Raw genomic sequence first — 57671 nt, 5'->3', positions numbered from 1 at the left:
AGCATAGATGGAATCCTGGCCTTGATAAGAGACAATCTCAATACCTATAGGTGCCCAGTGTTCATTACCATACGTTTCCTGAGTCGTGCCCTGCAGAACACCCACGCGCTTACCTTTCAGGGTCGCAACATCAGGGGTTATCGGTGAACCTTTTGCCACCACCAGACGAGAATCAGCAGCGTATAATTTGTCGGTAAAATCTATTTCTTTCTTACGTCTTTCAGTGATAGAGAGTGATGACATAATGGCATCGATTTTTTTCGCTTTTAGCGAAGGGATCAAACCATCTAATGGGCCTTCAACAAAAACACATTGCGTATTCATGCGGTTGCAAAGTTCTTTTGCCAAATCAATATCAAAACCGACTAATTCCCCTTTGGCATTTTTTTCTTCAAAAGGCGCATAAGTCGGATCTGTACCAATGCGTAAATTTTTAGGTATCGCAGCAAATGAAGAACTGGCGGCAAATAATGCAACTAACAGAGATAGTGATAAAACGCGCTTTTTCATAATTATCCTCAAATAAAAAACTGTCTTTATTTAACGTCGGTTACAGGCCCCCTGACGGCGACATAGCCTACACCAGCAAAGAAAGCCCGTCAGCTATCATCAAATCCAGTGACGGGTTTGCCCCATAACGATGCATATTTATATTGTCAGATTAAAAACCTATTCAATACTCATCTACAGACTAAGGATAAAATTAATTACCGTAAACATTAAAATTGAAGTACTTACTCGCTAACTTGTCATAAGTTCCGTCTGCACGCATTTCTGCCAGCGCTTTATCCATGGACGCTTTTAATTCGGTATCATTTTTACGCAACCCAACGCCGGTACCCTCTCCGAAATACTGTTTGTCTTTCACTGATGGGCCAGCAAAAGCAAAATCTTTGCCCGCGGGTTGTTTTAAGAACCCTTCGCTGGCAGCCACTTCATCCTGCAGCGCAGCATCCAGCCGGCCAGCGGCTAAATCAGCGTAAATCAGATCCTGGTTAGCATAGGGGATCACATCAATACCATTAGGCCGCCATTCAGCATTGGCATAAGCTTCCTGGGTTGAGCCTTGCAGTACCCCAATATGCTTGCCTTTCAGTGACGCCAGGGTGGGTTGCAAGGTGGAGTCTTTTGCCGCAATCAGGCGAGAGTCCGCGGCGTAAAGTTTGTCTGAGAATAGGATCTCTTTCTGACGTTTATCAGTAATAGAAAGGGAAGAAATGATAGCGTCGATTTTTTTGGCTTTAAGGGAAGGGATAAGCGCATCAAAATCACTCGAAACCCAGGTACATTTGGCCTGAATACGCTGGCATAATTCATTGCCAAGGTCGATATCAAAACCAATGATCTCCCCTTTTACATCTTTAGATGAAAAAGGGGCATAGGTCGTATCAGTACCAATACGCAGCGCCTGCCCGCTTTGGGCAAAAGCACTGAATGAACCTGAAAGGCCAAGCAGCAACGACAGAGCAATAACTGATTTCTTCATACAATACCTCAGGTTTGGCTTCTTATTGTGGTGTGTTGTTGTGTAGTTGTGTTTAACAGATAAATTGCAGGTTTCATGCCACTTTTCATAACGTGACATTATGGTGAGTTTTTTGTTATTAAATAGTTTCAATTTTGCTGTCAAAAATAAAGATAACAGCTTTTACTGGCGAGGAAAAAGAACATCCGGGTAAATGGAGGGTTAATTTTTTTAACATAACGACAGGCGCACAATTTCCTGTGGGGCAGTTGCCCTGATAAGGTGCACCAAATCAGGGCGGGCGAATTACACCCCATTCCAGCGGGCAAACAAATCGCAAGGGAGTTCGAGATCGAACTGATCAAGAATGCGGTTGACCGTTTGATCAATAATCTCGTTAATAGACTGGGGACGATGATAAAACGCTGGCACGGGGGGCATAATAATAGCCCCAAGTTCTGCCGCCTGCGTCATCAAACGCAAGTGTCCCAAATGGAGAGGTGTTTCACGCACGGCAAGCACTAAAGGACGCCGCTCTTTTAGCACGACATCCGCCGCCCGGGTTAACAAGTCATCGGTATAGCTGTTCACAATGCCCGATAAGGTTTTAATCGAGCAAGGCAGGACTGCCATCCCTGAGGTTTTAAACGAGCCAGAGGAGATACTGGCGGCAATATTACGGGAATCATGTACCACATCCGCTAAAGCCTGAACCTCACGCAGTGAATAGTCCGTCTCAAGGGCAAGGGTCTGACGTGCTGCCTGACTAATAATCAAATGGCTCTCGACCTCAGGCAGTTGCCGCAACACCTCAAGTAAACGAACACCATAAATAGCACCACTGGCACCGGACATACCAACAATCAATCGTTTCATCTATTACCTTTTATCAGCCAGCCCTTCAGGGGGATGCCTGGACTCGCTTCATATATTAATCTGGTTGTGAACCTGCCTGATGGCCTGTCAGAGGCATTCATTGCCCTTACTGGCCCTGCTTATCGCCATTCCCTGATACAGCATATCAAAAGGCCTCCCACCTTAGCAGATATGCGACGCTGCTGCCCCTGTGACAGGGGCAAATTAACTCACCACAATAAGTACAAAATAAGAGTAATATCATTCAGGCTAGCTTTTTAAGCTGATACTGTCATTGCCCAAAGGTGAAAGATCCCAAATGCGTCACCTGTGGGGTATTGTAGCCCTGTTGATATATCCATCAAAGGAAGAGTAAACATGAGCAAAGCTAAAGCTATCGTTTTCGGCATGATGATGTCTGCGGTTATGTCAGCCAATGCCGCCACAGAAACAACAACGATAACCGGCGATGTGGGAAAAGAGATCACGTTAACATTAGAATCCAATCCAACGACCGGCTATGGCTGGATGATTAAAACGCTTCCTGATGATCTGATTTTCGTCTCTGCCGGGTATCAACAATCAAAAGAGTGCCCCACCGGAGCCACGGGATGTGGTGGTGATGAAGTATTCTACTTTATCGGAGAGAAGAAAGGAGAAAGCACTCTGAAACTTATTTATGGTCAGTCATTTAACAAATCCAGCTGGCAGGAAAAAGAGATCAAGGTCGTGATTAAGTAGGCCCTCCTCCCCTGTCTGTTTGCTGTATCTACCGATTCTTTCCCCTATCTGACAGGGGTTATATTCATCGGTAAGGGAGACATCTGTATTGCCACCTGAACCTTATTTGCCAGGTGCACATGGGGTTCAGGTGAAGATATTGCGCGGGTCTGTTTTGCTCGTCTGTCCAGCAAGAACCAGAAATGGATGTTGTCAGTTTCGAGAGGCTTCAGCAGGCAGAATATATAGCTCAGAAATAGTATAAACTTCAGCCAGGCTGTAGTTATTCTCAAGTTCTATATCGTTAAAATCGATTTTCCCCGCCATGCGATAGCTGTCAGAAAATACTGTCACCACGAGGGCTGATTGACTCTTTTTAAGTAAGTCCATAAAGATCAATAAAATGACAGAATTACTGTTTTTTCATTTCACCATGATCACTTCATGATGCAGAAACTATGTTTGTCGATCATCACGAGCCATCCGATATTCCCTTTCATGAATCAGTCTAATAAACCCTAGCTAATTTCCCTGCCTAATCAGATAAATCATTCTGCGTTATGCTTTTCAGACACAACAACGGGAGACTGACGTGATGCAAACAGTAACACTGAACAGCGGTATTGAAATGCCCCTGCAGGGATTTGGCGTGTTTCAAATGACGAATGAGGATGACTGTGAAAAAGCAGTTATTGATGCCATTAATACAGGCTATCGCCTGATTGACACTGCAGCGTCTTACCAGAATGAGACCCAAGTTGGGAACGCACTGAAGCACAGTGGTCTCCCGCGTGGTGAACTCTTTGTAACAACAAAGCTTTGGCTCCAGGATACCCATTACGAGGGGGCTAAAGCGCAGTTTGAGCGTTCACTGAACCGCCTGCAGCTGGACTATATTGATCTGTATCTGATTCACCAGCCCTACGGTGATGTTCATGGCGCCTGGCGCGCCATGGAAGAACTGCAACAAGCAGGAAAAATTCGCGCCATCGGCGTGAGTAACTTCCATCCTGACAGGCTTGCTGATCTTATCGCTTTCAACAAAGTGACTCCGGCGGTGAACCAGATCGAGGTTAACCCTTTCAACCAACAGCTGCATGCCGTTCCCTGGATGAAAAGTCGAGGTATTCAGCCTGAAGCCTGGGCACCTTTTGCTGAAGGAAAGCAGGGCCTGTTTCAGCATCCACTCCTGACGGCAATTGGCCATCAATACGGCAAAAGTGTGGGTCAGGTTATCCTGAGGTGGCTATTCCAGAACAATATTGTTTCGCTGGCAAAAACCGTGCGAAAAGAACGTATGCAAGAGAATATCAACATTCTGGATTTTGAACTCAGCGCTGAAGATATGCTGCAAATTACAGCACTTGATACCGCGACCAGCGCATTCTTTTCCCACCGTGATCCCGCGATGGTGGAATGGCTAACCGCCCGTAAACTTGATGTTTAAACGGCAATAAGAAGGTATTTATTATATGCAAAAACGCTATCTAGGCCAGTCCGGACTCGACGTATCCGCCATCGGATTGGGTTGCATGGGACTCAGCCACGGCTACGGCCCTGCGACAGATACTCAACACGCTATTGCGCTTATTCGTGCCGCCGTAGAACGTGGTGTCACGTTCTTCGACACCGCCGAGGTGTATGGCCCATTCCTCAATGAGGAGGTTGTCGGTGAGGCCTTAAAACCTTTTCGCGAGCGTGTTGTTATCGCCACCAAATTTGGTTTCACCTTTGGGGACGATAACAAACAACAGATCCTCAACAGCCGCCCGGAGCATATCCGTAAAGCCGTTGAGGGGTCACTGCGCCGCCTGAAAACAGATGTCATTGATCTGTTATATCAGCACCGTGTCGATCCGGACGTTCCTATTGAAGATGTTGCAGGAACGGTGAAAGACCTTATTTCTGAAGGAAAGGTTAAACATTTCGGCCTGTCCGAAGCCGGGGCCCAAACTATTCGCCGCGCCCATGCGGTACAACCCGTCACCGCGCTGCAAAGCGAGTACTCCCTGTGGTGGCGCGAGCCTGAACAGGAGATCCTGCCATTGCTGGAGGAGTTGGGTATTGGTTTCGTGCCATTCAGCCCACTAGGCAAAGGCTTTCTGACCGGTACGATTACGGCAGGCACAACTTTTGGCAAAGATGATTACCGCAGTCAGGTGCCACGTTTCGCTGCACAGGCGATTGAGGCAAATGAAAAGCTGGTTTCGCTGTTAGGCCACCTGGCTGGCGAGAAAGGTGTCACAATAGCGCAAATTGCGCTGGCATGGCTGCTGGCACAGAAACCCTGGATTGTTCCTATCCCTGGTACAACCAAGCTGCCCCGCCTGGAAGAAAATTTGGGTGCTGCGGATGTCACGCTTTCAAAAGAGGATTTGCTTAAGATAGACCAGGTACTTGAAACAATAGAAATAGTCGGTGCACGATATTCCCCTGAACATCAGGCCCGTGTAGGGCGTTAAGCCGCACCGTCAAAATGGACAGATACCGTTCACCACCCAATAAAAAACTGCACCTTAATCCGTTGGATATCCAACGTATTGGGTGCAGTTCAGTGACACTCAGACAGAATTAACAACCTGTCATACTGAGGTTAGCCCTCGTTGTGCATTTCCAGATTTTCTACTTCATTTTGTCGGGCTATCGCCTGGGAGTCGTCATTGCGCAATGACTCCAGATAGTCCAGATATTTTTGGTCCACATCTTTAGTGACATAGATACCATTAAACACTGAACACTCAAATTCAGTAATATCGGGATTCTCCACGCGCACAGCATCAATAAGATCATCCAGATCCTGGAACAGGAGCCCATCGGCACCGATGATTTGACAAATTTCATCAACTTCACGCCCGTGGGCGATCAGCTCATGGGCGCTGGGCATGTCAATACCGTAGACATTAGGAAAACGGACTTCCGGTGCGGCAGAGACCAGGTATACTTTTTTAGCACCCGCTTCACGTGCCATCTCAATAATTTGTTCGGAAGTGGTGCCACGAACAATAGAATCATCCACCAGCAGTACGTTTTTATCCCGAAACTCGGCCCGGTTAGCATTAAGCTTACGGCGCACCGATTTACGGCGTAATTGCTGGCCTGGCATAATGAAGGTTCGCCCAACATAGCGGTTTTTTACAAACCCCTGGCGATAAGGCTTACCCAGAATATGCGCTATTTCTAATGCGATATCACATGATGTTTCAGGGATAGGGATCACCACATCGATATCCAGGTCTTCCCATTCACGGGCAATTTTTTCCCCGAGTTTTTTACCCATTTCAACACGTGCGCTATAGACAGAAATTTTGTCAATAAATGAATCCGGGCGAGCAAAATAAACATACTCAAACAGGCAGGGGTTGCTCACTGGGTTATCAGCACACAAACGCGTGAACAGCTCGCCCTTTTCAGTGATGTACACCGCTTCACCTGGAGCGATATCACGCAGGAAGTCGAACCCCAGGGTATTTAACGCCACACTTTCAGAGGCCACCATATACTCAGTACGGCCATCATCCAGGTCTCGCTTACCGATAACCAGCGGGCGGATCCCATGAGGATCACGGAAGGCCACCATACCATGGCCGATAATCATCGCCACACAGGCATAAGCCCCACGGATCTGCCGATTCGTGCCGGCTATCGCTGCAAAAATATTGTCCACTTCCAGTGGATAGTGGCGATAATTATCCAGCTCGCTGGCAAAAACATTGAGCAGAATTTCAGAATCAGAGGTCGTATTAATATGACGACGCTTCTCTTCAAATAGCTTCTTACGTAACTCATGGGCATTGGTTAAATTACCATTGTGCGCCAGTGTAATACCGTAAGGGGAGTTGACATAAAACGGCTGGGCCTCTGAAGCACTGGAGCTACCGGCGGTAGGATAGCGGACATGGCCTATTCCCATGTTCCCTTGCAGACGCTGCATGTGACGGGCTTCAAATACATCACTCACCAGCCCATTGGCTTTACGGAGTCGGAAGCAATTCAAGGAATCAATAGTGACGATGCCGGCGGCATCCTGACCTCGGTGCTGAAGCACTGTCAAGGCGTCATAAATAGACTGGTTGACCGGTGTGAAACCGGCGATACCAACAATACCGCACATGTTGTCTTTTCCTCATTAAGCCACAACCCTCGCTACAATTAGCGGGGCAAGAAACTTGACGAGCTTTGCAGGTAATCAAAAAACCACCTGATGATGACACTGAACTGTGGGATAAGCTGCGACTGCTGCCACTCTTCGCTTTTCGAAAAGCCGGTAAATGAGTCAAGAAAGAACAGAATGGCGGAGACGATTAACACTCCACGTAACGCACCAAAACAGATCCCCAACACCCTGTCTGTACCCGACAGGCCGGTTTTTTCTACCAGTGCACTAATGACATAATTCACTATGGCACCAACGATAAGGGTTGCAATAAACAGTAACGCGATGGCTATTCCATTTCGTACCAGTTCATCTTCAAAGCCAGTAAACCAGACTGACAGATAAGGATAATAGTGACTGGCGACGAAGAAAGCACATCCCCAAGTCACAAGCGATAACGCTTCCCTGACAAAACCACGAACAACACTTACCAGGCACGAAAAGCCGATAACTGCAATAATGGCGTAATCAATCCAGACCATGAAATACTCTCGCGATAAATCGCCCTGACATCCGGTTCGGGCGCATTCTAACAGAAAAAGAAAACGTTTGCGTAGGGATTTCCTTCGCAGACATAAATAAATAATGGCGCTGAAAAATGCATCAACGCCATCCGAAAAACACCTGCAAACAGTACCTGTTTAAGGCGTATACTTCATCACATAAGCCCCTGGTAAACCAGAAACAGACTTGATTTCATTAAGTGAAGCATTGAGCTTCTCTTTCGAGGCATCAGGCCCCACCATAATGCGTGTGACCGAATTGGCCACCGGAGTGGACGGCTGTGTATAAGCTTTAAAACCTGCCAGACGCAGTTTGGCAACGATCTCATTAACCTTATCGGCATTCCTGAGCGCCCCAATCTGTACCACAAATGCCTGACCTGTTGGTGCTTTTTCCGCTACTGGCTCAGATTTTGTCACCGGTTCTGCGGCGGCTACCCGTGTCTCCGTTTTGTTATCAACGGGCTTGGGCTGCGGTTTTTCAACCGGTTTTGGCCGTTCACGGGGGGGAGGAATGTCTTCACTGGCAATGGTACGCTCAGGCTGCATAGCAACCTCACTTAAGCCGGAAGGTGTTGCCCTGCCTGCCTGTACTTCTTCCGCAGCCCCTTCAGGAGGTTGCGCGGGCAGAGCCTGGTTAGTTTGCGGCAGCATGTCAGGTTCATCATTGTCACCGGGTTTTGGTACCAAAGGAATGGCGGCAAATTCATCCTGATAATACTTTTTTTGGCCGTCAAGTAACCCGGGTAACACGATGACACCCAAAGCAACCAGAATAATGGTGCCAACTAATCGATTCTGAAACTTACTTGCCACCCGTTATCCTCTTGTCCAGTTCTTCCATTACATGGGCTACGGTGTGAAATGAACCACAGACCAGGATGGTATCTTCCGCCGTAGCTTCAGCCTGGGCCGCATGCCAGGCATGTACCACATGGTCAAATTGCTGCCCTTCCCCCAGGTGCTGCATGAGCTGTTCAGCACTGGCACCACGTGGCCCTTCCAAAGGAGCACAATACCAGCTATCCACGACCGGTGCTAAACAGTCTAGCGTGCCAGGAATATCTTTATCATGCAGCATACCGATAACCGCTAACACGCGCCCTTGTTTTGGCAACTGGCCAAGCCGTTGAGCCAGGTAACTCGCCGCATGGGGGTTATGAGCCACATCGAGGATAACACGAGGTGACTCAGAAACTACCTGAAAACGACCGGGTAATGTCGCCCGTTCAATCCCAAGGCGCAGAACATCTTCATTCACCTTAAGCCCACTGGATCGCAAAGCGGCAACGGCGGTGGCTGCATTTGGCTGTGGGATTAGCGGCAGTGGAAGCCCGGACAGCTCCCCCTGAGCATCGCGGAAAGTCCAGTCAGTTTCTGAAACTTGGTAATCCCAGTCGATACCCCGGCGCAATAAACAGGCCCCTTTCTCTGCAGCCACATGGGCTATCGACGCGGGCATATCCGGTTCGCCAACGATTGCCGGCTTATCTTTTCGGAATATTCCGGCTTTCTCACGACCAATACTTTCCCGGTCAGGTCCCAGCCAGTCAGTGTGGTCGAGGGCAATGCTGGTAATAATGGCAACATCTGCATCCACAATGTTAGTGGCATCCAGTCGCCCGCCCAGCCCGACTTCGAGGATAACCACATCAACGGCTTGTTGCTTAAAAAGCAGTAAAGCCGACAGTGTTCCAAACTCAAAGTACGTTAATGACGTCTCACCACGGGCGGCATCTATTGTGGCAAACGAGGCGGTATGCAGTGACTCAGGTAGCTCGTCTCCCTGGATCCGTACGCGCTCGGTATAACGCACCAGATGAGGGGAACTGTAGACACCAACCCGGTATCCCGCAGCTATCAGTACATTTTCAAGTAACCGGCAGGTGGTACCTTTGCCGTTAGTACCCGCCACGGTAAATACCATGGGTGCAGGTTTTAAGATATCCAGCGTTGCCGCAACTTTCTGTACACGAGCCAGACCCAGCTCAATAGTGGTAGCGTGGAGATTCTCAAGGTAATGAAGCCAGGTCGCCAAAGGCGATGTCCCTTGAGGAGCAGGATTTTTTTCCATGATGAGCGCTTTAGTTCGGTTCCCTGAAAAGATTCAGTTGCTGTTCGGTAACCTGTCTCAGGCTGTCTTCTGATGGCCTGTTTATCCAACGTTCTATGCCTTCATGCTTGCGTTATCATAAGGACAGAGAAGAAGTACCGTGACGATATTAATTCACTGAATATCACCAGGAAAAGTTCAAGAAAAAAGCAGGCTGTCAGGCCTGCCCTTGTGATACATCAGACCTCAGAACTCTGTTCCGGTGCCGGCGGAACCACGATAGGTTCACGAGGCGCATCAGGGTCCGGAGTGGGTAGCCCCATAAACTTCGCCAGAAGGCTGGCAAGTTTATGACGCATTTCAGGGCGACGGACTATCATGTCAATGGCCCCTTTTTCAATCAGGAACTCACTACGCTGGAAGCCCGGCGGCAGTTTTTCTCTGACGGTTTGTTCAATAACACGGGGGCCTGCAAAGCCGATCAGCGCTTTCGGTTCAGCGATATTTAAATCACCCAGCATAGCAAAACTGGCTGAAACGCCCCCCATTGTAGGGTCAGTGAGCACTGAAATATAAGGCAAACCGAGCTCCTGCATTTTAGCCAGGGCAGCACTGGTTTTTGCCATCTGCATAAGTGACATCAGCGCTTCCTGCATACGTGCACCACCTGATGCAGAGAAGCAGATAAGCGGGCATTTATCTTCCATGGCCTGTTCAGCTGCACGAACAAAACGTGCGCCCACCACGGACCCCATAGACCCACCCATAAAGGCAAACTCAAAGGCGACAGCAACGACAGGCATACCATACAACGTGCCTTTCATGGCAACCAGCGCGTCTTTTTCACCCGTCTCTTTTTGAGCCGAGAGCAGTCTGTCTTTGTATTTCTTAGAATCTCTGAACTTCAGCACATCTTTTGGCTCAAGCTCGCTACCCAGCTCAACCATTGAATCCTGATCAAGCAGGCTATTCAGACGAGCACGTGCCGCCATACGCATATGGTGGTCGCACTTCGGGCAGACACCAAGATTACGCTCAAGCTCGGCACGGTATAATACCTGCCCACAGCTGTCGCACTTGGTCCACACCCCTTCAGGGATGTTCGCTCTACGGGTTGGAGTAATATTACTTTTATTAAGAATTCGTTCAATCCAGCTCATTGATGACCTTCTGCTCGAACCTGGTCGATGCCAGTTTTTCCAGGGCAGTATTCTGCCTCGGACCATAAATGGGAGTCATTAAAACACAACGGCACGCGACTTTGGATAAAAAAGTGCGCGAACCGCTGCCATGTATTATTTTGATTGTCGTGATGCAGCTCGTTTATGGCGAATAACTTCAATCACGCCAGGCAGAATTGACAGCACAATAATTCCGACAATCAATAGCTTGAGGTTTTCCTGGATCACAGGCAAGTTACCAAACAGGTATCCAGCATAGGTAAACAGTAAAACCCATAACAATGCGCCCGTCACATTATAAAGCGCAAAACGGCGATAGCACATATGCCCCATACCGGCGACAAAAGGTGCAAATGTTCGCACAATAGGAACGAAACGCGCGAGGATAATCGTTTTTCCTCCATGACGCTCGTAAAATGCGTGGGTTTTATCGAGATAACTACGACGGAATATTTTTGAGTTCGGATTGCTGAATAGTTTCTCACCAAACAGCCGCCCAATGGTGTAGTTGACCGCATCCCCTATAATGGCAGCTATTATCATGAGCACAACCATCAAGTGTACATTTAAATCATTTGTTGGCAATGAAGCAATAGCCCCTGCAACAAACAGCAATGAATCCCCGGGAAGAAAAGGGGTCACTACCAACCCTGTTTCACAGAACAAAATCAAGAACAGTATGGCGTAAACCCAAATACCGTACTCTGCAACAAGCTCTGCTAAATGTGCATCGATATGTAAAATGAAATCAATAACAAGGTGAATAAAGTCCATCATTGGGTCAGTTCCTGGCTATATTTAGTCAGTTAAAAAAAGAGGACCAGCCGGTGGCTGGGGTAAAGCAAAGCGCTCTGGGTAGTCAACAGAGACCAAATAGAGCCCTTCTGCTTTTGCCGTCGCGGCGGCTTTGGTACGGTCCTTTACCGACAGCAGGTGTGCCATCCAGGTTTCATCCTGATGCCCACACCCAACCTCCATCAAGCTACCAACAATATTGCGCACCATATGGTGTACAAAAGCATTGGCTTTAATCTCCACCACTACATAAGCACCAAAGCGCGTGACAGTAATGTGTAACACATTACGCCAGGGGGTTCGGGACTGACACTGTACTGCGCGGAATGATGTAAAATCATTTTCCCCGATCAGGCTTTGTGCTGCCCGCTGCATTCTATCTGCATCCAGCGGTAAATGATAATGGGTTACCCCCTGCTGTAGAACAGCAGGACGTAAACGGTGGTTATAAATAACATAGCGATAACGGCGGGCAGTCGCACTAAAACGGGCATGAAAATCATCCGCCACAGGCTTTACCCAACGCACGGCAATATCGCCGGGTAAATTTGCGTTAACCCCCAGAGTCCAGGCCGCATCTTTGCGAACAGCCCGGGTTTCAAAATGCACCACTTGCCCTGTCGCATGAACCCCCGCGTCGGTACGACCAGCGCAGTGCACGTTAATGGGTTCATTCGCCACCTGCGAAAGTGCTTTTTCTAGTTTTTCCTGCACACTGCGTACTTCGTTTTGTCGCTGCCAGCCATAATACTTACTGCCGTCATACTCAATACCCAGAGCAATTCTGTACAGCGGGCTGTCCTTTAGCACCTCGGACATTAGTACATATACTCCTGAATAAGTTTTTCAGCAGTTTTTATCGCCATTAACGCTCCACCGAAACGCACATTATCAGCCACTGACCAGAACTGGATCTGTGACGGTATGCCATAGTCATTTTGTACACAGCCAACGGATAAGTGAACCTGACCAGAGGCATCAGCTACCTGCGTCGGGAACTGGCCCGCCTCGGAGAGTTCAACGTCTTCCGCTTGTGTAAATGCGTCCCGGGCTTCTTCTTCGGCTAAAGGGCGCAGGGCTTCAAAGCTAACCATTTGCGCATGACCGTAGAATACGGGCGATCGAACCATACTGGCTGAAACGGGTAGCCCGTCATCTTGTAATACTTTGCGTATTTCGTTAACCAGACGACGCTCTTCACGCACACTGCCTTCAGCATCAGGAACCATTGGCAGAAGATTGAACGCCAGCTGGCAACCAAAATAGTCTTCGTCATCCACTGGGATACCATTAAGGAGACGGGCACTCTGCCCTGCCAGCGCATCAACGGCCACTTTGCCCTCAGCAGAGACGGAAAGCAGGTTGGTCACCTGAATACGGGAAAGCCCCCCCTGCTCAATCAACGGTTTCAAGGCACATAGGAGCTGGCTGGTAAGGCTACTGGCCACAGCAACCAAAGAACGATTGCGATACTCACTCAGCACAAAGGGGTTAACATCGGGTACTACGAGGGGGACGTCAGGCTCCATCGCAAACAAGCCGCTGGAATCAATCACCAGGCAACCTGCATTGGTCGCCTCTTCAACATAATCAGCAGAAGCCTGTGCACCCGCAACAAAAAAGGCCAGTTGCACCTGAGTCCAGTCAAATTCTGCCGCATCCTGAACTTGAATCGTCCTGCCCTCATAGCGCAGGTTTTCCCCGACACTTTCATTACGTGCCAGAGCATAAAGCTCACCAACCGGGAACTGACGTTCAGCAAGCAGTTCAAACAACGCGGAACCTACCGCTCCGGTGGCACCTAAAACGGCAATATTCCAGCCTTCAGACATGTTGAATCACTCCAGAAAATAAAACGAGCACCCCGAAGTCATCACTTCGGGGGTAATAAGATAGCGCTTAATTCGGTGCCTGGTAAGCGACGCTAAACCCCAATGCTTTTAATAAATCGGCGGTGTTAGCCTCATCGCACTGTACGCACAGTGATGACCACTCCCGCCGCTCAGCATAGTGTTTTCTGAGCTTATCAAATTCACCGGTCGTTCCGGCCACACTACGCAGCAAAGCGTCATCTCGCCGGACATCATACACCAGATGAACCAGTCTTTTGAGTCTGGCCTGATTCAAAGAGCCGTATAACGTCACGGCGGCAATATCAGCCCCCGGCAAAAGAGCCCCCAGGGAAACAGACTGGGGCTGACCAATAAAATCACTAAAGGCTTCAAAAACCTGGGTAGTTCCCCGGGCTTTGCCTTCCAGTGTATAACCTGCAATGTGTGCTGTACCGATATCAACCTGGCTGAGTAATTCTACGCTGAGATCCGGTTCTGGCTCCCACACATCTAACACCGTGCTCAGTGCCTGCCCCTGACTCAGGCAGTGAAGCAGGGCATCATTGTCAACGACCTCGCCACGGCAGGCATTAATCAAAATGGTCCCGGGCTTTAAACGCTGAAGTAACTGCTGGTCTGCCAGGTGGAATGTCTGGTAAGGGCCATCGAGATACAAAGGCGTATGGAACGTGAGAATATCCGCTTCCTCTACCAAAGTGTCCAGGGCGTGAAAATCTCCCGTATCCCCCCGATCAGCACGGGGAGGATCGCACAGTAGCGTCCTGACACCCCAGGCATTCAACCGCGCCTGTAATCGAGACCCTACATTACCGACCCCAACAATACCCACTGTCCGATCAGTCAGGGTGAAGCCATCACGCTCCGCTAGTGCCAGCAGGGCAGAAAAAACATATTCAACAACCGCAATGGCGTTACAGCCTGGAGCCGCAGAGAATGTGATACCTGCCTGCTGTAAGTAGGGCTCATCAATATGGTCAGTACCCGCGGTAGCCGTACCAACAAACTTAACGGGTTTATTCTCTAATAAATCCCGATTCACTTTCGTAACAGAGCGTACCATTAATGCATCTGCATCATTGAGCTCTGCAAGGGGAATGGGACGTCCGGGAACTCGGATCACCTCCCCTAAGCGACTGAATAGGTCATGAGCGTAGGGCATATTTTCATCAACGAGAATTTTCACGTAATTACCTGTCTGTAAATCGTCGAGATAAGACCGAATAGTGTGCCATAATCCTGCATTCGGACAATGGTCTAGTACGTAATGTTTTGTCGTTTTGTCAGTGAGTAAGGATTAATTTATCAATGCAACCCATCCAGAGTGGGACACCGCGCCCTACCGGGGAGCCACCTCCCGTTGCAAATACATCAGGAACGCTTCCCCTGTCCTCAGTGCAACGCACCGTCCTGGAAAGCTTAATCAATCGTGTGGTTGCCCTGAACCAGCAACAACCCGCAGAGCTTTGGGCTGGGCTCAAACATGATTTGAAATTAAACAGTGATATGCCATTGTTAGCGAAGCACTTTCCGGCTGCTGAACACAATCTTAATCAGCGCCTGGCCCAGGCACAGACCACCGTGTCAAACCGACAGGTTATTTCTCAATTGACGGAATTATTGCCGCACGGGAATAATCGCCAGACGGTGAGTGATTTTATTCGTCAGCAATTTGGGCAGACGGCCCTGAGCCAGTTAACCCCCACGCAACTTAAAACCGTACTGACGCTATTGCAGAATAATCAACTGGCTCACACGATCCAGTCGCAGAGGTCTTTACTGGCGAATAACCCGTTACTGTCGGATGCGGCCCAGCAACCCCCGCTGACTAATCCCGCGGGAAACAGCGCTCTGCCTGATCGCCCAATCATGCCAGCAGAGCAAAATATTTTGAATCAGTTAGTCAGCAAACTGGCCGCCGTCACAGGGGACTCAGGCAAACAGATTTGGACAACCCTGCTGGAAAGCGTCAATGTCAGGCCCGGCGATCCGATCCCTGCCCGGCTTTTTGCGCCATTAACTAACTGGTTACAGGCGCATCAAACCCTAAGCCAGCATCCGGCACCAACATTACACACCCTTCAGGCTGCCCAGAAGCAACCACTAAACGAGCCAGAGCGAGAGTGGCTGATGGATTACAGCCAGCAGCGTTTACAGATCTCACCACAAACTGTGCTCAGTCCGTTCCAGATACAGGATATCCTGACTCAAATCTTGCTTATGCGCACAGAGCGTCAGCCTGCTGGTGTAATTGAAGTCAGGGATATTAAACCGATTACCGGCCCACTGTTTGCCAGTACCATGGATGCGATTAAACAGGTCAGCACACGCCACTCAGTGGCGATAATTGCATTCCTGATAGCCATTCTGGTATTGCTAATCGTGCTGTGAATGCGTCCCCCGCTTAACGGCGGGGGAAAGTTCTATTTTCTGAAAGCCAGTATCGTAACCAGCACACCGACTATTGCGGCAATGGCTGCGGCAAGGAAGACAGAGGAGTAACCAAAGGCCGTCGCAAGAATACCGGTTAACGGGCCACTGATACCCAATGAAATATCCTGAAATGCCGCATATCCCCCAAGGGCCGTGCCTCTGACCTGTGATGGCACACGTTTTACCACTTCCACACCCAATGCAGGGAAAATCAGCGAGCAGCCACACCCGGTGAGTGCGGCGCCCAGTAATGCAACTCCCACACCAGGAGCCAGCCATAACAGAGCAAGACCAACCGCTTCAACCACCAATGACGCAATAGCAACACGGACTCCCCCGTAGCTGTCAGGCATCCAGCCGAAAAATATACGAACCAGAACAAAAGCACCGCCAAAAGCCGTTAACGTTAGCCCAGCGTAAGGCCAGTTATTCGCCGCAAAGTAGAGGGAAACAAAGGTGCCAATCACTGCAAACCCAACCCCTTGCAGGGCTAGTCCCACACCGGGTTGCCAAATAAGTCCAATCACTTTAAACAGGGACGGCCGCGTGCCCTTATGGGCAGGAACGGATTTGACAGTGGCATTAAACAGTAAAGCGAACACGGGCAACAACAGCGTGGTCACACCCAGTGCCTCAAAGCCCCAATGATTATTGAGCATCAGTCCTAAAGGGGCCCCGACAGCAAGGGCACCAAAAATAGCCATGCCATTCCAGGACATCACCTTACCTGAAAGCTCAGGCCCCACCAGACCAAGTCCCCACGTCAAGTTCCCGGTCAGTAACTGGCTCTCACCAAACCCGAGGATAAGACGCCCCACCACCAGGAGGGCAAATTTTGCCTCGACACTGACGGGTAATAACGCCGCCAGCAAATAGGCAACCCCAGCCAGGCTACAGGCAAACATGCCTTGCATCACAGAACGTTTAGCACCGAACTGATCGGCAAGACGCCCGGCATAACCACGGGTTAATACGGTGGCTAAAAACTGAATGCCTACGGCAATACCTACCATGGTATTCCCATAACCAAGCTGGTGATGGACAAATAAGGGGATAACCGGCAGGGGAAGCCCTACGGCCATAAAAGTAATAAAGACACTTGATGTGGTACGAAAAAGCAGAAAACTGGAACGAGATCCTACAGGCATATAACCTACTCCATTGAAGTAGAGTCAGGCGGGAAAGCACCCACATCACTCTCTCTGAAGATTCAGATAAGGTGCGTTGGTTAACGTTAAACGCTTACGCACTACCAGAAGGTAATGAGGGAACCGAGATAGTGCACGGGTACGGGGGGAGTGTCAATAGATTGTAAACAGAGAACAGGGTGATAACATCGGGCAAAAAAATAGGGCACCGTCTGGTGCCCTGTCATATTTTTCGCTTGCCAGTAATTATGCGTCCAGTTTGCGCATCACCAGTGTGGCATTGGTACCACCGAAGCCAAAGCTATTGGACATCACGGTTTTCAGCGGGGCATCCGTCGCTTCAGTGACGATATTCAGGCCGACAGCTTGTTCATCCAGCGTTTCGATGTTGATGCTCGGGGCAATAAAGCCATGTTCCAGCATCAGTAAGCTATAAATGGCTTCCTGAACACCAGCGGCTCCCAGGGAGTGGCCAGTCATTGCTTTGGTCGCGGACATAGCCGGTGAAGAATCACCGAAGACTTCACGAATCGCGCCCAGCTCTTTAACGTCACCAACTGGAGTGGAAGTACCGTGGGTATTGAGGTAGTCAATCGGGGTGTCCACACCATGCATTGCCATTTTCATGCAACGCACAGCACCTTCACCGGACGGTGCAACCATATCTGCACCGTCAGAGGTCGCGCCATAACCTACGATTTCTGCGTAGATATGCGCGCCACGTGCCAGAGCATGCTCAAGTTCTTCAACCACGACCATACCACCACCGCCAGCGATAACGAAACCATCACGGTTAGCGTCATAAGTGCGGGAGGCCTTTTCCGGCGATTCATTGAACTTGGTAGACAGTGCACCCATCGCATCAAACTCACAAGCCATTTCCCAGCATAGCTCTTCACCACCACCGGCAAACACGATGTCTTGTTTACCCAGCTGGATTTGCTCTACTGCACTACCAATACAATGTGATGACGTCGCACAGGCAGAGCTGATGGAGTAGTTCACACCGTGGATTTTAAACGGGGTGGCCAGACATGCAGAAACACCAGACCCCATCGCTTTGGTGACCACATAAGGACCAACCGCTTTCAATCCACGTGGGCTGCGCATGGCATCGGCACCAAAGACTTGAAAACGCGGGGAACCGCCACCAGAACCGGCTATCAGACCCACTCGTGGGTTATTCTGATAAGCTTCAGTACTTAAGCCGGCATCCTGAATCGCCTGCTCCATTGACAAGTAAGCATAGATAGAAGCATCACTCATGAAACGCACAACTTTGCGATCGATGAGACCGGTGGTATCCAGTTTAACATTCCCCCATACATGGCTACGCATGCCCGAGTCTTTTAACTCTTGAGAGAAGGTGATCCCTGAGCGTCCTTCACGCAGAGATGCCAGGACTTCCTGCTGGTTATTACCGATGCTGGATACGATGCCCAGGCCAGTAATCACTGCACGTTTCATTCAAATACCTCTTTCACTGCTTAATATGTAGGATTTCGTCGAGCACAATAGCGTACAGTTGTACGCCGAACAAGTCCGATCAGCCAAATTATTCAGAAATTTGCACCGTTTTACTTGCCTCGCTATTATCCATATTCCGCCGTCAGACGAGTAACTTACGTGAAAAACAGTCCGATACGACCCGCTAGCCTGGGTTTTAATGAAGAAGGTACACCTGTATCTCGAGATTTTGATGATGTCTATTTCTCTAACGATAATGGACTGGAAGAGACGCGTTATGTCTTTCTCGGCGGAAATAAGTTGCCTGATCGCTTTAATACTCACCCAGGAACGGTGTTTATTGCGGCAGAAAGTGGCTTCGGTACCGGACTTAACTTCCTGACTTTATGGCAAGCATTTGAAGAATTCTACCAAAAACAGCCAGAAGCGACGCTTCAGCGCCTCCATTTTGTCAGTTTTGAAAAGTTTCCCCTCAGGGCTTCTGACTTAGCCCTTGCCCATCAGCACTGGCCAACCCTTGCCGCCTATGCCACACAGCTGCAACAGCAGTGGCCAGATGCCATAGCGGGCTGCCACCGACTGTCATTTGCCCACGGACGTGTCACACTGGATTTGTGGTTAGGGGATATCAATGAATTTGGGCCACAGCTGGATGACACCTTTAATCAGCAAGTGGATGCCTGGTTTCTTGATGGTTTCGCCCCGGCCAAAAATCCGGATATGTGGACGGATGCACTCTTTCAGGTCATGGCTCGTACAGCGCGTCCTGGGGGCACGCTTGCTACCTTCACTGCGGCAGGCTTCGTTCGCCGCGGTCTTCAGGATGCCGGCTTTACCATGACTAAAAAGAAAGGTTTCGGCCGAAAACGTTCGATGCTCACTGGGGTGATGGAACAAACCACCGCACCAGGGTTACGTACTCCTTGGTACGCACGTACAGGCACCCGACAACGTGAAGTAGCCATCGTGGGGGGCGGTATTGCCAGTGCCCTGCTGGCCGTTTCCCTGTTACGCCGGGGTTGGCAAGTCACATTATATTGTGCTGACGAGGCGCCCGCAGAAGGCGCATCAGGAAATCGTCAGGGGGCACTGTACCCACTTTTAAGCCCACACGATGTGGCCCTGACACGCTTTTTCCCGATGGCGTTTACCTTTGCTCGTCGTGTCTATGACGCCCTGCCCATCGCCTTCGACCATGACTGGTGCGGTGTTACTCAACTGGCATGGGATGAAAAGAGTGCCAGAAAGATAGCCCAAATGCTTCAGCTCACGTTGCCCGAGTCTATCGCCCACGCGGTGGATGCCAGGACGATTGCCCGACACTGTGGGGTTGAAACCCACTGTAATGGTATTACCTACCCTCAGGGAGGCTGGCTTTACCCGGCCCAGCTTACCAGCGGTGTACTGGCCTGGGCTCAACAGCAGGGACTCAACGTTTTCTACGGTGATGAAGTGAAAGAGCTACAGCAACAGGATTCTGGCTGGCAGCTAACTTTTGAACGTCATCCCCCACAGCAGCATCAAGCGGTGGTACTCGCCAATGGGCATAAAATCAGCCAGTTTTCTCAGACGAGTAACCTTCCGGTTTACGCCGTAGCGGGGCAAGTCAGCCATATCCCCACTAACAACACCCTGGGACAACTTCGCCAGGTCCTGTGTTATGACGGCTATTTGACCCCTGTGAACCCGGAGAACCAACACCACTGTATTGGTGCCAGCTACCATCGGGGTCAGGAGATTAGTGTGTTCAGCCAAGAGGACCAGCAACACAATCGCCAGCGATTGATAGACTGCCTGCCTGATGCTGACTGGCCAGAAAGCGTGAATGTCTCTGATAATCAGGCTCGCTGTGGCGTGCGTTGCGCTACGCGTGATCATTTGCCCATGGTGGGCAATGTCCCGGACTATACCGCGATCCTGACGCAATATGCTGACCTGGTAAATGCCCCCGATAACGCCGCCCCTGCGCCCGTCTATCCGAATCTGTTCATGCTCGCGGCGCTCGGTTCACGTGGGTTGTGTAGCGCCCCACTCTGCGCAGAAATACTGGCATCTCAAATGAGTGAAGAACCGATTCCGATGGATACAGAGACGCTGGCAGCACTCAATCCGAATCGCTTGTGGGTGAGAAAATTACTGAAAGGAAAAGCGGTTATTTAGCCTCCGCCACCCGTTCCCATATTCATGGATGAGAACGGGTACAAACTTGCCGGTTATGCGGCTTTGGCTTGTGAGTAGAGCTTCTCCCACATGGCCAGCACCAGGGCCTGATCTCGGGGCGAAAGCTCCCCTGCGGCGATAGCTTTTTCCAGGCTTTCACTGACCTGACGATGGAGCGCTTCCGGAGAGTGATCCTCACCTGACTCCAGGATAGATATTGACAAGGTCAGATGACCACGCAGATAACCACCAGCAAATAGCTCATCGTCACTGCCGTGTTCAACCATACCGTCAATAGACGCCAGAATGTGTGTTTCAAATTCCGCAAGCATGATACTTCCTCTTTACAAATAGGGGTAATATACCCTTTCTCATTTTCTTTTCAGGTAATGGGGATGATATTAACTACAGATCTTCAGGCCAGGGAAATCGCTCCGCGGTCAAGGGCGGCGTATGGTAAAACGCCCTCAGTCCATTAATCAGTCGTGCCGGGCGGGCTGGTATCCCCTGCTCAAGATAGTGCATCACTTGCCCATGCACCCGTCGCTGAAAAGCAATACGATCGGGTTCTGCATCACCACTTAAATTGTCGCAGCTCACATTGAAAGGAAATCCTGCCGCCACACAGAGCAACCACTCCAGGGCCTGGGGCTTCACTTCCATATCTTCAAACTGACGTTGGGTCTGGGCATCACGACCATCCGGGCAGTACCAGTAACCAAAATCGACCTGTTTGCGCCGTGCTTCCCCTGCTATGCACCAGTGGGAAATTTCATGAAGGGCACTGGCATAATATCCATGGGCAAACAGGATACGGTTTACAGGGTGTTCATCATCTGCTGGCAGATAGATGGGTTCATCATCACCTTTAATTAAGCGAGTATTAAACTCAGCGAGGAAACAGTGATCAAAAATGTCAATCAGCTGTTGATAATGATGTGTCTCATGCATATTTTTATTATCCATTTAAGCAATGCCCAACCAATTCAAAATATCAGGTCCATGACTGTCATACAGTAGTTTCATACTCATCACGGCGGAAACCACCACAATCATGGGCCGGATCAACTGCTGCCCTTTACTCAGCACCAGGCGGGAGCCCATTCGGGCACCAAGCACTTGCCCCACCAGCATGACTAAACCAATCCCCCACACCACTTTACCGCCAATGATGAACAACAACAGTCCCCCCAAATTGGAAGTGGCATTGAGCACTTTGGCATGTGCTGTCGACTTGGCGAGGTTAAAACCACACAATGTGACAAAGGCCAGGGTGTAGAAAGAGCCAGCCCCGGGTCCGAAGAATCCATCATAGAAACCGACACAGCCCCCAGCGACAACAGCAAACGGGAAACCATGCAGACGACGGTGTCTGTCTTCCTCCCCCAGTTTCGGCATCAGTAAGAAATAGAGACCAATGCCGATTACCAGTAATGGCAAAATCTGGCGCAGAACATCGGCCTTAATATATTGCACCAATAGCGCGCCACTGACCGCCCCAATAAAGGTCAACAGAATATTGAGTTTTTGATCCGCCAGGCTGACCGCTTTACGACGAAGAAAATAGAGTGAGGAGGAAAATGATCCCCCACAAGCCTGAAGTTTGTTGGTGGCAAGTGCCTGAGCGGGAGACATTCCCGCCGCCAGCAATACCGGTACTGTTAACAATCCCCCTCCGCCAGCCAGAGCATCAATAAATCCAGCCAGCATGGCTACCGCAAACAACACGCCCAGCATGGTGGGGGAAACAATAAACCATTCCATTAACTTATCCGTTATAAAACGTGTTCATCCAGTAGTGCCTGGCAGGAAGCAGGTAAAGGGGGCGGCGTGGTAGGTTTCGCCACTGAACTCCCGGGCTTCGGCGGGGCAAACCAGCTCTTCAGTTCAGCACCGCAGCCATCGCCAGCTGGCGGTTCAGCCTGTTCTTCACACTCAAGGCTATTGGCCGGGCAGCGTAAACGAACATGCATATGCGCACGATGGGCAAACCATGGGCGCACTTTATGCAACCAGTCCCTGTCAGTGCCGGCATCCAGACAAAGTTGCTGCTTAATCGCCGGATTGACAAAGATACGTGTGACATCAGGATCCTGAGCCGCCAGTTTAATCAATGTGCCGATCTCTGGCTTCCACTGCGACGGCACGACACCTTTGCCATTAGCCGCGACGAGATCGATAGCCTGGGGACGCAGTAACTGTGCACTGGTCCAGCGTTTTTTGGGCAATTGTAAAAAAATGTCCACATCCAGCCCGGTCTGATGGCTCGCATGGCCGGAGCTGAAGCGTCCCCCCGCAGGCATGCCCATATCACCAATCAGTAACGTGCCACCCGTTTGCTGATGCGCCTGCTGGCTGAGTCGCTGGATGAAAGCCACTAAATCCGGATGACCAAAATAACGACGCTGGTCAGTACGCATAACTTGATAGTGGGCATCCGACAGTGGCAGTCCATGAGCACCAATGATACAGCCATTGGAAAAGCCACCCACTGACTGGGCGCTGCCGCTAATAGGGTGTTCAATTTTTTGCCATGGCGTTGCCGCCATGACCTGGACACTGGCCGTCAAAGCCAGCAATCCAGCCAGGATTTTATTCATCCTGTCTCCAGCGTGGGATTGTACAGTGAACATCTGCATTTTGCGCGCGCTGGCGCAGTAAATGATCCATTAAAACAATCGCTAACATGGCTTCCGCAATCGGAACGGCCCGAATCCCCACACAAGGGTCATGACGACCGCGGGTAATCATTTCTGTCTCTTCACCCTGACGGTTAATGGTTTTACCTGGTACAGTAATGCTGGACGTTGGCTTCAGGGCCATATGGGCAACAATTTGCTGACCACTGCTGATACCACCAAGAATGCCCCCTGCATGATTACTCAGGAAGCCTTGCTGGGTAATCTCATCCCGGTTTTCACTCCCGCGTAACGCCACAGCAGCAAACCCCTCACCAATCTCAACACCTTTCACCGCATTAATACTCATCAGGGCATGGGCGATGTCCGCATCAAGACGGTCAAAGACAGGTTCTCCTAACCCTGGTGGAACGTTGTCAGCCACCACGGTGATTTTGGCACCAACAGAATCGCCTTCTTTTTTCAGTTCACGGATAAGCTCGTCAAGCGCTTCAATTTTGTCCGGATCAGGACAAAAGAAAGGGTTATTTTCAACCTCATCCCAGGATTTAATTTCCAGAGGAATATCGCCCATTTGGGTCATACAGCCCCGGATAGCAACGCCGAAGTGTTGCTGGAGATACTTTTTCGCAATCGCCCCAGCCGCAACACGCATCGCGGTTTCCCGGGCAGAAGAACGCCCACCACCACGGTAGTCACGCACACCATATTTTTGCTCATAGGTATAATCCGCATGACCCGGGCGGAACACGTCTTTAATGGCGCCGTAATCCTGAGAACGTTGATCGGTATTCTCGATAAGCAGACCGATACTGGTACCTGTCGTGACGCCCTCAAAAACGCCGGAGAGGATTTTCACCTGATCCGGCTCCCGACGCTGTGTGGTATAGCGAGAGGTTCCCGGACGACGGCGATCCAAGTCGTGCTGAAGGTCGGCCTCAGTCAGACGAATACCAGGCGGCACACCATCAACAATACAGCCCAAAGCAATACCGTGAGACTCCCCAAACGTCGTTACACGAAAAACCTGTCCAATACTATTGCCAGCCATCACGGCTCCTTACCGTTTGTTGTTGTAGGTATGACTCACACAAGTCCGTAAAAATGATTATGGTTTAATCCTGATAGCGACTGAAATGATGACGCGCCTCTACCAGCTGTGATTTAGTCAGCATAAAGACGCCATCACCACCATTATCAAATTCAAGCCAGGTGAACGGGACATCAGGATACTGTTCTATCAGATGTACCATGCTATTTCCCACTTCACAAATCAGTATTCCTCCGTCTGCCAGGTAGTCTGGCGCAGACCCAAGAATACGACGCGCCAGTTCCAGCCCATCATTGCCGGCAGCCAGCCCCAGTTCTGGTTCAAAATGATACTCGCCAGGCAAATCCGACATATCTTCTGCATCAACATAGGGAGGGTTGGTGACAATGATATCGTACTGGACTTTTGGCAGGTCACGGAACAGATCAGAACGCATAGGGGTAACATTATGCTCCAATCCATGCTCGCTGATATTCTGTTCAGCCACCGCTAAGGCATCAACGGAAATATCCACCACATCAACATCGGCTTCAGGGAAAGCATAGGCACAGGCAATACCTATACAGCCACTGCCGGTACACATATCAAGAATATGGCGTGGTGCCTGGTCAATCAAACCGGCAAACTGGTTGTTAATTAACTCACCAATAGGGGAACGCGGTACTAACACCCGATCATCAACATAAAACTCATGGCCGCAAAACCAGGCTTTATTCGTCAAATAGGCGACAGGTATACGCTCATTAACACGACGAATTACACGCTCGACAATAAGGTGACGCTCACCCGGTGTCAGGCGAGCAGTGCGCATATCTTCTGGAATATCCAGCGGAAGATAGAGACTGGGAAGAACCAGCTGAACGGCCTCATCCCAGGGATTGTCGGTGCCGTGACCATACCAAATATTGGCAGCACTAAAACGGCTGACTGACCAACGTAACATATCCTGGATGGTATGCAGTTCGTTCACTGCTTCATCGACAAAAATTTTATCCATGCTGCCCTCCGCAGGCGACTCATGATGATTCAATAATAAGGGGGTAGTTTGCCATGAAGAGTGGGACAAATCAGCATTGATGATGCAATGTTCTGATGGGATATACCGTTTTCTTTATTGATGAGCCAGAAAACGAGTAAACTTAGCGTAAAACAGATGTAAGAAGAGAAAATATGAAAAAGTCTTCCCCACTCAGTTCAGAGGATACGTCCCTGTTTCGTGGCCTGATGAGTGATACTAAAAAGTTGACTCAAGACACCATTGTGCATCGAACGGTACGTAAAAAAGTCACACAGATCCCCGCTGAACGACTGCTACAAGAGCAAGTGGATGCCAGCCACTACTTCTCTGATGAATTTCAGCCCCGCCTCGCGACTGAAGGGCCAACCCGTTACGTCCGGGAAGATGTGAGCCATTTTGAGTTGAAAAAAATCCGCCGGGGGGATTACTCCCCGGAGCTGTTCCTCGATCTCCATGGCTTGACTCAGCTACAGGCCAAGCAAGAGTTGGGAGCACTCATTGCGGCCTGCCGCCGCGAACATATTTTTTGTGCCTGTGTCATGCATGGTCATGGCAAGCATATTCTGAAACAACAAACCCCATTATGGCTGGCACAACATCCTCATGTCATGGCCTTTCACCAGGCACCTAAAGCTTATGGTGGTGATGCGGCATTACTGGTACTGATTGAAGTGGAAGAGTGGGCGCCACCCGAATTGCCATAAACCACCGCGTTGGTGCAAAAAAAAAGAGCCGCCCGGGCGACTCTTACAGTGACAAACCTGATGGAAGGAGCGTGTTTTCTCCCTTTCACACCGTCAGATTAGTTTTGCCGTTTTAAGCTGGCAGGGGCTTTTTTGCCAGTTCAGCGTGCCTTTCCCACTCCGGGGATCCAATGTCACACAGGCAATCGCCGAGGTAGAAAACATCGGTGGGGATTCCTGTGGGCACAATGCTGTGACCAAATACCCCACCAAAGGGAGGTGTGAAACAATCAACAATGAGGACACGCCTTCTGCGGCCAGAACCTGGAGGTAATCCGCAACACGGTCAGCATCCCCACCGGGAGTCAGTTCAGGCAAAATATCTGTTTTCCCGTCGAGGGAAAACACATCTCTCATTATTGCTAACGTCTGCTCCGCGCGCAGATAAGGGCTAACCAGAGCCCGGTCGATACTTTCAGTCTGGCCTTTTAGCCAGCCTGCCATCAGCCGTGACTCATCACAACCACATTCAGTAAGGGGACGAACCGAGTCACTTGCCGCATCGAGAACAGCATCACCATGACGCATTATAAAGACTTGCATATTGCACCGCTTTAGTTAACCAAAGACACCAGGAGCCCACGTAACAACGGAGGGCTTTGGCAGCCCGGCATTGTGCCTTATTCATACACCGAATGAAATGCTGATCTTTACCTTAAGGCCATAAACTCAGTCAATGATTGCCGGTAAAATAATCGACAGCCATCCCTGTTTATTCCAGGTGAAGTATTCATCACCGCAAGCGTGGCCTTGTTCTGCAAGTCCTGGCCGAGTGCCGCACTGACGTGCCTGGTTAAACAAACGCGTGCCCCTGAGTGCCCAGCCACATATACAAAGCCAGGAAGCCTGTCACCTCAGCCCTGCCACCAGATAATGAAATTCTTCATTTATATCAGTGGATTAAATAGCACTCACAAAGCCACCCTTCCAGCCCCATCCTGCGGGGAAAATTTGAAGGGGGGAAACACGCCCCCCTGTTACCGGGGTGAGACCAGAATTCAGCAGAAAGGGTTAATAAGGAAATCAAGGAGATAAAAAAATGGCGGACGTGCGCCGCCAGCCATTTTTTAAAGCCGACGGTTTAGCGTAAACCCAGCTGGAATATTAGTGTTTCAGCCTGGCAACAGAACAGGAAGTCGATATCCAGACGCACACCATCAGTCACTTCGGTAATATGATGGCTTATCTGACAAGGTTCAGACTCCACCTCGCGTGCTTTAGCGCTCAGTGCTTTCAGGGTCTCTTCAGCCTGTTCCTTTGTTGCAAATACATGGCTATAGGAAGCCACACAATCAGTATTATCAATGATAGAACCGACGTCTATACAGCAACAAACCGGGGTTTCATCTGCACTATTTTTACTCATAGTTAGTTCCTCAGCAGTCTAACGTAACAAGGCGAGCACCTTATATTTATCTCTACTAGTTTACGTCTCCCGCCCTTTTCTCTCCAGTTCATTATCTCACTCAACCTGAGGAGTGACGAAAATCACACTTTAAGATGATCTAAAACAAATAATTTGGCTGGTAGCCTTGCTCTTAAAGTGGCTATTTTTGCGATTATCGCCCCATTTCAAGTAACAATAATTAAACAAAGCAGAAACATTATTGCAGTATGTCTGCTGCCTGTACCTATACTGGCCAACTGGTCTGATTTGTATCTACCTGCTCTGTCTCTACTATTCGCGCTCCCGTTACGGTAAGTAGCAATTTTATATAAAAAAAATTAATGAGGTTTTGGTTATGAACCAGAAAATCCGGTTTGCCCGGTCAGCTGTCGCCATCGTTGTCGCGGTGGTCAGTGGTCAGGCACATTCAGCCGGCTTTCAGTTAAACGAATTTTCTTCTTCTGGTTTGGGCCGAGCCTATTCAGGTGAAGGCGCTATCGCGGATAATGCCGGGTCAGCCAGCCGTAACCCTGCTACCATTATGATGTTTGATCGCCCCTCCTTTTCTGCCGGTGCTGTATTCATTCAGCCTGATGTGAATGTATTTGGTCATTCACCCGCCGGGGGCAGTACTGATGCCAAAAATATCGCCCCGAATGCCTGGATACCTAACCTGCATTTTGTTGCCCCCATTAATGACAAATTTGGCTGGGGGGCCTCCGTTACCTCAAACTATGGCCTGGCAACGGAATTCAACGATAGCTACCGTGCGGGATCCATTGGTGGCAAAACTGACCTGCAAACTGTGAATTTCAATCTGAGTGGGGCTTACCGTCTGGACAGCCAGTGGAGCTTTGGTCTGGGTTTAAATGCCATCTATGCCAGGGCAAAAATTGAACGCTATGCAGGGGATTTAGGCAAAATTCTGGTGGGTGGGGGTAAAATTCCCTCAGAGTATCAAAATGCGGTAGGTAATCTCCCGGCAGATACCCAGATTACCAGCCTGAAAGGCAATAAATGGGGGCTTGGCTGGAATGCCGGGGTACTCTATGAACTCGATAAAGGTAACCGCTATGCGTTAACTTATCGTTCTAAAGTCAAAATTGATTTTGACGGGGATTACAAAAGCAGTATTCCCGGCGCCTTTAACCCACTTTTAGCGAATTATGGCTTATACGGAACAGGTGGTGCGACCATACCGGGGTCTTTAACCTTAAACCTGCCAGAAATGTGGGAAGTATCCGGTTATAATACCGTCGCGCCCAAATGGGCCGTTCACTACAGCATGGCCTATACCCGATGGAGCCAGTTCAAGGAACTGAAGGCCACCGCCACAGAAGGTCAATTGCTTTTCCAGAAAGACGAAAGCTTTAAAGATGCCTACCGTTTAGCAATAGGTACTACCTATTTTATGGATGAGAACTGGACCTTCCGCACGGGGATTGCCTTTGATGATAGCCCGGTGCCCGCTGACAAACGTTCTATTTCCATTCCTGACCAGGATCGTTTCTGGCTCAGTGCCGGAACCACCTATGCCTTCAATAAAGATGCATCGATTGATATCGGAGTCTCTTACATGCATGGCAAACACGTTGAAATTAAAGAGGGTCCTTACAGCTTCCGCTCTGAAGGTAAAGCCTGGCTTTATGGCACTAACTTTAATTACTCTTTCTAGTCAGCACCCTCTTGATAAAAAAACAGGCGAACCTAAGTTCGCCTGTTTTTTTATCATCAAAGAACTAAGGCGAATCAATATCCTGCAAATCATCCTGAATCGCTGCCGCGTTTGGATTCACCTCTGGCTTCAACTGCCCACCATTTGCCAGGAAATCGTAACGCTGGAAGTACGCTTCACGCACCAAAATATAAGGATCAGAGGACTGGCGCAGTAGCCCATCGCTGTCCAGCAAACGTGCCCGTGTTTCAATCCCTTCCAGAGTCCATTTACCAATCGACATTGGCCAGGTCAGCCAGGAAAGCACCGGATACAGGGTGTCAGCATACTCACCACCGTCTTCCCGGAAAGTGAAGCTACCGTATCCTGGCAGCATAATGTAGGGGCCGTAACCCACACCATAGTGCCCAAGGGTTGTACCAAAACGCATCGGGTAGGTTCGTTCAAGTTTAGGGTTCGCCATACTCGCAACGTCAATAAAGCCCCCCATCCCCAGCAAGGTATTAAGGAAGAAACGCGTGAAATGCACCATACCCTGATAAATATTTCCCTGGGCAAAGTAGTTCACCATTGAGGCTGGCTCTTCCAGGTTGCTGGTGAAATTGCTTAAACCATTACGTGCTGGCTGAGGAACATAATCCCGCCATGCCACGGCAACTGGTCGCACAATATAGGGATCTAACACATTCATATTGAAGTTGAACATGGTACGGTTGAACCCTTCCAGCGGATCAGAACGCTCTTGTGGTTGTTTGTCAGCCGAGCCAGCACACCCTAGCAACAAGGTTGTTGTCAATGCCAGTCCGGTCAGGCGGAAATTCATAAGCGTCTCCAGTTGTTGTTAATCTACGCTTTCAATATCATGCACGCCCAGAGGGGCTAAAAAAATATCAGGGCCACCACAGCTGTTTCAATCAAGAAACAACCTCAATACCGACAGGCCACGCCTATTCTTTTTCAGCAACAGTTTATCAGGATACAGACTCGATTTTGTTCCCATTGCTGCGCTACGGGATACTATACCGACAGCTCGGAGTATCATCCAGCATCAATCCACATCATGCCCCTTCAGCTGATCAGTTATTTGTTTAAAAAAAAATCAATGAAAATGCAGCCGTTCAATTAAACAACAAAAAACGCAATCTATGCCTTCAAAAACGCAATGAAGCATTATAAATGCTTGAAGAAACACAGGCCATTACGGTACCATCGGCGCGCATTAACGAGATTCAGGCACACCAGGTGCTGTAACGTCCTCTTAGTTAAATGGATATAACAAGCCCCTCCTAAGGGCTAGTTGCAGGTTCGATTCCTGCAGGGGACACCAGAATCCTGCTGACCACAGTTCAGAGTGATATACCGATATCCCGCCTGTTTTTAAGTTCAGTGATACCGTTACCCTACCCATCCAGTATATTGTCGACCGACGCTAGTTAATCGCCAATGGTGTGCGTTATACACCGAAAGGTGGCACTCCCCCTTATGGAAATATTCAGCTTTAGCCCCCGGGCGTGACTTTGCCTGCTGTTTTTTTTAATCCCTCTCGCGGATAGCGTTCGCCCATGGCAGATTGCGCCAGCATGATCCGATAATCCCATCGCGTAGAATACCGTCCTTCTCAGCGGACGCGTCCTGCAGTACACGCCACTCAAGACCCGGATCGAGGATCTGCTCTTCAGTTAATCGGGCTTTACCTGCGGTGATCGATTCCAGAGGCATAAGGAAAATACCGGAAGATCTTTAGACAGGCGTATGTGGGGAGATAACGAAAAGATATTGAGGCCAACATATAAAAAATCCCCCCCAGCCAGATTGACTGGGGAGGATTTGACTCAAAACCTTACGACTCAGTCTAAGGCATAAGCAATTACATAATCGCCACGATCAGGAGACTGGCGAGCACCACCTGCTGAAATCAGAATATATTGTTTACCATTTTTTGGTGAAATATAACTGATTGGTCCCCCTTGGGAACCCACAGGTAAACGCGCTTTCCAGACTTCTTTCCCGGTGGCACTGTCATAGGCGCGTAAATAGTAATCCTGGGTACCGGCAATAAAGACCAGGCCACCCTGCGTCGCTAACGTACCGCCAAGTGTCGGCATACCAACAGGCATCTGTGCTTTCATTTTGATGCCAAATGGCCCGGTATCCTGAACCGTACCAACAGGTACCTGCCAAACAACCTTCTTGGTTTTCATATCGATTGCTGACAGTGAACCAAACGGTGGTTTCTGGCAAGGAATGCCTAAAGGTGACATAAAGCGGTTTTTATTGACGCTGTACGGTGTCCCTTTCAGGGGAACAGCCCCCATGCCCGTATTCACCGATTCGCCACCATTGCTGGCTGCGGTATTTTCATTATCCGACGGTACCATCTGCACCCAGAGTCCCAGGCGCATATCGTTAACAAACATGTACTGATGCGTAGGATCAAATGAGATGCCTCCCCAGTTCATGCCACCTAACGACCCAGGAAAACTGAGGGATACATCAGTATCCGGTACAGTAAACAGGCCATCATAACGCATGGACTTAAACCCAATTCGGCAGGCTAGCAGGTCAAACGGCGTGGCCCCCCACATATCGGATTCTGTCATCGTCTGGTTGCCTATCTGTGGCATGCCGACGGAGAACGGCTGTGTGGCAGTATACTGCTCACCAGGAATGCTACCTTTTTTGATAGGTTTTTCTTCAACTTTGGTTAACGGTTTACCCGTTTCACGATCAAGTACCCAGATCATGCCGGTTTTACCGCCAATCACCACGGCCGGTCTTGTCGAACCATCGTCCATTGGAAAATCGACCAGGCTAGGCTGCATGGGCAAATCGAAATCCCACAAATCGTTATGAACAGTCTGATACACCCACTTTTCTTTACCTGTTGTTGCATCAAGAGCCAGAACGGATGCACCATACTTATGATCAAGTTTAGTACGATCTGCACCCCACAGGTCAACAGAAGAGCTACCCATCGGGATGAATACCGTATTCATCTCTGGATCATACGACATAGGTGCCCAGGAATTCGGGGTACTGCGTACATAAGTTTGCCCGGATTCCAGCGTATTGAGGGTGGGATCATTGCGGCCTGGATCAAATGCCCAACGCATTTTTCCGCTGACCACATCAAATCCACGTAACACGCCCCCAGGCATATCAGTCTGGACGTTATCCGCAACACGACCACCGACCACCACAGTGGTTCCAGCAACGGTTGGGGCAGAAGTTAGCTGGTACTGCGGATCAGGCGCATCCCCGAGGCCCGCTTTTAAGTCAACCTGACCATTGTCACCAAAGAAATGACAAAACTCACCGGTATCTGCATTGAGCGCGATCAGACGCGCATCAATTGTATTCATCAGAATACGGCGCTGACAGGTATCACCCGGCTGCAGAGTCACCTGATCAACAGGTGTTGAACCTGGTTTCGTTGGCTGCTCTACAGGTTTTGTCGCATCAAACCATGCCAGCCCACGACAGCGATTCCATACCTGGCTCTCAGCATTGATTTCCTGCTTCCAGATTGTCTTGCCGGTGTCAGCCTCAACCGCAATGACATTATTATGCGGGGTACAAAAATAGAGCGTGTTACCTATTTGCAGAGGCGTTTGCTGGTCCTCAGCCCCATTTCCCCCGGGGCTGATTGGCGTATCACCCGTATGATAAGTCCAGGCTACTTTTAGATCCTTGACGTTATCACGATTGATCTGGGTCTGCGCGACGAAGCGATTACCGCCAGGAGTATTTCCGTAGTTTGACCATTCCGTATGCTCTGTACCCGGCTTAATGGGTTCAATAGCCAGAGGTTTACCTTCGTCAACCGTCGGATGTGGTACAAACATTTGCCAAAACGTTACAACCATGCCTATCACAATCACCGCACTTGACGCATATGCCGGTGTACGCAAAGCCGTTTTCCCTTGCCGTAAACGTAGGGCTGGTAATGTCAACAGCAGGATAAGCATTAAACCCGCGGGAACCATCAAACGGGCAACTAAAGGCCAAAATTCCATGCCCGCATCATAGAGAGACCAAATCACTGTCACAATAAAGGCAACAGCAAACAAGGAAACAGCGGACGATTTACGGCGAAATAGCTGAATGGCGGACAGCAGCATTAGAATACCAGTGCCTGCAAAATAGCTACTGCCACCCAAAGAGAGTAATTTAATGCCGCCAATAATATAGTACAACGAGACGAGCAGGATAATCAGCCCAAGGAGTATGCACCAGGCTCGCATTCCTTTCTGCTTAGATATCGTGTCATGTTTCATTTTCAATAACTCATTTTCTTTCAACAGAACATATATTTTATGTCTACCAGTAACAAGATCGTAATTTTTTTTAGTAAATAATAATTATCATTCACTCAAATTGGGGATTGCCGTGAGATGACGTGGCAAGGCTCGGTTGGCTGAACGCATATTTTTAAACAACGCGTTATGATGATTTAAAATAAGAATATCATTGCAGAATAATGGGTTAACTCGTATCCCAGACACGGAATTAACGATTTTAAATAGCAAGCCACTCCGGTATCAGATCAAAAAGCGATCCCGGCCGTGTAAAGACGTGCTGAAAAGACCTTCGGGTAACACAGGTGTCGTCCTGCCCGTCGGTTATCGGCATTTTCACTGACCTCCGGGAAGGGATGACAAAATCTAACAATGGTAGAAAATATTTAACACAGTATCATATAATCTTTATGCTGTTTTCCGAGCTGCTGTAATGAAAATTGTTTGTAAGCACCAAATGGTAGTATCTGCCTTAACATTCTCCTGCCTTGGTGCACTGCCTCCCGCCTCAGCCGCCGAGCAAATCCTGGTTATCAGTGCAAAACCAGCCCCGGTTTCAGAACTGGATACACCAGCGGCGGTAAGTGTCATTGATGGCGACGATATGCGTTTTGCCGCGCCACGCGTTAATTTGTCTGAGTCATTAAACGCTGTCCCTGGTTTACAAATTCAAAACCGACAGAACTATGCCCAAGATTTACAACTCTCTGTTCGAGGATTTGGTGCCCGATCGACTTTCGGTGTGCGTGGGTTGCGTATTTATGTCGACGGGATCCCTTCCACCATGCCTGATGGACAAGGTCAAACGTCCAATATTGATATTAACAGCATTAACAGCATTGACGTACTGCGCGGCCCTTTTTCCGTGCTTTATGGCAATGCATCTGGCGGCGTAATCAATGTTTCTACACAAACAGGTAAAGCCCCTCCGTCCATAGAGGCCAGCAGCTACTACGGCAGCTCAGACAGTTGGCACTATGGTCTGAAAGCCAGCGGCGCTACGGCAGAAAGCGGTCATGCTGGCAATATGGACTACGTTGTGTCAACGAACCGTTTCACTACACAGGGCTATCGTGAGCACAGCGCAGCACGGAAAAATTTAGCCAACGCCAAACTCGGTTTTCAACTCGATGAAGTGAGTAAACTCACACTGTTACTTAATAGCGTTGATATTAAAGCGGATGATGCTGGCGGGCTAACTTCACAAGAGTGGCATGATAATCCTCGCCAGTCTCCGCGAGGAGAACAGTACAATACCCGTAAAAAAACCCGTCAGACGCAAATGGGCCTGCGTTATGAACGCCAACTCAGCGAGCAAGATGATCTCAGTATCATGGCTTATGCCGGTGAACGTAATACGACACAATATCAGTCAATACCAGCGAATATTCAGCAAATAAAGCCAGCCCATGCAGGGGGGGTTATCGCCCTCACTCGCCACTATCAGGGCGTTGATACCCGCTGGACCCATCAAGGAAATGTTGGGGTCCCCGTGACCTTCAGCACCGGGCTTGATTATGAAAATATGACTGAGAGCAGGAAAGGGTATGAAAACTTCGTCCTGATCAACAGCACGCCGGCCTACGGGGTAAAAGGGGACTTACGCCGCAACGAGCGTAATACCATGTGGAATCTTGACCCCTATCTGCAGACTCAATGGCAGCTGACTGACAGACTCGAGTTAGATGCCGGGCTGCGCTACAGCTCTGTATGGTTTGACTCACATGATTTCTACATTACACCGAAAAATGGTGATGACAGTGGAAGTACCCGTTATCACAAATTGCTGCCAGTCGGCGCAGTACGCTACGCACTCACAGACGCATGGAATGTCTATCTGTCCGCTGGCCGTGGGTTTGAAACACCGACCATTAACGAGCTTTCTTATCGCCCGGACGATAAAAGTGGTCTGAACATAAACCTACAACCAGCGACCAGTAACACCGTTGAGATTGGCAGTAAGGCACGTTTGGGCAATGGGTTAGTCAGCCTTACCCTGTTTGAAACCAATACCGACAACGAAATAGTTTCCGCGGGCAATATCGGCGGAAGAACCAGTTACAAGAATGCGGGGAAAACTCGTCGTCAGGGTACAGAACTGGCTTTGGATCAACAGTTTGATGAAAACTGGAGTTTAAAAGCAGCCTGGACTTGGCTCAAGGCCGAGTATCTCACTGATGTTTGCCAGGATACCAACTGCAATGGTAACCGTATTCCCGGCATAGCACGTAATATGGCTTATGTATCCTATAGCTATGCGCCGGAACAAGGCTGGTATGCGGGCAGTGATATCCGTTATATGGGTGACATTATGGCCAATGACCAAAATAGTGCGAAGGCCCCAGCCTGGACGACTGTTGGTCTGAGCAGCGGCTATAAGTGGTCATTTAATCAGATAGAAATGGATCTCTTTGGCCGGATCGATAATTTATTCGATCGCCATTATGTGGGCTCCGTGATAGTGAATGAAGGTATGAATCGTTACTATGAACCCGCGCCGGGTCGTAACTACGGAATCGGGCTTAATGTGACATGGAATTGGGAGTAACAATGGCGGGCTGAATAGTGTGTTTGCCCCCCCTGTCCTGGCGTTACCACAGGTCAGCGGGGTGAGATTCGGACAGAGATCTGCGCCTGCCCTATTGTTTATCGGCAGGCCAGATAGGGGTTGTCACCATGAATAAGGGCCTTATCATCAGTCATTCCGGGCATCGGCCTTGCCGCTGGGTGATCAGGGTGCCCCCCACCATTACACAACGGCTCAGTATCCAACAGACTCTGACTCTTATTCAAAACGCCGCAATTCACGTGGTAGCTTGCTAAAAAGCTCATAACCATTATCGGTAATGAGTAACATATCCTCAAGCATGATAGCCCCGACACCTATCCCGTAATACGGGGTTTCAACACTAAACACCATACCGGGCTCAAAGTGTTCGGTCGCCGTGCTGCTAATAAAGGGGGCTTCTTCGAGCCCGAGGAAAAGACCATCACCATGCCCTAAATGACCCCGGTTATAATAAGGCAAGCCATGCGCTTTGATTGTGCTCATTGTGTCATTGAATACATCGCTTAATTTTACGCCAGGACCAATCATACTAAGCATATGATTATGCCCAAGTAAAATCGTATCATAAATGCGCTGTGCCATCGCTGTGGGTTCACCAAAGACCACGGTACGCGCAAGATCCGCACCATACCCGGCAACATCCACACCACAGTCAAATTTAATTAAATCCCCTGCCTGAACAGGCTTGCGACTCGGCAACAACTTAGGAGAAAAATCATCACCGACTGAGATCAAGTGGAAACGTGAATAGTTGGTGTCAGGGTGCTGCATCACTGCCGCTTTATAAGCAGCGGTTAAATCCCAGGCAGAACAACCCGCCTTAATCGCACTGAAAGCCTCCGTGATACCATATTCAGTGATTTGAGCACTTTTACGTAAAAAATCCACTTCCCAGGGACTTTTGATCATACGTAATGCATTAAAGAAAGACGTGGAATCCACCAGATTTAATCCGGGCATCACTTTATCCATCGTCGTTCTACCACCATAACTCATTGCCATGAGTTCAATAGCAATGGTTTTATTCAAAACACCCGCATCTGAAAATGCAGATTTCAATAAACCGAACACAGCATCGAGTGGTGGCCCAATAGGGCGCTCTTTCACCGTTCTTTCAGGGTTGAAGGGATCATCAACATCCACCCAAACGGGGAAAGTTTTAACTTCATAATTCGGTAGCTCAAATGATAATCCCGCCGCTTCAAACTCATTCATGATGATAAGTGAAGGCAGTTTCTCATCGCGGAAAATAACGGCAAGAGCAGCACCAGTATGGCGAAAGGTATACATGAAAAAACTAGGAAAACCAGTTACATGACAAAAGTTATCTGGCGTGGTTACCACGACAGCATCAATATTGTCACGCTCCATAAGTGCCCGCGCTTTCTCCGTGACATTTTTTAAGTGTTGCGCTTTATCCATATCCCCATTGTCTCCCGCTTTGTGGTTATTTTGCCTCAGATAACATCAGGATATCACTGATAGCCTGTAATTATCGCGCCGTTTGAATCACTGGGGGGAGGATAGCCCGTCAAGCAAGCAGAACGGTGCTGACTTAAAACGGGACTATCTCCACAGGGAATTATTTCTCTTGCTGGTTATTCAGCCATGCCAAATTGGCATTGTTTTTACCCAGCTGTAATACCAGAATCCCTATCGCCAGCCAGATAACGCCAACAACCTGGGCACTGGTTTTGATATGAAATAAAACAGGCAACAAAATAAGTATGCCAACGCAAGGCATCACGATATCGAAGAAGAATGCCGTCGCACCTGTACGCTGTTTTTTGATCTTAAAATAACCAATAACAGCGATATGCAACATGATAAAGGCACTTAAGGCTCCCACATCAACAAAAGAAACCAGTGTCCCTAAGCCATCATCAGATAATCCAGCAATCACAGCGAGAACCATATTAAATAAAGCGGTAAAAATAAGGGCTGCTGTTGGCACGCCGCTATCTTTACCGACTGTGGCGAAGATTTTAGGCAAGCGCCCATCACGCGACATACTAAATAATAACCGCCCGGCAGCAGCCTGCCCTACCATCGCAGCAAACGCCGCGCCAACACCTTTCATTACCGCCAGCGCCACACCAATCCATACACCAAGCTGGCTGTTCACGATAGTGTAAAAAGCGGCGCCCTGTTCTTGGGGGTGTGAACGGAAATATTCCGCCGAATGTGGACTTAACAGTGCACCAACATAGGTTTGCAACATGAAAAGTCCACCCGCGAGGAACAAACAAACGATAATCGCGGTACCTATCGCGCTACGGCGCTCATGATGCTCTTCAGAGAAAGTCGCAATGGCGTCAAAACCTAAATAAGACAAGACAGCTATCGAGACCGCACCAAAAAGGTTGCCCCACGTGAAATCAATGCCACCGACAAAAGGCTCAAGTAAATCTCGTTGTGGGCCAACGGAAATAAGCATATAAATGCCAGCCGCCAGTACTATCGCCAGTACCACAATTTCAATAATCAGTATCGCTAAAGTGAATTTAGCCGATTTTTTGATCCCGATAAGATTAAGCGCTACCGTAACTATCACGGCCACACTCGTCCAGGCCCATACCGGGATATCTGGCATAATAGAGTTCAGCGAAATCCCGCTGAACAAATAGGCCACTGCCGGTATCAGCATATAGTCCAGGAACAGCAGCCAGCCGACTAAGAACCCCACCTTGGGATGAATACCTGCCGAACAATAAGCATACACCGCACCCGCATTGGGTAATTCGTTAGCCATTCGGGCATAGGATAATGCAGTGAACCCCATGATCAAGGTGGCAACCAGATAGACTAATGTTACCGCGCCATCGCTGGTTGCATCGAGCACACCGAACAAACCAACCGGTGCTGCAGGTCCAATAAACAGTAACCCCATCACCACCAAGTCATGAAGTTTCATGTTTTTATTCAATTTAGGCATAAACCTCTCCAACTGCTTTTTTTATAAATTTTTCTATAAGACATGGATAACAAATTCACGAAAGCTATATTGATATTCTCAATGTAGCCAACAGAATGCAGCTGTTTATATTTCTGATAGTTACGCGGTCAGTTCACTGGTCACACTGCCAACAGTTCAGCATCTTTCAGAATGCTTTGTCGCAGTAAGCCATGATAACGGTTTAACAGGAACCTCATCATATTACGAAGCAACGTTGTAAGCTGTGAAAAATTTCGATATATAAATTCGCTGGTTACTTTCTTCTTAAATGGCAACAGCCCGTTCACAGCGTCCTTTGTTCCTGCCCGGTCTCCCATCATCCCTGGTGAACACATCGCCGGCACCGTGGACGCGGTATCAAAGAATGCCCTCGCCTGACGTCACAGACAGACATAAAACCGCTCTCTACTAACAGGTAGAGATATCAATGACAGTCAGTTGATATCGTTCCCCCTTTGACTGAGCATGATACTTCTGCCCTGGAACAGTTTGTTTTACTTGATGTTAAACTATTACGCCTGGCTTGTAGATAACGGCTAAATAACCTATTAATCTAGGTTATAAGAATATAATCTTTAGGCTTGTCGGCCGAAAGGTAACCCGTTAACCCCCCGAAGGGGGATAACCAATCAGTACCCGATTATGGTCGGTTAGTGAAGAACGGGATTCAGTGCCACCAGCAGATTCAGGGCCCGTCTTCTTCCGGCAGTCCTGTTATAACAAGCCCTGGTCCTTGCCCCCGAAAAACAGGGATGGCACCGTCATTAGGTGCCATAAAGATTACTTTGAAGCAGGCTGTTTTATTTCAGCATAACGGGCGGTCAACTGCTGCAGGTGCATCTCCAGCTGCGCCCTGGCAGCGGCAGGCAGTGCCTCACCGGCAGGGGTTTGTGCCAATATGCGCAGTTGTTCTTCCGCCGGTATGGACTTATCAAAGGATTGCATGGCAGAGAAGACCACTGACTTCAGCTCACTGACGGTCATGTATTTTCCCTTTTTTTCATCAAGCCCATTCAGCCGATCGCTCAGTTTTTTTAGTATCATCATTCCCGTGTGCCAGTCATTCAGCTGTTCAGCCGGTAATGCGGCAGCATGACGTTGTTGCCGCCACTGCTGAGTCAAAAGCCTGGCCTTTTCCGGCCAAAGCACCTGAGCTTGTTCCAGAAGCTGCTGGCTGTAATCAATATTCCAGTCAGGTGGCAATTTATCCAGTCGGGTAAGCTGCTGCTCTGTTTGTGTCAGTATCGCTGGTGACAGCGGAGAGTGCTGGCGCAACACATCCAGCTGCTCAGACGTGAGTGGCACTGGTAACGGTGCCAGTGAGGCCAGCAGCTGAGTCTGTAGCGGGTCAGGACGGTGAAGATACTGCCACCCCCACGTGGTAACAGCGCTTATCACCAGCATGGTACACATGCCGGCAATAAAAGATGGCCATCTTTTTACCCCGTCGGGTACGACTGTCTGTACTTCCACCCTGGACTGTAGTTCCGGCTGCGCCACATACACCCATTTTGCCGTACTTTGTGACACATTCCCCCCGTCAACCACATTGTCATCAGTCACTGGTACCCCTGTGCCATTGATTAGCCTGGCAGGTAACGGAATGCCCGACGGTACGACTCCCCCAGAATCAGATGTGCCATTACTGTTTTCCAGCCGGATAGCACTGTTGTGCATCATGGATCGTAAGGCATCAAACTGGCTCAGATGTTTTAGCTCCAGGCGCTGTAACACCGTTCCCAGACTGGTAAGCAGTTGTTCCGCACGGTACAACTGACTGAGGTCACTGTAATTCAGTGGCAGGGTGCGCAAACGCTGTTGCAGGCGCTGGCTAAGGCTGCTGAGGATTTCTATACGGGCGTGAACCGGCTGCGGCCAGAGAGCCCCCCACTGGTGACTTATCAGGGCATCCAGTATTGCCAGGCCTTCATTCAGGCCGAATAACCCAGCCAGCTGTGTACGCGCCTGCGTGTACCAGGCCGCGGTCTGTAGTTCCACTCCATTTTGCTCAAACAACGAGAGACAGAGTTTTTCCACATAATGCCAGTTCACATCCGGCCGTGCGGGATGTGTCAGTTTGCTCAGTTCTTCACGCAGGGCGACATAGTCGGGTAGCGTGCGGGGATCACTGCCGGTTTTTACCGGCCTCGGTTGTACATCATGCATAAGGGTCATCCCTGAGGGTAAAAAAAGTGGGTGTAATCGGGGGGGCTGCTCGCCAAACCTGTCGAAAACGTTTCTTCGTTGCAGGCAACCAGCGGTCGCCAGATGGTTAAAGAGGCGATGTGTCACCGTTATAGCGCTATCTGAGCGTATAAAGAGAGAGTGCTGGCTTCGGTTTATCGCGAAATACGGTGATACCCGTCTGACACTGACCAGAATGGGGGCTGGCTTTACCTGTGTGTGGCCGAGTCAAGGTACTGCTGTTGTTTAAGGTGCCTCAATAAAACCCGGCCTTCTGGCATGAACTCGGTGCCATAACGCACCAGGCCCAAACCTTTCAGCCTGGCATCAATGGCATAGCGCAATTCACCCGGGACGTCATGTTCCAGCAGGACAACGGCTATCTTGTCCAGACGGGGTTCATACTTGAGCAATACCGCCGACAAGGTGCCCATCAGTTCATGGGCCGTGCCCGGCATCCCTTGCAGGATTTTGGTCATATCGGGCAGGCCATAATCCGGCAAATGTGCCAGGGTGCCAGCACGGCAATTAAGAATGCGTTGCATATTATCCAGTACCGAGAGGATGACCTGGTTCTGCTCGTTAACCTGATCAAGCGCAAGTCCACCGGTGAAATTACCGGTCAGTATTTCATATAATGAGGGGGTATTGTGTTCCTGGGGCATCAGTTGTCCTTGATTGGTTGCAGCGTCAGATAGTTATTACCGGCTTCCAGGATGCGCGGCTTATCCGGTAAGAGCATTTCACGTTCAATAACCCGCTTCCAGGTATTGGCCACCCTATCAGGGTGTCTGAAAAAGCCAGCTACCGCCACAAACTGCGTGTCTTCCTCCATCGGCATATCCAGGCTTACATCTGCGCCAGGTTTCACTACCACATCACGGCTGGCAAGCAGATCCGCTTTCAGCATCATGCCATCATCCTGGAGCAGTTGCTGATAGACCGTATTATCGAAGGCCTTGCGATCTTTCAGCTGGTACACTCGCACGATTACAGACTCGGACAGGGAGTGACTCTCGCGGGAGTCAGTGTTCAGCTCTTCACGCGCGGTAAAATCCAGACGCAGGATCTTAACCTTTTTGTAAAAGAGACTATTGAAGACCGATTGAGTACCATCCGTGACGCTTTGTGTCACCCCACACCCCACCAGGCCGAATACCATCAGAGGTATCAGCCAGCGCGCAGTCTTAATCAAACTTGTACGTAACACGTCGGTTTCCTTGTTGTGATGTTGCAGGCTTCAGCCCGGTGTAGTAACCCAGCACCGTCGTAAAAGTGGGGGGAATATCACCCGGGAGATCATCATCGTCCATTCCCAGTACGCCATTAATACCCAGCCAGTAGGGACCTTCACCCAGTGGCGGAATACCCAGAAATTGGGTCTCGGTGGTCAGAGTGATTTTTGCTTTAAAACGCCAGCCCAGATAGACCCGTAGCATCACCAGGAAATCCTGATATAGCAGGCCATCTGGTTTCCAGCCCTGAAGCTCCTGCGTGTTTACGGTGGACAAGGCAACCAGCAACTGACTGTTGGCATCCATCGCCTCATCACCAAGGGGCATATTGCCATCCAGCATAACGTCCTGATCATCATAAAAACCCAGAGGCTGGCGGATCGCTACAGGACGCAAGCAGTACGGACTGACTTGCACCCGAGTATCGGGGGCTAACAGGCTGACCAATGCCTGCATCCCTGCCTGAGTTTTTCCGGGTTGCTGCAGCACGCCAAGCAGTGACAGAAAACGTGATACCGGGGTAGCAATGTGCTGCGCAGTACCTGGGATACCCAGCCCCACCAGGCCCAGTAGTGACTGGGAAATACTGTCGCTGCCGCCAGACTCGAAGCTCGCCGGGTAAGAGTATTTCCGCCAGATGCGGTAAAACTGCGTCAGGATACGATGGCTGAAGATATCCAGAAATCCCTGCAGTGCCTCATGCCCTTCACGGCGCTGAGTAATATCATCTAGATAGGCCGTCGGCAGGGGGGAGTCGACACCGTACATCCCCATAAAGGTGGCACGAATAACCGGTACTTTACGATCATCATCATCATATTCAACGGCTTGCAGCTCACTGGCTGGAAACCCCATCCCCGGATGTGGGGCAAAACGAACCGGATCGTCGGCAGGATGGCTGGTTGACCCTATCAGGGGGTTGCCCGGATTGCGCTTCTCCAGTAACTGACAGAAACGATAAAAGTTAATGCGGTGAAGGTCGGCTTCCAGCCGCGGGGTTAGCCGGGAATGCGGCGGTTGTGCTTCTCTTCCCATTCCAGGCGTTCTCCGGTTGGTTGCAGAATGATAATCAGGCGATTAAACAGATAGATATCAGTGTAAAGTGCAAAAAAGCGACTCAGCATTTCGCCAAACAGACAAATATCCCCTTTTCCAGCAAAGCCGTGGCTGTCCAGCGTCACTTCAATCTGTACGCCCCGCACCAGATATCCCTGCTCGAAACGTTCCGTTTCACTGTGTGTCACATTGAGTATGGCCTCCAGCCGACGGCGGTTCATCTCGCTGTCCGTCCATTCATACAGCGCCAGGGTGCCGCGCAGCACATCAGCATTGTCCATCATCGACAGGAAACCGCTGCCAAGATGGCTCAGTACACGCCAGTGAAAACGATCCTGTGCTGGCGGGTAACAAGGCAGGGTCGGTGCACACAGGTTACGCACGCCGATACGGGTGGAGGTGGTTTTCATCACGGTGTCAAGCACCGTACTCTGCAGCGCACGGCGGGGAAGCTGGCCATTGGTGCCGGTGAGCGTCAGGGACAGGCTTTCATCTTCCGGCACTCTGTGGTTATCAAAAGCCTCACCGCCGAGGATAAGCCAGGTGTTATACAACCCGGACGGCCCACGGCGGACACGGGTGTGGTAGTAATATTCCGGTGCACCGTGACGCATTATGCCGCCTTTGTGGCGGAAACTCGAAAAAGGCACATAGGTATGCTGGCTTGATGACATCACTGAATCCACAGTATAAATCTCAGTATGCCCATCCTGTATACGCATCGGGCGCAGCAGGTATTCGGTTTGCAGGGAATCCAGCGTCAGCGGGTCAGATTCCAGTGGAAACAGGTTGATGACCGGCACACAGTTCAGGCACAGATGCTTTTCAGTAAAGCTGAAGTCATGCTCCCAGCGTTCTGCCAGCACGACATCAATTTCAAACCAGGGGAGCGACGCCGGGAGAACCACGCTCTCCAGCCCACACAGGCCGGTGAACATGAACTTCTCACGGAAGGTAAAATATTCCAGTAACAGCTGGTAACCACTAAAACTGCTTTCCCCCCCTGGCCACAGGCCATCGTTATCACCGAACCCGAGGGCGGTAAAATACCCGTCAAAGGGTCTTCCGCTCGTATCACCAGGCAGACGTAGCCACATCCGGGCCACATTCATGGTGAAAGCCTCATGCATGGCACAGCCCAGTGCTGCGTCAGCATTGAAGTAGAGCGGGAGCTGGCTGAGGTCGATACGGCTCCAGTCGGCAAGGTGGCTACAGGCAAAGCGCAGACTGATGACTGAACGCCCGTCGGGTGCGGTTGACAGGCGGGCGTGCTCCAGTGACAACGGCTGGAGCATTATCTCTTTGGTGGTGGTGTACCGACAGCGGGTGCCTTGCTCACCGATCGGCCGCGAATTCACCTCAAAGCCTTTGGTGATGCGCATCTGTTCCTTCATTTCGCGCCAGTCGGGGGTGAACTCCACCACAGACATCGACGGAATGGTACGCAAATAATGTGGCCACAGCAGGCTGACCAGCCCTTCGGTCAGTTCCGGTAAGTCATCATCGAGTTTCTCTCGCAGCCGCCCCATCAGAAAGGCAAAGCCCTCGAACAGACGTTCCACATACGGGTCGCGTGCGCCCGCTTTATCCAGATTAAGCATGGCCGCCTGCTCTGGGTGAGCCCGGGCAAATTCTTCACCCGCTTCCAGCAGGTAGCGCATTTCAGCGTCATAATAACGCAGGGTTAAGTCATCCATAATTTCTCTGTCTGAGGAGTAAATCTCTGTTGGGGATCAGGTGAACCAGAAACGAACGAAATGAAAAAAAACGGGAGCAGCAAAGCAGAGGGAATCGATCCGATCAATCATACCGCCTTGCCCTTTATTCGTGGTACCCACGTTTTTTTCGCCACGCTCTCGTCTTATGGCAGAGATGCAGAGCCCGCCTGCAAATCCCAGTAGCGTTATCATCAATGAAATCAATGCCGCCTGCCAGGGGGCAAAAGGAGTAACCCACCAGAGCAGGGTCCCAGTCAGGGTCGCCAAGGTGAGCCCGCCGATAAATCCGCCAACCGTTTTATTCGGGTTCAGCCGTGGTGAACGGGAGCGCTTCCCCATAAGATTGCCGAAAACATACTGCATAACGTCGGAAGTCTGTATGACAATCATCAGGAACAGCAACAACTTGATATTCTGATGCTCATATCCTGGTATGGGTAATATCAATAAAGCAGGTATGTGGCTGATGCAATACACCGCGAGTATCATACCCCATTGTATTTTTGCGCTTCTTTCCAGAAAGTTATTTGAATCACCAGCCAGAGCGATTCGTGTGGGAATGAATAAAAAAGCATAAACCGGAATAAAAAGGGCTAAGGCACCGTACCACTGCATACCAACCAGCACATATTGCAGCGGCAGCAGAATAAAAAAACACCAGAATAATACATCGTGATCCCCGGGGTAAGCTGGTCTCAGCGTGATACTCTCCCTTAACACCAGCAGTGATATTATCGCGAATAACAGGGGGGCTCCAATGGGGCCAGCCCATACCGCTGCCACCAGGAGGAGGATCATCACCCACCAGGTACGGATACGGGTATTCATATTTATAATAACGGGTGAACTGCCTCTGGCTTTTTCAATCATAAAACCTACGCCACTGGCACATATCAGTACACCCAACAACCCTGCCAGTAAATAAACCAGGGCTTGATCCTGAAAATTCATGATGTTAGTCCTTCCAAAGCTTTCCTGACAGGTCCGTTAAAGGGCCAGGGGCAACGTACTGGTACCCGCTGTATCCCCTTCACCCTGCTGGCCAGATGACCGGGACCACTGTTGAACGATGACATTTCATCGTTATTTTTTCGGATACCTGTCGGAAAAGAATCAACAACTGCGAGTGATTAAGCATGCCACCCCGCTTATCCGGTGAGCGATGTGGCTGACTGCCATCGCTGACACAAAAAGGGGCTTACCCGTCAAACGGAGCGGGTTCATACATTGATTTTTTAAGCAGAAATGAAGGTTTTATTACAGATGATGAACATTGATATTAGCCGCCATGATGCCGTGCTCCTTAAAGGAGTGTTGCTACATGAAAGTGGGCTGGGATCACCCGCACAATACGGCTGCACGTGCAGGATCCAACGAGATCAGTCCGGAAAGCAATGCATCCATTTCAGGCTGCAGACGCGTTTTATCTGCTTCATTACGCCCCGCCTTGCTCCGCAATAGCTTTAATCTGCGGGCTTTCACTTCAAATACCAGCCCGGGTGTCCACTGTTCAAGCGTAAGTGCCCCCGCACTGCTGTCGAGCTCGCCCAGCAGGTGCAGTGCCATTTCATTTTTACCATACTGCTCGCTCACCCGGGCCATCAGCAGGCGCATCAGCCACCGCTCACGGGTGGAAGTATACCCAGGCTGAGTCTGTAACCAACTGAGTGCGGCCTCAATGCCGTCACTGTCCGCTTTCGCCAATACTTCAGGCTCCAGGATCAGCACATCATCACTGCCCGTCCCCCCGGCTGATATCGGCTCTTCCTTCCATCCGGGCATATCATCCAGCACGCTTTCGTTAATCCAGCTCAGTGTCACTTCGTCCGCAAAAGGTGTACCGTCGTTGAATGCCAGTGCTTCCAGCCCCGGAAGACGGGCCAGTAACCCCTTCAAGTCACGGCAGACGATATCGGCACGTACACTGTCCGGGCCAAGTTTTTCCAGCGCCTGCCAGGTGTACCACTGCACATCCAGCCACAAGTGATTTACCCCCTGAGCCAGCAACGTGTCTGTATGTTCCAGTAGCTCAGACCAGCTTTTCTGCAGATACAGTCGCTTAAGATGGGCCTTATTGTCGGGTTTCGGTGGAACCAGACGCGTGCGCCCGGACGCATCCAGCGGCGGGAGTTCTGTGAGTGTGTCCCAACGGACGCTTTTCAACAGGTGATGCCCGGCCAGCCAGCCGCCTGGCTGATCGCGAAGGTATTTTGCCAGTACTTTGGCCTGATCGAGTAAATCTCGCCCTGACGTGACAGTACTCATCACTGGCGCAGAAGACGCAGGAATAGCGGTGACATGCTCCTCCCTGCTGGTTTGTGGTACCAGGCTACTGGCACCACCGCTCTGTGCCAGACGATTATCCAGGGCCTGGTACAATCTGCCAAACTCCGGGCGCGCATCGTCGTCAAACAATGCCAACGACTTTTCCACCAGCAGCAGGCCACCTGTAATACGCTGCATGACGGACATGTCGACTTCCGGATACAAAGAGAGGCTGTCAGTCACCCGGCTGCTGCCCAACCATTCCAGAGCAGTTTTGCGCCCCCGATCACGGCGTGGATACAGCGAAGTACCAAACCGCTCAAGGGCCGCCGCAAGCAGTTCGATCCCCTGAGCTAATCCGGCCTCACCATCCTGATGGAGTCGCGCCCAGATATAAAAAGTGATGACCCGGAGATCCTTACAGGTGCTGGTCAGTAGATTTTCCGCCAGTGCGCAGATCAGGCCGGTATCAATACCAGAAAGCTTATTGACCTCTTCCCGAATGCGCTGGAAATCATCATCGTACCCAGGATCCTCTCCGGCCGGATCAGCGCCACTGATTGGTTCCAGCCAGCGATCCCAGTCAGCACAGTGCGACTGTGCTCTGCCCAGGAGTGTTTCTTCATCCGTACCACAGGCCTGAAGTACGCTTTGTAGTGTTGCCATTATTCCATCCTATCCATGTCTGAGTTCTCTGTCGTAACAAGGGCCCGAGGGGCTGCTGACCTGCCAGGAAGGGAGATGCCCCGATGCGGGAAAACTGACGGGCCAGCTTTACGCGACACACCCATGCCATTAAATTTCATTTTCCGGATTCTGCCAGTGACCTGACGACCACCGATGGTGTGATCACCAATGCGAATGACACCTTTTATACTTATTCCTGTTTATTTAATTTTGATAAAATATCACTGAGTGTTGTCTGGTAATTTTCTTCTGCGATAAACTTCTTATGAATGGTATATTTCCTGTCAATATCGACAGACTGCACATGTAATTTTACTATACGATTATTTTTAATAATAAGAACATCCGCTAAAGGAACAAGATAAGTTAAAGCGAAAAGAATTAAACAATATAAGCAGCCCGGCGCAAAAATTAACCAACACAGTCCCACACCGATAAAAAAACGGCCCCAAAGAGATAAACAGCACGCCCTGCAGAGTAAATCGAGTCGATTTAAACACCAATGAAATATCAGTGGATTGTTGATTGAATATGACAAAAATTTATTACAGTGTTTTTCATAACTGAATAAAAATCAGACTTAATGGCAGCATTATAACAGTTCTTGTTATTGCCATCGCCATACCAAACTTGGGTTTTTTAAATAATGCTGGCAGGCTGACAATCTGTATTTTAATAGAAAAACCGAATGGTAACACTGCAACTGAAAGCATTATAGCAGACTCCCACTCTTTATAAATAAACCTATCCACCGCATCGTTGAGTGATGATGAAGCAGACCATACAACACTGAACAGGATGATATTAAAAATAACACCAATTCATACTAATATATTAACGATTTATTTATTAAACAGAACTGACGTACTTAACGGATCATTCAGAGATAAATGATAATACTCAAGGAACCACAAGGACAGGTGTGAGGTATCTTTTATAGTCACATTGTTCATTCCTGAAAATACCCCTTCTGCTTCGCCTCTGCTGATTTTAATTCCAGACGTTTTTTTCTTGTTGTTTTATTGCGAATAACTCACTGTGATTTCTATTCTTTTTAAATGCACCCCCGCAATAATATAGTTTTTCTGTTCATTCGGTATTTCACTCACACGATGAGATCGGTTCTCCTTTCGACTATGGCTTTCTTCTTCCGTGGTAGCTCGTCCCAGCCCCGGGTATTCATTCATCACGGTTTTAAACGGGGTCCAGTCCGGTGCTTGTCAGAATAAAGCACTCCAGTCGCCCATATTTATTGTTACTTTGTTATCCTGGGGTTCAGGGCACAACGGAGCCCTGTAATATGTTCAGCCTGTGATCCAGAAATATCACGATAACCGGTAGTGCGATTATCCACCGTAAGTACGTTCATGCCGGGAAGGGATAAATTTTGCACCGCAGGGGCAACTACTTGAGCTATGAAGCGAACCGGCATATTTTCGCCCGTTGGCATTATTGCTCGGGATATGCCCCACTATTTTGTAAGTCCCGGTATGTTTTCCGCAGGTCACCTTCTCCTGCTCCCGGGCAACAGGGATCCCCATGATGGTATCGGCCGGATCACCTTCAAGAATTTTTCCACCGCAGGTGGTCATGTCACCCTTTACCAGATAATAACCTTTCGCCATTTTTCACATCCTGAGTTTATCAACTATTCAATCGCAAAATACCGTGCTGCTTGCCGAATCGAGCACAATCAGACCGGACAGAAGCAAATCCATCTCAGACTGAAACCGTAATTTGTCGGTTTCACTGGGGGCCAACGCTGCGCCTGTTGCCGCAGCGTTGGCCAGCCTGACAGACTGCGACCAGAGTCCTCAGTGCGCGCATTATTCAACGCTATCCACGTCACTGTTTCCGGCACGGGTCATCAGCGCCTGAGTGGTGGCCGCGCTGTCGATACTGAATATCTGATCCGGCAACGTAAAACCGTGCAGGTCCAGCAGCGCCAGCGGACCTTTCCCGAGTTGTGAACGCAGGATCCACTGCAGGGTTTGCCGGTCCGGGGTGGTGAAACTCAGCATCCACTGACTGCGATCAAGCTGCTGACGCTTGCCCTGCTCCAGCCAGCGAATAAAGCCCCAGGTGCCACTGTAGTCCCCGAACAGACGTGCCCCCGTATCGGTTGAGGTCCAGGTCAGCATCGTCCCGGGTTTGTAGGTTTCCCCAGGCCAACGGAAGGACTGCCAGTCAACCATCTGGTTAAAGTAATGCAGTTTTTGTCCGTCCAGGGTCAGCCGGGTTTCCACCACCTGTGGTACAGGAAGCGCCTGCAGCTCAAAACTGATGCCCTGCCCGCCGTCAGTAAACAGAATGCCCGACAGCTGACTCAGCTGGTTAATCGCCTTCAGGAAAGCCGGGTTAAAGCGCAGTTTCTGCGTATTAACGTCATCCGGCACCCACTGGCTCCCCTCCTTGTGCAGGACTCCCCGGAGCTCCGTTGTCAGGAAGCGCTCAATACGGCCACTGTCCCCACGGATAAACTCCGCCAGCATCGGCAGGGAAGCATCACTCCTGCTCGCGGCAAACGGGAAGCGCCCGTCAAAGGCACTGTTCCAGCCCGCCACCACAGAACGCCGCCATTTATCATTCAGGCTCGCGGCCGACGGCTGAAGCACCGTTTCCCAGGCCTGGGTCAGGGGCTGCACAAACATCGTGTTCCCAAACCCGTTCCACTCTTCACCGAGGCTCGCCGCAATCAGACTGCCGTATTGTTGGGTATCAGTCAGATCGATGCTTTTGCCCTGGAATACCGTTTGCGCCAGGGTCTGCATCATCTCCTGGGGATCGGGGGAGCTGACCACCTGCTGCAGGCGCAGACGCACACGCGTCATTCGGGTCAGATACGTCTGCAGACTCAGCGAGTCGTCTGCCGACATGACGTTACTGCCTGTATTTTTACCCAGCAGCTGAAGCAACGGGCCAAAGGTTTCATCCAGTGGCCCCTGAGCGCCCAAAGCAGACAGGTCAGTCGCGGGGTTGTCTTTCCTGCCCACCAGATCCCTGGCTGATTTGATGATCGAGTCAGACAGCCCCCCGCTTTGCTGCCCGGTCTGCCCTTGCCAGGCGACCGTATTCATCAGGGCAATCAGTGGCGACTGGCGTGCATCACTCATCAGCGTGAACTGGTCGATAACCTCGGCAATCGTGTTTGCCTGATTCCAGTGAAGGCTGTTGAGAAACGCCAGCCAGCTGCCGGCAAAATCATTGAAGTAGCGTTGTGTCAGACGCGCTTTCAGTGCCTCCGGCAACAGTTCAGAGGAGACGGATGCCCGACTGTCACTCAGTACCCAGTCGATTTCATCCCGGCGCGAACTGGCGACCTTCTCAATAGCCTGCCGGATCTCCCCTTCCCAGGCCTGACGGGTGAACATGCCAGGCACCACCTCGCGGGTTGAAAACAGCCGGCGCGCGTCGGTGCCGCTGGTCATGTCTTCCAGAGACACATCAGCAAAATTACGGCGCACGGATTTGAGCATGTTTTCATACAGCGTGCTTTCCGCGTTGCGGCGGCCAATCTGCTGCAACAATACCTGGCGACTCTGGCTGACCAGAGCAGCGTCCTGGGTGATCCCCCACCGGGGCTGCCGGGGCAGCGTACTGATATAGAAAGCCCACAAATCCGGTGACAGGCTCTGCCACAACCCGGTTGAGATACCTGCGCGTGTCGGCTGCACGGCTTTCATGGTCTGAGCATAAAACGCCCCGTCAGCCTTATCCGGGCGGGACATCATCAGCCAGGCTTTCAGCTGGTCATAGCCCGGCTTTGACAATTGTGCCCGCTGTTCACTATTGGGAGCTGAGTGTGCCAGCGCGATGAGCTTTTGCGTCAGGGCAACGTTTGCCGGGTCACGAATCAGGTAGTTGTTCGCCACGCCGTACCAGGGGAGCATGGCATCGAACAGCTGCGAGTTATGGTCCAGGCCGAAACGCTGATACCAGGGAGCGCCGTTCATGGCATGGTACTGCAGGTGACCGGCATCATTGCGTAGGGTATGCAGGGCCGTCAGTTGATGATCCGATACCGCGGGGTGCTCCACCAGGGCATGTGCCTGCCCGGCAATGGATATGATCTGCTGGCGATTAACCGCGAATGACAGCAGCATCCCCGCGGCCCAGACCCCGACAACGGCCATCAGTGCCCAGGCGGCTGTCCGTTCCCACGCCATGCCGACCCGGCGGCCACGCACGCGGGTACAGTCATTCACGATCCCCTGCCAGGTCACCGGCAGGGTCAGCGCATGGCGTTGTGATTCAGGGATATATTTCTCAGCATCGGCAGGTGTGGCTCCGGCTGTTTCTCCTGCGATAGCGGCGGGTTTATTCTCCGGCAGGCTGAACATCAGACCACGCAGCGGAACGCGCTGCTGTGAGACAGGCAGCCATGGCACCAGTTGCTGAGTCCAGCGGGCGATACCGCCGTCTTTGAGGTACTGGCCCAGGCGTAGCAGGAAGTCGTGGCCGTTGTTCTCAGCGACCTGACTCACCCCCTGCGTTCGCAGGGCCGGCAGCAGCAGCTCAAGCTGGCGGGTAATATCGTCAGGTTTAGCACGCGGCGGGAAACTGGCCCCTACCGTCTGTTCTGTGCGTTTTGCCTGCGACCACTTGCTGTCACACAGCTGCCACAACCAGACCGGGGCGGAATAGCGCAGCAGTTCACTGATGTTTTCCAGTCCGCGTAAATCGTTGTCGCTAATTTGTGGGGTCAAATTAAGCGACTGCGGCATGACGCGGACAATACCGTCCAGTGGACGCCCGCGACGCAGTTTGCGTAGCGCGGTATATTTTTCTGTGTCCGGTTCAGTGGTCAGACTGCCGCCGTAAATTAGCACGGTACGGTTGCCTTCAAGCCACTGGTTTTCCTGCAGTCCGGGTACCAGTTGTTCGATTGCAGCTTCATCGCCGGTGACCAGCAGAAGGCTGACTTTATGGTGCCAGAAGATATGGTAGCGGCGGCGAAGGTAGGCGCGGAGCTGTTGGCAGCCAGACACGGCAACCGATATAGACGTAGCATCTTCCTTTGGCGGTGTCTTAACATCATCACCCTGCGCATGTTGCCGTTCTTTACTGAAACTGCGTTTACCTTCAGTGCGCGCACCAAAGAAAAGAAATACTCCAGTTATGGCCAGAGCAATACTTGCTGCCACAGAACCACTCAACCAGCCATACCAGGCTGGAGTATCCCTGATGAGTTGAAGTTTTTCAGGCTGCCAGTAAACGATACCCACCAGGATAAGACTGCAAACCAGTGCAGCTAATACCACAAGCCAGAACAAAATTTCCGGTTTTTTTAACAGTAAGAAGAAGCGCCTCATGCTTTGCCCTCCTTAGCGGAATTCACAGGGGATACAACCATATTCCAGACCATTCCAGTTTGTTGATCGCGACTAATCAGTAAGTGATACGCCGGTTGTTGATGTATTGATTGTGTGGCACCGGCCACAGCAAGCCAGAGTGATGCGTTACCAGGATTACCCAGAAAATCATTAAAATTATGAAACCCCGTCAGCGGGTCGATATTTTCCAGGCCTGCGGCACCAATGCCTTTCATCAGCATGGCATGAGCCTCGGTTTCAGCATCCACCCCACTGAGCCACAGGTGCTCCGGCTTTTCGGCGTTAACCGGCACCCAGTCGAGTGCTCGGGTAATGGCATAGTGCAACGCATCAGGTTCTCCTTCTCCGGACTCCGGGCGGTGCAGGAAGGCCAGCGGCGGAAGGATGCCCTGTGTCAGGCGATTACCCAATAACAGGCCACTTATCGCCTCAGCAGACATCGGCGTATTGAGCGGCGCGTACTGCCATGACACCACCAGAAGAACAGCCTCGCTACGGGTATAATGGTCGAGCCAGTCATCAATAACTTGCGCACCACTCCCGGCGAGGCTGGAAACCGGTTGCTGAACACCTGACTGTTGCCAGGCATCCCAAAAAAACGCGAACGCTTTCTCTTCAGGTAAAGATGAGGAATGCTCCAGAAATACCATTACGGGCTGCTCTGCTGGCAGTAAAGACAGCGACTGCGCCAGTTTGCGGGTTAGAGCCCTGAATAATGCCTGAAGATGCTGTTCTTCTTTAGCTCCCCCGGCACGGGCTATCTGACTCAGACGGATATCTTCCTCCCCGCGCCAGGATAGCTGGGGATAAAAGACATTCTCATTTTTCACAAGATTGCTGCCAATGGCCGTGAACGGTTTACCCACAGAGGAGTGTGCCGTGCAGCATTCAGCCGCCAGAATTTGCAACGCACGTCTGCCCCGGCGAACCTCCTTGAGGATCGTCTGTTCCCGCTCCCTGTCCCGGGCATTGGCGGAAATTGCACGCAGCAGATAAATCACGAACAAAATAAACAGCAACCCTCCAAGCACTATCGCGGGCAACACCACGGTCAGCAACACGTTATTTTTTCCCGTCACCAGACGGGAAATGACGACACTGAATCCAGTCAGGATCATCAGCACTACCATCCAGCGGGCAAATTTTGGGGGTGCAGGCTTGATGCTGACATCAGGCATGTTTTTTAAATCGACAGGCATAGTGTGGTTCTTGTTTTAGAGGTAACGGCAATGGATAACAGACTGGCAGGATCCGATAAGCGACCTTGCCAGATGCCACAGGGGGTTATTTTACAGCGTCGATTAATACTCTTTAGTGTGTGACGGATGGCGGTTCGCTGTCAGGTGCGGTGGAGGACTCGATCGCCACCTCCGCCGGCCAGCGGACCGTTTTGAACGGCGTCCAGTCGCGGGGCTTGTCAGGATACACCGGCACGGTCGGCACCGGCTTTTTCTCCATATAGTGACAGCAGAAACTCCATAATCCCCCTGCCGTGTCCGTTCCACCGACCGTCCAGGTCAGAATAAACCGATCCACCACTTCCAGGGTGCCGGGTTTACAGACCGCGCAGTAGATACGGTGCCCCCAGTCGGCGTGCGCCCGCCGCATCACCCACTCACCATGAATGTCTTTCCAATCAAATATCTTAATCACCGGATGCCAGCGCTTCCACGGCCAGAAACTTTTCTGGAATTCGTAGACATAGACTTTCTGTCGCTTGCGATTGAAGCGAACGGGCGCTCCACGTGGTTCGAGGAGCACTGATTTATAAAAATAAATAACCACAACGCCTAATACTACAGTGCAAGCCAAAAACGATGAAAATACAAGTTTGTTAGAAATGACACTAAATGTCAGAAAAATATAACCAAAATAAGGGATTGATATTATTAACAAAGCTAACCACTGCCCACCCCAGCCAAAATTCACATAACGCGGGGTCTCCATCCACACATCGTTAAGCTCATTCACCCAGATAAGCCTCGGGGGAAAGCCGCAGTCCTCTGCCTTGTCCGGCATATCCCCTGTCCAGCCCTCAACCGGATGGTCCAGCCGTGAGCGCGGGGGCCGATTCCTTTCCGCTCGCTCTGCCTGTTTCTTCAGCCGCCTTTTAATTTTGCCCATTATCTTATCCCTGCGTCGCGTTAAGGGTCATGCCCAGTTTATTTTCCGCATCCTGGCTGTCCGGCCGTATGCCACCTTCAGCGTGACCGCCGGTGTGCGGCCCCCCGGCTTTTGCCCGTCACCAGACGCGAAATGACGACACTGAATCCAGTCAGGATCATCAGCACTACCATCCAGCGGGCATATTTTAGGGCAGCAGGCCTGATGCTGACATCAGGCCTGTTTTTTAAATCGACAGGCATGGTGCGGTTCCTGTTTTAGAGGTAACGGCAATGGATAACAGACTGGCAGTATCCGATAAGCAACCTTGCCAGATGCCGCCAGGGGTTATTTTACAGCGTCGGTGAAGACTGTTTAGTGTGTGACGGATGGCTGTTCGCCGTCAGGGGCGGTGGAGGACTCGAGCGCCACCTCCGCCGGCCAGCGGACCGTTTTGAACGGTGTCCAGTCACGGGGCTTGTCAGGATACACCGGCGCGGTCGGCACCGGCTTTTTCTCCATATAGTGACAGCAGAAACTCCATAATCCCCCTGCAGTGTCCGTTCCACCGACCGTCCAGGTCAGAATAAACCGATCCACCACTTCCAGGGTGCCGGGTTTACAGACCGCGCAGTAGATACGGTGTCCCCAGTCGGCGTGCGCCCTCCGCATCACCCACTCACCATGAATGTCTTTCCAGTCAAATATCTTAATCACCGGATGCCAGCGCTTCCACGGCCAGAAACTTTTCTGGAATTCGTAGACATAGACTTTTTGCCGCTTACGGTTGAAACGGACCGGAGCACCGCGGGGCTCAAATAACATCTCTTTCAGGAGATAAATAAAAAAGCACAATGAAAAGAATGTACAGGGAATAAAAGCAAGCCATCCCTGTATGAATGAAGCTCTTCCCAGCAAAATAAGAAAAAAAACACTAATAAATAGCGGCAAGACAGATAAAGACATAATCGGCCATAACATGCCCCAGCTAAAATTCACATAACGCGGTGTTTCCATCCACACGTCGTTAAGCTCATTCACCCAGATAAGCCTCGGGGGAAAGCCGCAGCCCTCTGCTTTGTCTGGCATATCCCCTGTCCAGCCCTCAACCGGATGGTCCAGCCGTGAGCGCGGGGGCCGATTCCTTTCCGCACGCTCTGCCTGCTTCTTCAGCCGCCTTTTAATTTTACCCATTATCTTATCCCTGCGTCGCGTTAAGGGTCATGCCCAGTTTATTTTCCGCATCCTGGCTGTCCGGCCGAATGCCACCTTCAGCGTGACCGCCGGTGTGCGGCCCTCCTGCTTCTGCCCGTCACCGGACGCGAAATGACGAGACTGAACCCAACCAGGATCATCAGCGCCACCATCCAGCGGGCAAATTTAGGGGGGTAGGCCTGACGCTGACATCAGGCCTGTTTTTTAAATCGACAGGCATGGTGCGGTTCCTGTTTGAGAGGTAACGGCAGTGGATAGCAGACTGGCAGCAGCCGATGAGCGGCCCTGCCAGATGCCACAGGGTTTATTTTACAGCGTCGGTGAAGACTGTTTAGTGTGTGACGGATGGCGGTTCGCCATCAGGGGCGGTGGAGGACTCAAGCGCCACCTCTGCCGGCCAGCGGACCGTTTTGAACGGTGTCCAGTCCCGGGGCTTGTCAGGATACACCGGCGCGGTCGGCACCGGCTTCTTCTCCATATAGTGACAGCAGAAACTCCACAACCCCCCTGCAGCATCGGTTCCCCCGACCGTCCAGGTCAGAATAAACCGATCCACCACCTCCAGGGTGCCGGGTTTACAGACTGCGCAGTAAATACGGTGCCCCCAGTCGGCATGCCCCCGCCGCATCACCCACTCGCCGTGGATATCTTTCCAGTCAAATACTTTGATAACCGGATACCAGCGCTTCCACGGCCAGAAACTTTTCTGGAATTCGTAGACATAGACTTTTTGCCGCTTACGGTTGAAACGGACCG

Annotated in this window: 50 protein-coding genes, 1 tRNA gene and 1 pseudogene (1 of these 52 running past the window's edge); 9 read left to right on the top strand and 43 right to left on the bottom strand. The window is 50.5% G+C overall.

What is annotated here, in order from left to right:
* The 3 genes from hisJ to JK154_RS00245 all read right to left on the bottom strand — a co-directional run.
* A protein-coding gene (hisJ, locus tag JK154_RS00255) for a histidine ABC transporter substrate-binding protein HisJ (RefSeq protein ID WP_211990490.1) crosses the window boundary here: on the bottom strand, positions 1–510 show its 5' portion. Its footprint begins 273 nt before the window's first position; the window shows 510 of its 783 coding nt (coding positions 1–510); it begins with the start codon at positions 508–510; the stop codon falls past the left edge of the window.
* A gap of 193 nt (positions 511–703) precedes the next feature.
* Complete coding sequence (gene argT, locus JK154_RS00250; RefSeq protein WP_211990489.1) at positions 704–1486, bottom strand: lysine/arginine/ornithine ABC transporter substrate-binding protein ArgT; 783 nt, start codon at positions 1484–1486, stop codon at positions 704–706.
* Between the two features lie 285 nt (positions 1487–1771).
* Positions 1772–2341 carry a UbiX family flavin prenyltransferase gene (locus JK154_RS00245; protein ID WP_211990488.1) on the bottom strand — a complete coding sequence of 190 codons (570 nt, stop codon included), beginning with the start codon at positions 2339–2341 and terminating at the stop codon, positions 1772–1774.
* A 357-nt stretch (positions 2342–2698) separates the two neighbouring features.
* Between JK154_RS00245 and JK154_RS00240 the strand changes: the two genes are divergently transcribed.
* Entirely contained in the window at positions 2699–3061 is a 363-nt protein-coding gene (locus JK154_RS00240; protein ID WP_211990487.1) for a protease inhibitor I42 family protein, read from the top strand.
* A 192-nt stretch (positions 3062–3253) separates the two neighbouring features.
* Here JK154_RS00240 and JK154_RS00235 read toward each other — a convergent pair whose 3' ends face one another.
* Positions 3254–3430, bottom strand: a complete 177-nt coding sequence (locus tag JK154_RS00235; protein ID WP_211990486.1) for a hypothetical protein — start codon at positions 3428–3430, stop codon at positions 3254–3256.
* A gap of 205 nt (positions 3431–3635) precedes the next feature.
* Between JK154_RS00235 and JK154_RS00230 the strand changes: the two genes are divergently transcribed.
* Together JK154_RS00230 and JK154_RS00225 are read left to right on the top strand one after the other, a co-directional pair.
* Positions 3636–4487 (top strand): aldo/keto reductase, encoded by an 852-nt coding sequence (locus tag JK154_RS00230; RefSeq protein ID WP_211990910.1) that lies wholly within the window; start codon positions 3636–3638, stop codon positions 4485–4487.
* 25 nt (positions 4488–4512) lie between these two features.
* Entirely contained in the window at positions 4513–5502 is a 990-nt protein-coding gene (locus JK154_RS00225) for an aldo/keto reductase (protein ID WP_211990485.1), read from the top strand.
* 131 nt (positions 5503–5633) lie between these two features.
* Here the strand turns inward: JK154_RS00225 and purF are convergent, their stop codons facing one another.
* The 9 genes from purF to pdxB form a co-directional block, all read right to left on the bottom strand.
* Complete coding sequence (gene purF, locus JK154_RS00220) at positions 5634–7151, bottom strand: amidophosphoribosyltransferase (protein ID WP_211990484.1); 1518 nt, start codon at positions 7149–7151, stop codon at positions 5634–5636.
* A 38-nt stretch (positions 7152–7189) separates the two neighbouring features.
* Positions 7190–7675 (bottom strand): colicin V production protein, encoded by a 486-nt coding sequence (gene cvpA / locus JK154_RS00215; protein WP_211990483.1) that lies wholly within the window; start codon positions 7673–7675, stop codon positions 7190–7192.
* A 159-nt stretch (positions 7676–7834) separates the two neighbouring features.
* The gene (gene dedD, locus JK154_RS00210) at positions 7835–8512 is read right to left on the bottom strand and encodes a cell division protein DedD (RefSeq protein WP_211990482.1); all 678 of its coding nucleotides are present in this window, start codon (positions 8510–8512) and stop codon (positions 7835–7837) included.
* The gene (gene folC, locus JK154_RS00205) at positions 8502–9770 is read right to left on the bottom strand and encodes a bifunctional tetrahydrofolate synthase/dihydrofolate synthase (protein ID WP_211990481.1); all 1269 of its coding nucleotides are present in this window, start codon (positions 9768–9770) and stop codon (positions 8502–8504) included. Before folC ends, dedD begins: the two co-directional genes overlap by 11 nt.
* 218 nt (positions 9771–9988) lie before the next feature.
* A complete protein-coding gene (gene accD, locus JK154_RS00200; RefSeq protein ID WP_211990480.1) occupies positions 9989–10909 on the bottom strand; it encodes an acetyl-CoA carboxylase, carboxyltransferase subunit beta in 921 nt (306 codons plus the stop codon).
* A gap of 135 nt (positions 10910–11044) precedes the next feature.
* The gene (locus JK154_RS00195; protein ID WP_211990909.1) at positions 11045–11704 is read right to left on the bottom strand and encodes a DedA family protein; all 660 of its coding nucleotides are present in this window, start codon (positions 11702–11704) and stop codon (positions 11045–11047) included.
* Positions 11705–11728: 24 nt separating this feature from the next.
* The gene (gene truA, locus JK154_RS00190; RefSeq protein ID WP_211990479.1) at positions 11729–12544 is read right to left on the bottom strand and encodes a tRNA pseudouridine(38-40) synthase TruA; all 816 of its coding nucleotides are present in this window, start codon (positions 12542–12544) and stop codon (positions 11729–11731) included.
* A complete protein-coding gene (locus JK154_RS00185) occupies positions 12544–13557 on the bottom strand; it encodes an aspartate-semialdehyde dehydrogenase (RefSeq protein WP_211990478.1) in 1014 nt (337 codons plus the stop codon). Before JK154_RS00185 ends, truA begins: the two co-directional genes overlap by 1 nt.
* A 67-nt stretch (positions 13558–13624) precedes the next feature.
* Positions 13625–14761, bottom strand: coding sequence for a 4-phosphoerythronate dehydrogenase PdxB (pdxB, locus tag JK154_RS00180; protein WP_211990477.1), 1137 nt, complete (start codon positions 14759–14761; stop codon positions 13625–13627).
* Positions 14762–14883: 122 nt separating this feature from the next.
* On the opposite strand from pdxB, the gene flk reads away from it, so the two are divergent.
* Complete coding sequence (gene flk, locus JK154_RS00175) at positions 14884–15966, top strand: flagella biosynthesis regulator Flk (RefSeq protein WP_211990476.1); 1083 nt, start codon at positions 14884–14886, stop codon at positions 15964–15966.
* 32 nt (positions 15967–15998) lie between these two features.
* Here flk and JK154_RS00170 read toward each other — a convergent pair whose 3' ends face one another.
* Both JK154_RS00170 and fabB read right to left on the bottom strand, forming a co-directional pair.
* A complete protein-coding gene (locus JK154_RS00170) occupies positions 15999–17156 on the bottom strand; it encodes an MFS transporter (RefSeq protein ID WP_211990475.1) in 1158 nt (385 codons plus the stop codon).
* 246 nt (positions 17157–17402) lie between these two features.
* Positions 17403–18623, bottom strand: coding sequence for a beta-ketoacyl-ACP synthase I (gene fabB, locus JK154_RS00165; protein ID WP_211990474.1), 1221 nt, complete (start codon positions 18621–18623; stop codon positions 17403–17405).
* Positions 18624–18782: 159 nt separating this feature from the next.
* Here fabB and mnmC point away from each other — a divergent pair, with 159 nt between their 5' ends.
* The gene (gene mnmC, locus JK154_RS00160) at positions 18783–20783 is read left to right on the top strand and encodes a bifunctional tRNA (5-methylaminomethyl-2-thiouridine)(34)-methyltransferase MnmD/FAD-dependent 5-carboxymethylaminomethyl-2-thiouridine(34) oxidoreductase MnmC (protein WP_211990473.1); all 2001 of its coding nucleotides are present in this window, start codon (positions 18783–18785) and stop codon (positions 20781–20783) included.
* A gap of 53 nt (positions 20784–20836) precedes the next feature.
* Here mnmC and JK154_RS00155 read toward each other — a convergent pair whose 3' ends face one another.
* The 6 genes from JK154_RS00155 to prmB form a co-directional block, all read right to left on the bottom strand.
* Entirely contained in the window at positions 20837–21115 is a 279-nt protein-coding gene (locus JK154_RS00155) for a YfcL family protein (protein ID WP_211990472.1), read from the bottom strand.
* A 73-nt stretch (positions 21116–21188) separates the two neighbouring features.
* Complete coding sequence (locus JK154_RS00150) at positions 21189–21734, bottom strand: elongation factor P hydroxylase (protein WP_211990908.1); 546 nt, start codon at positions 21732–21734, stop codon at positions 21189–21191.
* 15 nt (positions 21735–21749) lie between these two features.
* Positions 21750–22547: a sulfite exporter TauE/SafE family protein gene (locus tag JK154_RS00145; protein WP_211990471.1), complete on the bottom strand. Its 798-nt coding sequence runs from the start codon at positions 22545–22547 to the stop codon at positions 21750–21752.
* An 11-nt stretch (positions 22548–22558) separates the two neighbouring features.
* Entirely contained in the window at positions 22559–23383 is an 825-nt protein-coding gene (gene mepA / locus JK154_RS00140; RefSeq protein ID WP_211990470.1) for a penicillin-insensitive murein endopeptidase, read from the bottom strand.
* Entirely contained in the window at positions 23376–24473 is a 1098-nt protein-coding gene (aroC, locus tag JK154_RS00135; RefSeq protein ID WP_211990469.1) for a chorismate synthase, read from the bottom strand. The genes mepA and aroC overlap by 8 nt, the downstream gene beginning before the upstream one ends.
* 64 nt (positions 24474–24537) lie before the next feature.
* Positions 24538–25470: a 50S ribosomal protein L3 N(5)-glutamine methyltransferase gene (gene prmB, locus JK154_RS00130; RefSeq protein WP_211990468.1), complete on the bottom strand. Its 933-nt coding sequence runs from the start codon at positions 25468–25470 to the stop codon at positions 24538–24540.
* A 173-nt stretch (positions 25471–25643) separates the two neighbouring features.
* Between prmB and smrB the strand changes: the two genes are divergently transcribed.
* The gene (gene smrB, locus JK154_RS00125; protein WP_211990467.1) at positions 25644–26195 is read left to right on the top strand and encodes an endonuclease SmrB; all 552 of its coding nucleotides are present in this window, start codon (positions 25644–25646) and stop codon (positions 26193–26195) included.
* A gap of 93 nt (positions 26196–26288) precedes the next feature.
* On the opposite strand, the gene sixA is transcribed toward smrB, so the two are convergent.
* From sixA to JK154_RS00115, 3 genes are all read right to left on the bottom strand, one after another.
* Positions 26289–26777: a phosphohistidine phosphatase SixA gene (gene sixA, locus JK154_RS00120; RefSeq protein ID WP_211990466.1), complete on the bottom strand. Its 489-nt coding sequence runs from the start codon at positions 26775–26777 to the stop codon at positions 26289–26291.
* Between the two features lie 126 nt (positions 26778–26903).
* The gene (locus JK154_RS17795) at positions 26904–27035 is read right to left on the bottom strand and encodes a hypothetical protein (protein ID WP_283093588.1); all 132 of its coding nucleotides are present in this window, start codon (positions 27033–27035) and stop codon (positions 26904–26906) included.
* Between the two features lie 280 nt (positions 27036–27315).
* Entirely contained in the window at positions 27316–27600 is a 285-nt protein-coding gene (locus tag JK154_RS00115; protein ID WP_211990465.1) for a YfcZ/YiiS family protein, read from the bottom strand.
* 370 nt (positions 27601–27970) lie between these two features.
* Between JK154_RS00115 and fadL the strand changes: the two genes are divergently transcribed.
* Entirely contained in the window at positions 27971–29296 is a 1326-nt protein-coding gene (gene fadL / locus JK154_RS00110; RefSeq protein WP_283093587.1) for a long-chain fatty acid transporter FadL, read from the top strand.
* 64 nt (positions 29297–29360) lie between these two features.
* Here the strand turns inward: fadL and mlaA are convergent, their stop codons facing one another.
* Positions 29361–30119 (bottom strand): phospholipid-binding lipoprotein MlaA, encoded by a 759-nt coding sequence (gene mlaA / locus JK154_RS00105; protein ID WP_211990463.1) that lies wholly within the window; start codon positions 30117–30119, stop codon positions 29361–29363.
* A 429-nt stretch (positions 30120–30548) separates the two neighbouring features.
* Here mlaA and JK154_RS00100 point away from each other — a divergent pair.
* Positions 30549–30623 (top strand) — tRNA-Arg (locus JK154_RS00100).
* Between the two features lie 206 nt (positions 30624–30829).
* Here JK154_RS00100 and JK154_RS00095 read toward each other — a convergent pair.
* Together JK154_RS00095 and JK154_RS00090 are read right to left on the bottom strand one after the other, a co-directional pair.
* On the bottom strand, positions 30830–31015 hold the full coding sequence (locus tag JK154_RS00095; RefSeq protein ID WP_211990462.1) for a hypothetical protein: 186 nt from the start codon (positions 31013–31015) through the stop codon (positions 30830–30832).
* 128 nt (positions 31016–31143) lie between these two features.
* A complete protein-coding gene (locus tag JK154_RS00090) occupies positions 31144–33573 on the bottom strand; it encodes a membrane-bound PQQ-dependent dehydrogenase, glucose/quinate/shikimate family (RefSeq protein ID WP_211990461.1) in 2430 nt (809 codons plus the stop codon).
* Between the two features lie 478 nt (positions 33574–34051).
* Here JK154_RS00090 and pqqU point away from each other — a divergent pair, with 478 nt between their 5' ends.
* Positions 34052–36142, top strand: coding sequence for a TonB-dependent receptor PqqU (gene pqqU / locus JK154_RS00085; protein ID WP_249215717.1), 2091 nt, complete (start codon positions 34052–34054; stop codon positions 36140–36142).
* Between the two features lie 237 nt (positions 36143–36379).
* Here pqqU and JK154_RS00080 read toward each other — a convergent pair whose 3' ends face one another.
* The 16 genes and pseudogenes from JK154_RS00080 to JK154_RS00005 form a co-directional block, all read right to left on the bottom strand.
* Positions 36380–37585 carry a M24 family metallopeptidase gene (locus tag JK154_RS00080; RefSeq protein WP_211990459.1) on the bottom strand — a complete coding sequence of 402 codons (1206 nt, stop codon included), beginning with the start codon at positions 37583–37585 and terminating at the stop codon, positions 36380–36382.
* A 160-nt stretch (positions 37586–37745) separates the two neighbouring features.
* On the bottom strand, positions 37746–39098 hold the full coding sequence (locus tag JK154_RS00075) for an APC family permease (RefSeq protein ID WP_211990458.1): 1353 nt from the start codon (positions 39096–39098) through the stop codon (positions 37746–37748).
* Positions 39099–39899: 801 nt separating this feature from the next.
* Positions 39900–41285 (bottom strand): VasL domain-containing protein, encoded by a 1386-nt coding sequence (locus tag JK154_RS00070; protein WP_211990457.1) that lies wholly within the window; start codon positions 41283–41285, stop codon positions 39900–39902.
* A 227-nt stretch (positions 41286–41512) separates the two neighbouring features.
* Positions 41513–41968, bottom strand: a complete 456-nt coding sequence (tssE, locus tag JK154_RS00065; protein ID WP_211990456.1) for a type VI secretion system baseplate subunit TssE — start codon at positions 41966–41968, stop codon at positions 41513–41515.
* Positions 41968–42513: a type VI secretion system lipoprotein TssJ gene (gene tssJ, locus JK154_RS00060; protein ID WP_211990455.1), complete on the bottom strand. Its 546-nt coding sequence runs from the start codon at positions 42511–42513 to the stop codon at positions 41968–41970. The genes tssE and tssJ overlap by 1 nt, the downstream gene beginning before the upstream one ends.
* The gene (tssG, locus tag JK154_RS00055; protein ID WP_211990454.1) at positions 42491–43573 is read right to left on the bottom strand and encodes a type VI secretion system baseplate subunit TssG; all 1083 of its coding nucleotides are present in this window, start codon (positions 43571–43573) and stop codon (positions 42491–42493) included. The genes tssJ and tssG overlap by 23 nt, the downstream gene beginning before the upstream one ends.
* Positions 43537–45291, bottom strand: a complete 1755-nt coding sequence (gene tssF, locus JK154_RS00050; RefSeq protein WP_211990453.1) for a type VI secretion system baseplate subunit TssF — start codon at positions 45289–45291, stop codon at positions 43537–43539. The genes tssG and tssF overlap by 37 nt, the downstream gene beginning before the upstream one ends.
* Positions 45292–45327: 36 nt before the next feature.
* The gene (locus tag JK154_RS00045) at positions 45328–46263 is read right to left on the bottom strand and encodes a phosphatidate cytidylyltransferase (protein WP_211990452.1); all 936 of its coding nucleotides are present in this window, start codon (positions 46261–46263) and stop codon (positions 45328–45330) included.
* 387 nt (positions 46264–46650) lie between these two features.
* On the bottom strand, positions 46651–48243 hold the full coding sequence (tssA, locus tag JK154_RS00040) for a type VI secretion system protein TssA (RefSeq protein ID WP_211990451.1): 1593 nt from the start codon (positions 48241–48243) through the stop codon (positions 46651–46653).
* 1394 nt (positions 48244–49637) lie between these two features.
* A pseudogene (locus JK154_RS00035) lies at positions 49638–49889 on the bottom strand (PAAR domain-containing protein); the annotation flags it as partial.
* A gap of 201 nt (positions 49890–50090) precedes the next feature.
* Positions 50091–53576, bottom strand: coding sequence for an ImcF-related family protein (locus JK154_RS00030; protein ID WP_211990449.1), 3486 nt, complete (start codon positions 53574–53576; stop codon positions 50091–50093).
* On the bottom strand, positions 53573–54796 hold the full coding sequence (locus JK154_RS00025; RefSeq protein WP_211990448.1) for a hypothetical protein: 1224 nt from the start codon (positions 54794–54796) through the stop codon (positions 53573–53575). The genes JK154_RS00030 and JK154_RS00025 overlap by 4 nt, the downstream gene beginning before the upstream one ends.
* Positions 54797–54908: 112 nt before the next feature.
* Positions 54909–55721: a DUF6708 domain-containing protein gene (locus tag JK154_RS00020; RefSeq protein WP_249215698.1), complete on the bottom strand. Its 813-nt coding sequence runs from the start codon at positions 55719–55721 to the stop codon at positions 54909–54911.
* Between the two features lie 77 nt (positions 55722–55798).
* Positions 55799–55963: a hypothetical protein gene (locus JK154_RS00015; protein WP_211990447.1), complete on the bottom strand. Its 165-nt coding sequence runs from the start codon at positions 55961–55963 to the stop codon at positions 55799–55801.
* 112 nt (positions 55964–56075) lie between these two features.
* A complete protein-coding gene (locus tag JK154_RS00010; protein ID WP_211990446.1) occupies positions 56076–56894 on the bottom strand; it encodes a DUF6708 domain-containing protein in 819 nt (272 codons plus the stop codon).
* 352 nt (positions 56895–57246) lie between these two features.
* Positions 57247–57671 (bottom strand): DUF6708 domain-containing protein (locus tag JK154_RS00005; protein ID WP_349291084.1); only part of this gene is annotated, 425 nt, incomplete at its 5' end.

Source organism: Citrobacter sp. JGM124 (genome assembly GCF_018257795.1).
Classification (GTDB): domain Bacteria; phylum Pseudomonadota; class Gammaproteobacteria; order Enterobacterales; family Enterobacteriaceae; genus JGM124.
The sequence above is the reverse complement of the archived record's forward strand: the minus strand, read 5'-3'. Positions and strand labels throughout refer to the sequence as shown.

Coding starts and splice junctions, on each gene's coding strand:
- argT (WP_211990489.1), bottom strand. CDS start 1,486: ATGAAGAAATCAGTTATTGCTCTGTCGTTGCTGCTTGGCCTTTCAGGT.
- JK154_RS00245 (WP_211990488.1), bottom strand. CDS start 2,341: ATGAAACGATTGATTGTTGGTATGTCCGGTGCCAGTGGTGCTATTTAT.
- JK154_RS00240 (WP_211990487.1), top strand. CDS start 2,699: ATGAGCAAAGCTAAAGCTATCGTTTTCGGCATGATGATGTCTGCGGTT.
- JK154_RS00235 (WP_211990486.1), bottom strand. CDS start 3,430: ATGGACTTACTTAAAAAGAGTCAATCAGCCCTCGTGGTGACAGTATTT.
- JK154_RS00230 (WP_211990910.1), top strand. CDS start 3,636: ATGCAAACAGTAACACTGAACAGCGGTATTGAAATGCCCCTGCAGGGA.
- JK154_RS00225 (WP_211990485.1), top strand. CDS start 4,513: ATGCAAAAACGCTATCTAGGCCAGTCCGGACTCGACGTATCCGCCATC.
- purF (WP_211990484.1), bottom strand. CDS start 7,151: ATGTGCGGTATTGTTGGTATCGCCGGTTTCACACCGGTCAACCAGTCT.
- cvpA (WP_211990483.1), bottom strand. CDS start 7,675: ATGGTCTGGATTGATTACGCCATTATTGCAGTTATCGGCTTTTCGTGC.
- folC (WP_211990481.1), bottom strand. CDS start 9,770: ATGGAAAAAAATCCTGCTCCTCAAGGGACATCGCCTTTGGCGACCTGG.
- accD (WP_211990480.1), bottom strand. CDS start 10,909: ATGAGCTGGATTGAACGAATTCTTAATAAAAGTAATATTACTCCAACC.
- JK154_RS00195 (WP_211990909.1), bottom strand. CDS start 11,704: ATGGACTTTATTCACCTTGTTATTGATTTCATTTTACATATCGATGCA.
- truA (WP_211990479.1), bottom strand. CDS start 12,544: ATGTCCGAGGTGCTAAAGGACAGCCCGCTGTACAGAATTGCTCTGGGT.
- JK154_RS00185 (WP_211990478.1), bottom strand. CDS start 13,557: ATGTCTGAAGGCTGGAATATTGCCGTTTTAGGTGCCACCGGAGCGGTA.
- flk (WP_211990476.1), top strand. CDS start 14,884: ATGCAACCCATCCAGAGTGGGACACCGCGCCCTACCGGGGAGCCACCT.
- JK154_RS00170 (WP_211990475.1), bottom strand. CDS start 17,156: ATGCCTGTAGGATCTCGTTCCAGTTTTCTGCTTTTTCGTACCACATCA.
- fabB (WP_211990474.1), bottom strand. CDS start 18,623: ATGAAACGTGCAGTGATTACTGGCCTGGGCATCGTATCCAGCATCGGT.
- JK154_RS00155 (WP_211990472.1), bottom strand. CDS start 21,115: ATGCTTGCGGAATTTGAAACACACATTCTGGCGTCTATTGACGGTATG.
- JK154_RS00150 (WP_211990908.1), bottom strand. CDS start 21,734: ATGCATGAGACACATCATTATCAACAGCTGATTGACATTTTTGATCAC.
- JK154_RS00145 (WP_211990471.1), bottom strand. CDS start 22,547: ATGGAATGGTTTATTGTTTCCCCCACCATGCTGGGCGTGTTGTTTGCG.
- mepA (WP_211990470.1), bottom strand. CDS start 23,383: ATGAATAAAATCCTGGCTGGATTGCTGGCTTTGACGGCCAGTGTCCAG.
- aroC (WP_211990469.1), bottom strand. CDS start 24,473: ATGGCTGGCAATAGTATTGGACAGGTTTTTCGTGTAACGACGTTTGGG.
- prmB (WP_211990468.1), bottom strand. CDS start 25,470: ATGGATAAAATTTTTGTCGATGAAGCAGTGAACGAACTGCATACCATC.
- smrB (WP_211990467.1), top strand. CDS start 25,644: ATGAAAAAGTCTTCCCCACTCAGTTCAGAGGATACGTCCCTGTTTCGT.
- sixA (WP_211990466.1), bottom strand. CDS start 26,777: ATGCAAGTCTTTATAATGCGTCATGGTGATGCTGTTCTCGATGCGGCA.
- JK154_RS00115 (WP_211990465.1), bottom strand. CDS start 27,600: ATGAGTAAAAATAGTGCAGATGAAACCCCGGTTTGTTGCTGTATAGAC.
- mlaA (WP_211990463.1), bottom strand. CDS start 30,119: ATGAATTTCCGCCTGACCGGACTGGCATTGACAACAACCTTGTTGCTA.
- JK154_RS00095 (WP_211990462.1), bottom strand. CDS start 31,015: ATGCCTCTGGAATCGATCACCGCAGGTAAAGCCCGATTAACTGAAGAG.
- JK154_RS00090 (WP_211990461.1), bottom strand. CDS start 33,573: ATGAAACATGACACGATATCTAAGCAGAAAGGAATGCGAGCCTGGTGC.
- pqqU (WP_249215717.1), top strand. CDS start 34,052: ATGGTAGTATCTGCCTTAACATTCTCCTGCCTTGGTGCACTGCCTCCC.
- JK154_RS00080 (WP_211990459.1), bottom strand. CDS start 37,585: ATGGATAAAGCGCAACACTTAAAAAATGTCACGGAGAAAGCGCGGGCA.
- JK154_RS00075 (WP_211990458.1), bottom strand. CDS start 39,098: ATGCCTAAATTGAATAAAAACATGAAACTTCATGACTTGGTGGTGATG.
- JK154_RS00070 (WP_211990457.1), bottom strand. CDS start 41,285: ATGCATGATGTACAACCGAGGCCGGTAAAAACCGGCAGTGATCCCCGC.
- tssE (WP_211990456.1), bottom strand. CDS start 41,968: ATGCCCCAGGAACACAATACCCCCTCATTATATGAAATACTGACCGGT.
- tssG (WP_211990454.1), bottom strand. CDS start 43,573: ATGGGAAGAGAAGCACAACCGCCGCATTCCCGGCTAACCCCGCGGCTG.
- tssF (WP_211990453.1), bottom strand. CDS start 45,291: ATGGATGACTTAACCCTGCGTTATTATGACGCTGAAATGCGCTACCTG.
- JK154_RS00045 (WP_211990452.1), bottom strand. CDS start 46,263: ATGAATTTTCAGGATCAAGCCCTGGTTTATTTACTGGCAGGGTTGTTG.
- tssA (WP_211990451.1), bottom strand. CDS start 48,243: ATGGCAACACTACAAAGCGTACTTCAGGCCTGTGGTACGGATGAAGAA.
- JK154_RS00030 (WP_211990449.1), bottom strand. CDS start 53,576: ATGAGGCGCTTCTTCTTACTGTTAAAAAAACCGGAAATTTTGTTCTGG.
- JK154_RS00025 (WP_211990448.1), bottom strand. CDS start 54,796: ATGCCTGTCGATTTAAAAAACATGCCTGATGTCAGCATCAAGCCTGCA.
- JK154_RS00020 (WP_249215698.1), bottom strand. CDS start 55,721: ATGGGCAAAATTAAAAGGCGGCTGAAGAAACAGGCAGAGCGAGCGGAA.
- JK154_RS00015 (WP_211990447.1), bottom strand. CDS start 55,963: ATGCCTGTCGATTTAAAAAACAGGCCTGATGTCAGCATCAGGCCTGCT.
- JK154_RS00010 (WP_211990446.1), bottom strand. CDS start 56,894: ATGGGTAAAATTAAAAGGCGGCTGAAGAAGCAGGCAGAGCGTGCGGAA.